This is a genomic window from Aureimonas fodinaquatilis (assembly GCF_008369445.1).
In the GTDB taxonomy this organism is placed as follows: Bacteria; Pseudomonadota; Alphaproteobacteria; order Rhizobiales; family Rhizobiaceae; genus Aureimonas; species Aureimonas fodinaquatilis.
Genome location: NZ_VTWH01000006.1, coordinates 1 through 56,002, shown reverse-complemented (window position 1 = coordinate 56,002; position 56,002 = coordinate 1). Strand labels below are relative to the sequence as shown.

Genomic DNA, 56,002 nt, shown 5'->3' with positions numbered 1-56,002 from the left:
GAAGACAGGTCGACTTTGGTTACATGTGGTGGCCGGTTGCGCAAAATGAGGGTTTTGAGCAGGACGGAGCCTTCGCTGCAATTGGTGATTTTGGCCAGTATATCTACATCAATCCCCGGCGCAGGGTAGTGATTGCCATGTGGGGTGCGCAATCAAAACCGGAAGGTTCCTGGCCAATTGATGAGAATAACTTTCTTGAGGCAGTCTCTCGCAAGCTCGATTGAAAACTGAGCGTTGACATTATTTTTTCGCTCGCCATTCTCGTACAAATTCCGAGGGGTGCGCGCAGATTCGTCCGCGAGCTGAGATGATGATTGTCAAACCCTTGAACCTGATCCGGGTCATTCCGGCGTAGGAACGGAGGTTGCCGTGTGGCGTCGCCGTTATGACTTGTTCAGACGGCCAGATCCTGCGGTTGCTTTTTTCAGCCACGGTCAATCCGGCTCCAGTCATGTGTGGAGTGTGTAATGACGTTCATTGCGTTGACCATTGCCGGTTCGGACAGTTCCGGTGGTGCTGGAATTCAGGCCGATCTGAAGACCTTTTCCGCAATGGAAGTCTACGGGGCCAGCGTCATAACCGCAATCACAGCGCAGAACACGCTCAGCGTCAAAGCCATTGAGAATGTTTCACCGGCGATGATTGCCGCGCAAATTGATATGGTTCTCAACGATCTGGACGTTAAAAGCATCAAAATAGGCATGGTGTCGTGCAAGGATTCCATTGTTGCAATAGCTGACCGGCTGGAAGCGCACCGGCGCCGCATCATTCTTGACCCTGTCATGGTGGCAACATCGGGCGACAAGCTGCTGGAAGACAGGGCAATCACGGCTTTGATGACGCGGTTGTTGCCGCTGGCCGACCTTGTAACGCCCAACATTGCGGAAGCGGCCTTGCTTTCGGGCATGCCCAGGGCAAAAAGCTTTGCCGAAATGGAAGAGCAAGCCAGCATTATCCTGCATTATGGTCCAAGAGCAGTGCTGATGAAGGGTGGCCATTCAGCAGAGAAAGACAGCACCGATATATTGTTCACTGCCGGTGGCCAGCCGAGATTCTATTCCGCCCCACGCCTTGATACCAAAAACAATCATGGCACTGGCTGTTCTCTTTCCGCGGCAATTGCCGCGCAGGTGGCAATAGGCGAAGACATGCCGGAGGCGGTTGCCACGGCCAAAGCCTATCTGCACGGCGCACTTGAGGCAGCCGACCAGCTCAGGATCGGCTCCGGCAACGGGCCTGTGCACCATTTTTACAAGTGGTGGCCGGCCTGACACGCCATCCTAAAGCGTCACATAGGTTCCCAACTCGACGACGCGATTGACCGGAATGCGAAAATAATCGATCGCATCATAGGAAAAGCGCGACATCTTTTTGAAGAGCAAGCCCTGCCAACGCGGCATTCCGCTTCTTTCGGCCAACCTTATGGACCGGCGACCGACAAAGAACGTCGTGGACATGACATCGAACTTCATTCCCAGTTCTTTTAACTGGACAAGGGCCTTGATCAGATCAGGTTCTTCGAGAAACCCATAATTCAGGGTGATGCGGCTGAATGAGGGTGAAATCGCCTCATAGACCATGCGATCCGCATCTTGAACAAATGGAGAGTTTGCGGTTTTGACGGTTACAATCACGTTGCTGTCGTGCAGCACGCGGTTGTGTTTCAAATTGTGCAAAAGAGCCGATGGAATAATTTCCGGCGTGCCGGTCAGGTACATGGCTGTTCCGGGCACCCGTGTGACCGATGTTGAGCCCGCCATATTCTGAATGAATGTGTCGAGTGGCAGGCTTTCGCGCCTGGCTTTTTCGGTCAGGACACGGGTTCCGCGGACCCATGTGACCATCAGAAGCACGATGAAAGCGCCGATGACCAACGGCAGGTAGCCGCCATCGCCAAGCTTCAGAAGATTGGCCGCAAGAAAGGCCGTATCGATGATCAGGAAAGGGGTCACGACGATGATGGACAGGCTCAGGCCCCATTTCCAGCCATAGGCAAAAACCACAATTGCCAGCAGACTGGTCACAATCATCGTACCGGTTACCGCGATACCATAGGCGGCCGCCAGCGATGACGAATCCTGAAAATACAGGATCAGCATGACAACGCCCGCCAGCATGAGCCAGTTGACGGTCGGAATGTAAATCTGCCCGTGCTCGGTTTCAGATGTGTGCTCGATTTGAAGACGTGGAAGCAACCCAAGTTGTATGGCCTGCCGGGTCAGCGAAAATGCCCCTGTAATGACTGCCTGTCCGGCAATGATGGTTGCCGCGGTTGCCAGAAGAACAAGCGGCAGGCGAGCCCATTCGGGAGCCGACAGAAAGAACAGGTTGGGCAGGGCGCTTGGGTCCATCAGCGCAAAGGCACCCTGGCCCAGATAGTTCAGAAGCAATGCGGGACCAACGAAGCCAAGCCACGCCAACCTTATGGGCCGCCGGCCAAAATGCCCCATATCAGCATAAAGCGCCTCTGCGCCGGTGACCGAGAGGAACACGGAGCCCAGAACAGTAAAGCCGATAATGCCGTGGCTGCTCATGAACCACAGGCCATGAACAGGGTTGATAGCCGCAAGAATTTGCGGTGCGTCGCCAATGTGCATCAGACCCAGCAAGGCAAGGCTGACAAACCATATGGCCATGACTGGGCCGAAGAAAACAGCGACCCGGCCGGTGCCAGAACTTTGCACGGCATACAGCACGACGATGATGGTGATGGAGATCGGCACAATGAACGGGTCAAGAGAGGGCAGCGTAACTTTGAGACCCTCCACCGCCGAAAGCACAGACACGGCGGGAGTCAGGATCGCATCGCCATAGAACAGCGCGGCGCCGACCATGCCAAGCGCCAGCACCACTCGGCTGGGGCGCCGCAAGGCTTTCTGCGCCAGTGCCATCAACGACAGGGCGCCGCCTTCGCCGTCATTGTCCGCCCGTAAAATCAAAACCACATATTTTACTGTGACGACAAACAGAAGAGACCACACAAGCAGTGAAACTATGCCGATAATCTCAGCTTCTGAAGGCGTATGTCCGACATGCAGAAGCGACTCTTTCATGGCGTAGAGCGGGCTGGTGCCGATGTCGCCATACACAATGCCGATGCTGCCCAATGTGGTGGCCGCCAGACCTTTTTTGTGCACGGCGGCTGCTGATCGGCTTCTGGCGGCAGGATTTTTGCGCATGCTGGCATGCGTAGCTGCATTTAATTTCGGCATAGCCGATAACCTTCACGGAAAAACTGGTGCAAATTCTGCAAAGCTTGCCGCTTTGGAACTGCGAGGAAAAAGGAGGATGCCGACTCTGCAAACCGGGAGCAAGCGCTGCGTTCTACGCAGGGGCCTGTGATGTTTAACGGCAATGCAGCTTCGGTGGATTGTTCAGAACACCGCAATGTCAGCCGATCTATACGGCCTGTGGTCGCTCCCTTTCGATCCCGTTCAGCTTCATCAGTTTCTTAATCGGCTGCGCCAAGCATGGCTATTCGGTATCGATAAACGTTTCACTGTTGAGACCGCGCTGGCTTTGGATGTGCTTCACCCGCATTCGGCTCATTTCGCATCTCTAATCCCATTCAAAACCGCGCGCAAGCACAAGATCAACCGCGCGAGTGCACCTGGCACAAACGCCGCAGATCAACCCTGCAAATATTCCTGAAGCATGACCAGCGAATAGGTCATTGCCGCTGCAAACAGCAGCAGGCTGAACCAGATAAGTTGAACCATAACCTGCGACAGAACCCATTTGCGCCAGCGGCATATGCCCCAGATTATGATAAGGATCTGATAGGCCGCCGGATAAAGGAACAGCGCGGCCATTCCCACATTGTATCCTTGCGAAGGGCCGTCACCCTGGATCGCCGAAGCTCCCATAATCCACGGCAGCAGCAAAAGGGCCGCCGCAATCGCCACCGTCAACGGGATGCCATGCACAATTGTCACGCGCAAAAGTTTCAAAACTGTCTCTCATGATTTGACTGTTGAGGAAAAGCAGGACCTTGCGGCAATGTCACCAGATATCAATATCCATCAGCGTTTTGGGATTATCTTCGCCGTCAAAGCTGGCATCAACCGCGAAATACATGATTTCAAATTTGCCCTGCTTGTAACCCCATTTCGTCACTGAATAGGCGTCACCCAGCCCGCGCCATTTGTTGCGTTCCGTCACAGAGCGAGTGCTGGAATCAAAAGTGGCATTCACCACTTCACGCAGGTTTTCCGTTCCGGTGATGATAATGTCGTCCACGATGGTGCTTTCGGTCTCGTCTTCATAGACCACTTTGATCTGAGGCGAGGGGAAGAAAGGCTCTGTAACCTTTCCGTGCTGGTCGGAAAGCAAAAATACCGAAGTCATATTATAAGCGCCGATCCGGCATGGAAATTCAATCATCAGCGCCTGCCGGGCGGCGGTTTCTTCTCCGACCTGCAACTCAAAATGCGCGGGCTGGAGGTCTGCATTATCCAGAGCCTGGCAACCTTCAGGAAGGTTTTCCTTATGAAAAAGGATGGCCCGTTCGATTGCGTCAGCCTGCCAATTGCCTTCCTGTGCCGTGCCGGGAAAGACCAGAAGCCCGGTCAGGACAAGCATCATTATCAAACGCATGGTGAATTTCCTTTGTCGTTTCGAACTTATGACGTTGGCAAGGACGAAGAGCTTAGCCTCTGTCTGACATCAACAGTTCTCCACCTTTAGTTTTGTGACCACCCAAGGTTGCGGCATTCGCCTTCGTCCTATCATTATGAACAAAAGGAACGAGCTGATGAAACGACTTCTGTTTTCCGTTTTCATGGCAATGGTAGCAGTTTCTGCGGCACCGGCGCAGGAAAACGCCGACTACTCGAAATTGACCAATGCACAAATTGAGACGCAGGCCGCCGACTTGCATCCTGCGGCGTTTTACATATTGGCGTCACGACTGCTGGCTGAGGGTCGGGGGCAGGAAGCTGCCAACTGGATGTATGCCGGCCAATTGCGTTATCGCTTTCTGATAACGGCCGGTGGGGAGGCCGCGCAGAACGAGTCTGTGCTTTTCAGCGCCCTTTCCGAACAGGTCGGCCGCCCGGTCAATGAGTATATTGCCGGCAATGTCGACGAATGGCTTGCTGCTATGGACTGGGCATTGGCCTGGGACGCAGACAATCCGAACGGCTTCACCTCCAAGAGCCAGCATGCGGCAGCGTTGAATGAGGTTCGTGCCGGGCTGGGGAAGTTGCGCGCCAATGTTGAGGCAGAGCGTGACAACATTCCGGGGCAGCGCGAGGCCAATGGTCTCGAAAACCGCTGAAGGAGGTTGATATGAATCATTTTGCAAAAGGGATGATCTGGCTTTTCCTTGGCGTTGGGGTTGTTCCGGCGCTGTCTTCCGAGGCGGTTCGCCCCAACGAGCCCCTGCGGGTGGGCAAAACCAACATCCATTGCGTCAAGGAGCCGTGCCCCTGGCTCGGCGTTGTGCAAGCGGGCGCAACAAGCAATGGACCGGCAGGGCTTCTCTGGTCGAGCCAGACTTTGCCAGAGCTTGTCGCCAACCCCGAAGATGCGCAAAACCTCTCTGCCGCGTGGGCCGACGGCCAATGTGTGCTGATCACCGGTCGGCTGGAAAATTCGGTTCTCCACGTCGGAGAGATCGTTGGAAATTGCCCCTGATGATCCGCCTGCACGCATTACTGATCCTGTCTGGCCTTCTGCTGACACCAGTGCTGGCTGACGACGCGTCGGACTTGAATCGTGCTTTGGAGCAAGCGGTGACCGGCGCCGTGCTGGCCGATGCCTATATGAGGGCCTGCGACCAATATGATCCCGATAGTGCGACCTTGCGCCGCGATGCCATGGCCGGATGGTCGCATCGCGTTGATCTGGCGGGCTATCAGCGATTTCTGGAAGGTGCAGCCTCGAGCCTTCCTGACCTCTCTGGTGATATTGAACGACAGGCAGTACCAGCCCGACAGGCCGTTGCCTCGGAAGTTTCGAAGGACATTTCAATCTGTTCGGATTTCAGTACCCGGCTGCGCGAAGATGCCTACGATATTGCGCGTCCGATCAGGAACCTGCTTCGCCTGGCAGACAGGTTCGGCATTGAGGTGGCGGATGCTCCGGCTCTCCCGCAAATTGATTCGGTTGAGCTCATGCCGCTGATTGCGCTTTCTGCGCAACTGGCAGGGAAGATGGACGAAATAGGCTCCAAAGCTGGTGCAGAACAAAACCGCGACCTGCGTGCAGCGCGCGAGGAGCATGCAATGCAGTGGCTGCAACAGCGGCCTGCCGTGGCCGTTCTGGGCCGCATTACAAAGAAAGACGAATTGCGGGAATGGCGCGGCGATCGGCAGTCTGCCTTTGCTGCACGGTGCCTGTCATTCGCCGAAGATGCGCACGAAGACGAAATGGAGCGTGATGTTGGTGGCAACCGCGTGCTTGTCGGCGAAGTCAGATGGTTGCGCGATGATGCTGAAGGCGGAACGCTGGGCCTGAGAGGTTGCCGCATCTTCGTCCATGATCCTTCAACTGTTGAGCTGTCCAGCATGGAGGATGAGAGCGCTGGCGTGGTTCTGCGGCCTCCTGAATATGAGGAAGCTTTCGCCGGTGCTGGCAAAGGAATTGCGGAAAAAGACATTGACCGGGTGCTCTATGACGGCCGGTTTGAAAATCGGCTTGATGGCTTCGGCAATGGCTACACGGACCGTCAGGAAAGCATCTATGTGCTTCTGCGCGATGGCACCGCTTATCGACATGAATGGAATTTTGCTTTCACCGACCTGAACGTCGAGCTTTCCCGTCAGCGAGAGCCCGGAAAATGGTTCAGCTGGTCCGAAAGCAGCGGCTCACTCAAGCTCACAACCGCTGGTGGAGTGGATGCAGGAGGTGAGATTGACCTGTCAGAGGCTCGTGGATTGATGCCTGTACCCCCGGGCCAGACATGGGATCAGACATACTACTATCTCAATGTCGGCATGGGCGGAGTCCGCCGCGACAGAGATTATGCGTTCGCATCCAACGGGCAGCTTGTCCACAAGCGCGGCGGCTTTGTCGCCGGAAACTTTGGCGTTAACTACATCATTGTTGCCGGCGAACCTGACATTGCGACATCCCGCTATAGTTTTGATGGCTACACGCTGTTGATTGATGGGCCAGACGGGCAGGAAAGGCATTTCGCCGCCATTTTCGAAGATGATGCTGCCAGCGCACCGGAAGAAATCATCATCGACGGGCAGGTTCACTGGATGCGCAAGGACGATGAATAAAGCGGCGGTTGCATCGACACCAAGGTTCGGGGCCTTTCGCCCGTCTCATGATTCAGAATGAATTAAAACCTGAAGGGAACGCCCCTGTGAGCCTGTCAATCAAAATCCTTGCTCTCGCTTTACCATTCATGGCGGCAATAACGCTTGCTCATGCGCAGACAGACGTTGTTGAAAGACTTAACGTGCCAGGGCCAATCCAGTTTGATGGCAAGGACTTTGCCCTTGCCTGGACCTCGGCGCCAACCGAGGGCTATTTCAAACAGGAATATGTGCCTGCCGGGCAAGTTGTCGAAACATTCACCGACATGTTTCTGGTGGAGGTGGCCACCCGCCCCTTGCGCCCCATAGATGCCGCTGGCGGCCAGATCCAGAGTTTGCAGGCCCGGAAACAAACCGACCCTGTCGTCAATTATGATATTCTGCACAACGAAAACAGCGGCGAAGTCCTGCTCGATTTTGTGCTGAGCGACCTCAAGGCCGATCCAATTTTCGTCGAATGGAACGCTTATCGTTATGTCGAGCAGCCAGACGGTGAAGGGGTCGTGCTCTATGGCATCAGCCGCCGCGGCTATGGTGATGACGGTGCCAAAGCGCTTCTGGAAAGTCTGAAAACGATCCGCTCACCGACCATTCTTGCGCTTTCAAGTGCTGAGCTGCCGCCAGTCAGCGTGAAAGATTGATGCGAATGTGCAAGACGCCCAGGGCATTTCTGGCCGGGTTCGCTGCACTTTTTGTTGCCAATGCTGCACAGCCCGCTCTGGCATTGCTTGCAGTGCAGAACGACAGCCAGCAATCTCGGGCCCAATTGCAGAAACATCAAAACCCAACTGCGAATGGGCCTGAGAATTTCTTGGAAGCAAGCGGCAGTGAGCGCAGTCTTTTTCCTCACCTGATTGGCCTTCGCCAGACAATGGTTCACACTATCGACAGAGCGGCGGCCTTCGCGTCCACTTTTCCAGATCTGCCGCCAGAACTGGTGAGTGCCTGGGAGCGCGCCATCCGCGCTACATTTGATCCAGAGACAATGGTTGCGCATGCCATAACGCTCTTCGCGAGCGAAATGACGAGGGCAGAGGAACAAGAGGTTATCGCGTTTTTTCAGACAGACGTTGGAAAACGGCTGAAAAATGCGCGGCAGGCTTTTCGTGAACGTCCGGTCGAGACGCCTGAAGGGGCGTTGCTGCGGGAAGAGGCTATGGCTCAGTCCGATCCCACGCGTCACGCCTACTACGCCAAACTTGGCGCAATTATCCAGGGCGAGCCTGATATTGCCAGAATCCGGTTCCTCTCTGCTGCCCTGTGGCAGGCGATTCATGGAGAAACGGCAAGTGACGCTGATATCGAAACCCTTACAGCCACCGTTGCTTTGCCAGACAGCGGCACGATCTTCGCGATGCAATTGCTTCCTGAAATGACGGACGGTGACCTTGCTGCCATACTCGATTTCTTCCAGAGCACAGCCGGGCATCAATTGGCGCAAATCGAAGCAGGGATGTCACTTTCCGCACTTGAAGCACAGAAGGAAGAGCTTTCGAAGCATGTGGAACGTGAAGCCAACCTGACGCGATAATGGCCGCGCACAATGGTTTTCCGGCCAAAAGTCTGCCGCTGCCAGCAGTCTAGTTTCCATGATCCGCATCATATTGCGCGCGAAGGCTGTTGCGCAGCTCGATGAAGCTGGCTCGTATTTTGCCCAGCAGGTCTGAATGGTCCGTTTTGGATGTCACCAGATTTTCTGAAGCTTCGTCCCACTGCAATGCCCAGTCAATGGCTTCAATTCTGGCGCGCGGATCCTTGGCTATGAATGCTTCAACCTGCCGGCCAATCTGATTGTCGATTGCCAGAAATGAGGCGTACTCAGTCTCAGGCCGACCATTTCCTGCTTGCAGCAAGAAAAGATAGCGCAGGCGCCCCGCATACATCCAACCAGCGGCAGCTTGTCCATTGCCTTCTGCGAGCAGCCGGCCTGCCAGCACGTAAAGCGCGCCGGGGTTCAGCCCTGTGGCGCTGGTTTCGATTTCAGAATTGCTCTTTGCAGCAATGTCCGGTTCATCCAGCGCCATAGCGGCATTCATTAAGCTCAAGGCCAGGACCAGACCCAGAATGGTGCGTTTCATGATCTCTTGCTGTAGCGATCGAGAAGGCCTGTCAGCGGGCTGTGCAGCAGGTTGCCTCCAAGACGCGGCGGTGGCGTGTAGCTGAAGTCAAACGCATAGCGCCCATCGCGTTCAATGGTCAGGTCAACGATGGTCCAGGGCTCTTTGCCCTCAGCGGTCATCGCTTCACGCAATTCAAGAAGTTTTGCCTTGGTGTTCATGCTGAGACGGAAGCCATGCTCTTCAAGATCACCACCGGGTTTCCTGGCCAGAACCTCGGCCTGCGTGCTGGATCTTCGTCCTTCCTCAATCAGAACCTCATGGTTCACTGCAATATGAACCCACTCCCGGTCTTCCCACTCTCCATCTTGAAGATCGGTGATGTTGGAAACAACGCTTTTCACAATCTCGTCCTGCAGGACGGCAGCGGCGGGTTTTGATGACTTGCCGAAACCGGCAAACAGGCGCTTGAACATGATCGTTTGTTCCTTGTCGTTATGACGGGCTCCATGGGCAATGTTGCCAGCCGCACCAGGTGTACCGAGGAGCAGGTCGAATGCAGAACCATAAATGACGGTAACCTGTTGATGATTGTACAACCCTTTATGGTTTCCAGTTATAAGACGCGCTTGAAGATGAAATCTTTGGTGGCTGCTTGAAGGTTCCGGATCAACACTTTCCGGCTGCAGCGTTGTTTGTAAACTTTGCGTATTGGCATGGCGGGAATGAACGAGCAGAAACCCGGGGACGGCATTCTGGCCAGTGGCCTTGAACGAAGGAAAATTGAAGCGCTGTTGCGGGATGCCGAACCGAAGCGCATGGCAGCCCTTTCGGCCAGCATAAACCTGGTTGCCGCTGTTGCATTGGTTTTCGGCGGTAAAGCGCTGCTGGACGGAAGGCTGGTTCAGGTTTCGATTGCGGTGGTGATTGCCATGGTTCTGTGGCGCACTTGCAACCGCCTCTGGCGCAGCCTTGCCATTGCTGCAATTGCGCCCGCTATCGGCCAGAACTGGGGACAAACCGGTTTTTCAAGCGGTTGGGGTGCCGTGCCAGTCGAAACGCGGATTGGCGACCTGTTCAGCAATGAGGGTGGCGCGCGTTTTACTGCCTGGCAAAGCCAGGGTGTGTATCGCGGGATCTCTTACCGGCTGCGCGAGAATACAATCTGGTACAAGCGACGATATCACCAGCGGCGCACGGTTACGCACACTCTGCAAATCGAAATTTCGGTGCCGCAGCCGTTTTCAGGCAGCATCGAGATATGCCCGGCGTTGGGTTTTATGGGCAAGGTGGATGACGTGCTGCGTGATCTGATGCAGGAGAACAAGCGGAAAATACCTCTCGATCCGACGTTTGATGCTGTCTTTGACACAATCGCCAGTGCCGGGGCCCCGGCGGACAAACTGCTGACGCCGGAATTTCGTCGTGCAATGCTGGCGTTGGCGGCGCGGCATCCGCGATTGCACCTTGAGGGCAAATTCGAGCACGGCTGGTTCAGCTTGCGCCTGCCTGTGCCGCATCTGGTCTTTTCATCCGCCAGCTTGCGCAAGCCGCTGCCTGAAATGGTGGAGGACGCCGACAGGCTGTGGTGGGATCTGACCGTTCCGCACCGCCTGATTGAAGGGCTGGCGGGCGAGCATGATGGCCCTTTGCGCTAGATCATGCTGCACCCTTGAAGGTTCAGGCCACAGCCCTCAATGATTGATAGGTGCCTTCGATACGAAAAATCAGATCACCAACAGCGTCAGTGTCCGAAGGTGTGAATTCAGCGTCCCGCGTTGGCAGCAGGATCGAGCTTTCCACACCCAGGTCGCGCAACTGAAAAGGGGTGCCGTGGCCGTATTCCAGATGGCCACGGCCGATGATGCCAATCACCAGATGGTTCTGAAGTTCCGCAAGCGTTTCAGCAATGCGACAAGCAAAAGCGCGGTCCCATGTCTGCTGCGCGCGCACGAAGCGGTCGAATTCCGGGGCATCAGGGGAGGCGGGGCGACCAGCCACGTTGCGCGGGCCGGCTAGTCCGAACAGATAACGCCTGTAGGCATCCGTGGCGGGTTTGGCCGGCGTAATGCCTTCTCGCTCGACGTCTCCGATGGCTTCCCATCCGAGTTTGCCGACATTGGACACCAGCGGGCGTTCGCAGTTCAGCGCCCGCATTGGAACGCGGAACTGCCGGCAGAAATGGAACAGCGGCCAATAAAGCTCGGCGGGAAAGCCCCAGACTTTGCCCCAGCCAGACTGCTCCAGGAATTCTTCGGGCGAAAGCCTGTCTGCCACCCAAAGATCCAGCACGGGTTGCACGCGCCTGGGAAACATTTCAAAGCCCAAGGCAATGTTTTTGCCAAGGGCCAGCAAGCCGGCTGCCACGTGAAGCTGCCAGCGATGCACAGCGGCGTCATCGTGAGTTTCTCCCAGCAGTATTGCTGGTTGGCAGGCCGCTTTTCGCAAAGCTTCCTCATGCGGCACCACATGGGCGCCAGGCACATCGATCCATGATGCCTTCGGATGGACGATGCTTGATGTCACAGCGTGGTTCCATCTGCACCCAGAGCCGAAAGGGCGGATGCGCTGCCTCGGATGGAAAGGCCGATAGGCTCACCCTCTGCGTTCAGCGCTACAAGGCGCGATGCATCATTGTCCCAGTTCCAGCGTGCCACTGAACCGCCTCGCAAATGCAGATGAAAGCTCTCTGTCATGACATTGGCAAAGCCCATTCCATCGCTCACCCGCTCAACAATTCCTTCCCATGTCTGCGTAAATCCGGGGCGTTCAAGCCGCAGTTCAACGGGCTCACCGGATTGGCGAATGGTGTCCAGAACCAAAAACCCCGGATCATCCTTTGCCAGTTCACGGCGTTCCGGCCTTGCCGGTTCCACACCGTCAGTCAGTGGTTCAGCAGGCACAGCCGAAAAAGCCCGATCAAAACCGTCTCGCCCGTCGAGTGCCACAATGCTGAACACCGGCTCTCCGCTTGAATTCAGGAAATCCAGGCGCGGCATTGCCTTCTCGCCCATTGCAGCGCTGAAATCCGCCGTAATGCTGTTCACCTGAGCCAGGTCCACAACGGCACTGTGCGCCGGACCCTCAAGCCTGGCCCGACCGTCTGCGATCGTTACATTGTTCACGCTGCCGATGCGCTCATGGGTTGCGCCGTTATGTTTGCCGATTGCCATCAGGCGGCCAATCCCGGTTGTCAGCGGTATGATGGTGCTTGCGTCAGCATTCAGTTTGCGGCGGTCTTTCTGGGTAGGTGTCTGCACAATCTGCCTTTCGTTTTATCTTGAATCTCAGGGTGCCATGAAGGCACCAGTGTCAGGAAACGCTCTCGCTTGTCAGCGCAGTGAGATGTTTTTCAGGTAGCTTGGTTGGTTGCGGGCCCGGTTGCCACAGCATGTCCCGCTTTTGCTGAAACTGCATAAGGTCGATGGATCGCAGTTCCGAAAATCCGGGAGGCTGGCGATGGGCAATCATGATGAAGGTCGTGTCTGGCAATTCCTGCCGCAACCGGCAAAGCAGCTTGTGTTCGCCAGTGGCATCCAGCGCACTGGTTGCTTCGTCCAGTATGGCGAACCGTGGGCGATGCAGCAGCAGCCGGGCAAGGGCAAGGCGCTGCGTTTCGCCGCCGGAAAGCGTTTCTACCTGCAAAGGTCTGTTGCCCACGCCGTGTTCCAGCCCGACAATGCCCAATGCCCTGATCACCGCGCCAGGGCCAAAATCTTCCGGCCGACCAGGATAGACTGCAGCCTCCATGAGGGAGCCGGACGGAACATAGGGCCGCTGCGGCAGGAACATGATGCTATCGGCCGGGCGCGCCAACTGGCCATCAACATAGGGCCAGAAGCCGGAGATTGCTTTCAGCAGAGTGGTTTTGCCAATGCCGGATTCCCCACGGATCCAGGTATCTTCCCCATGGCGCAGGGTCAGAGCAGGAAGTGACAGCAGCGGCACATCCGTAGGGCTGCGCAATTGCAGATCAGTCAGTTCCACTCGATCTTCGGCATGCGAAGTCTGCACGGTTCCGGGTTTTGTGTGAAATGCCGTAGCCGCCTGCAGAAAATTGTCCAGGCGTGCTCCGGTTGCCGCCAGCTCTGCAAGATCGCGATAGGAAAAGATAAACCACGAAAGAGTTGTAACAACATTGGAAAACGCCATGCCAATCTGCATGAGGCCGCCAAAGTCCAGACTGCCAGCCAGATAGCCGGGCATCGCCACAAAAAGCGGTATGCGCAGGACGCTGTGCTGGAACGGGTAGGTGAAGGACTGGAGGATCGTCTCGCGGTTGACGAGGCGGCGCCAGTTGACGGCTACGTCTTCAAAGCGCGCATCAAACTGACGGCGTTCGGCAGCCTCGCCATCAGACAGTGCTATGGAATCGAAGTGACCACGCCAGCGCGCCAGAGCAAATCGAAAATTGGCCTCCCGGTGCTGCTGCTCGGCCAGAACAGGCTTGAGGCGCCGACCAAGCAGATGGGTCGCGATGCTGCTGATTGCAGCATAAAGAAATGCCGCCCAGACCATGTAGTGGGGAATTTCAATCGCCAGGCCAACAGGAGCCAGCGACAAGGCAAAGTTGGAAAGCGCCCACAACAACGCAACATAGGAGAACAGCCCGACAATGCTCTGTATCAAATCCAGCAATTCGCCAAGAAGGCCGCTGACGAACAGGCGGCAATCCTCTGCGATGCGCTGGTCCGGATTGTCGATCGCATAGTCTGGACTGTTGGCAAGATGCCAGTAGGCCTTGTTGCGGGTCCACACATCCAGAGCATGGTCTGTCAGCACTCTGCGCCAGCGAAACTCGAGGTGCTTGCGCATATATTCCGAAATCAGATGGCGGACGGAATTCAGACCCACAATCACGGCAAATATGCCGATCTGATGCAGAATTTCCGGGCCATTCACTGCCTGCACGGCCGAGTAGAATTCGCCTGTCCACTGAATCAGGCGCAACGAGGCGTATATGGAGCCGAGTTTCAGGCAGAGGACGACCCCGAAGATAACGAGGCCGATCCGCCCGGCAGGCGTTGAGATGCAGATGCGGATAAGCCGCATGAACTGCCGGGCAAGTCTGGCCATGGATCAGAACTTCACCGTAGCGCCAACCTTGAAGACGCGCCCCGGCCCCGTTTGCAGTTCAAGCGGGTTGACGTTGGCAACTGCAGTCGATGCCGGTGTCTTGTTGTAGCCCTGCAAAGTGTTGGGGAAGTAGCGCTTGTCGAGAATGTTCTCCACGCCCAATGTCAGCTCGAAATTGTCACGCGGTGTCCATTTGGCATATGCATCGAAGAACGCATAGCTGGATGGCAGGAACAATGCGTCGTTGCTGGCATCGGTTTTGCCCGCCGCAAAGGTTCCGAAAACTTCAAACTGCAAATTGTAATCCGGCAGTTGATGAGTCACGCCCACAATGGCCGTGATTGGCACCGCTGCATCAAAAAACGTCTTGGCTGCATCTGACGCGACACGCTGATTGCCGCGGCTCCAGCTCAGGCTGGCCTGCAGGCGGGTGTAGTCCGTTACTTCCACTTCGCCGGCCAGTTCCAGACCGTAGAGCTCCACGTCTTCCACATTGTCAAAAGTGTACGCCACGAAAACGTTTCCGCTCGGGTCAGTCACCGTGGTTGGCTGGAAGCTGCGAATGAAGTTTTTATACCGCGAATAGAAAACGCCAGCGCTGAAATATGCGTTCCCGTAATAGCCCCGGATGCCCGCTTCGTAAGCGTCAACGGATTCTGGCTTGAGGGTGGGGTTTGGAACAATCGCCGAGCCGGTGAACAGGTCTGTGCTGGACTGGAACAGTTGCTGCGACGTTGGCATTTTGAACCCTTGCCCGAATGAGGCATAGGCCGAATAGATGTCGGTCAGGTGATAGATCGCTCCAACCGATGTCAGAAGCTCTGTGTTGCTTTGCTTTTCCGGCTCAAATCCCGGCAAGCCGGGGTAGCTGTCATCGCCTGTAGGATCAATGGCGTAATGCGCCAGACGCACCCCGGGCGTTACGGTCAGCCGTCCATCAAACAGTGCGACATCATCCTGCAGGTAGATGTCCGCGCGATCGGTGGTGACGCGCGGGAAGCTGAAACCCTGGTTGATGGCGGTGGTTGTTGCCCCTGTCAGCGAGTTGAACGTGTTGTTGATGCCCTGATAATCGCCTTTCGTGTGCCCGCCATCAAAGCCATAGGTCAATGTGTGCTGGGTCGTTCCCAATGCGAAAGACGACTGCAATTGCAGGTCGGCCTCGTAGAAGTCCTCGCTGTAGTCACGATATTGGTTGACGATCTGCGTGCGGTTTGAATAGAGCCGGGTCTGCGTGCTGTCGGTCTGCCGGCTCTGCGGTGAGTAGGACAATGACCAGTTGACGCTGTCGAGCCAGCTTGCACCGACCAGCCACTCGTGTTGCAGCGCTACGCGCTTGCGGCTCATTTCCAGGTCTCTGGGGTAAGCCTCGCTGACATAGGAGGAGATAGTGGGTATGCCGGTCACAGAAGCCGACATATCATAAAGCTGGTCTACGCTGGTGTTGCGTTCGAACCATTCGCCGGTCAGCTTGACAGTGTGCTCGCCATTCGGCGTCCACACCACTTTCGCCAACCCGTTATCCACGCCCGTATCGGCCGGAAACAGGCTGTCGCAGCCAATGTCGATGCGTGAGCAACCCCAGATGCCACCGTCAGCCCGTGCATTGGAAAGGCGGGCTTCCTTGCTGTCGCGTCGACCGTAGCTCAGCAGAATTGAAACGTCGCCGAAATTGTAGGCTCCCGTTGCCTGCTCTCGGAAAGAACGGTCAAAACTGTCATATCCGCCCTTCAATTCCAAAGCCCATGGCTTGTCGCTGCCGATCAACAGATCAGAAGGGTCGCGTGTCTGGAACATGACAGCGCCGCCCAGTGCATCTGATCCCCACAGGACAGAGTTGGGACCACGCACGATCTCAACCCGCTTGAAATTGGACATGTCGAAGAAATCGCGGCTGCCATCCGTGATCTGCTCCTGCACGCGGGTGCCATCCACCGTCATCAGAATGCGGTTGCCGCTCATGCCGCGAATGGTGAAACCGGCCAGCTGCCCCCATGGATTGGTGATGGATGTGGTGCGGTTGACGCTGACACCCGGCTCGTAGCGCACCAGATCCTGAATATCCCGCACATTGCGCTCATCCATTTCGGCGCGGCCGATGACCGATATCGTCTGCGGCACATCCAGCAGGCGCTTTTCACCGCGGGTGGAAAGAACCACCACCTCGTTCAGCTGAACATTTTCTGTCCCGCTGTTTTCCTGTGCACCCGCCGCACCGGATGCAACCAGCGCCAACAGGCATGTGCTCATCATTAATCTGGACGCAAAGCGACGCTCCGGCGACCGTGTCGCCGGTTCAATCTGCATATTCATGTTTTTATGGTGCCCCGAAAATCTTGTTCCGGCTGATCATTTAAAACATGATGATTCGAGTCAAGTTTAAATATGACAAAATGTGTCATATTTTGGCCCGTGCTGCCAAAACACAACGATTGGTTGTGATTAACCGGCGCCTGAGCGTTTCATCATGGAACGAAACGCTTCAGGCCTGCCGCACTATCGGACTTGGCCGTCAGGGATAAAGCACTCCCCCCGTCGCACGGCGAGGTTGCGTCGTATCTTCGGGCAGCGGAATAAAGTCCGCCTCGTCCCCCGGTACCGTGTCAAAGCGGCCCCGCGCCCATTCTTCCTTGGCAGCTTCGATCCGCTCAAGACGCGATGAGACAAAATTCCACCAGATGTATCGCGGGCCTGCCATCGGCGCGCCGCCGAACAGCATGAAGCGCGAATCTGATTTTGCCTTTATTGTAATAGGGTCGCCAGGGCGCAATACCAGAAGCTGCGCCGGCTCAAAGCTGTCGCCGGCCACCTCGATATCGCCTGAAATCGTATACAGCGCGCGCTCTTCATAGGAAGGGTCGATGGGCATCGATCGCCCGGCCGCCAGTTGCACATCAGCGTAAAGCGTCTCGGACGCGGTCTGCAAAGGCGATGTTTTGCCAAAAGCACTGCCAGCGATCAGCCGCGCTGTCACACCATCTTCGTCAATCAGCGGCAGAGCCTCTGCACCGTGATGCAGGAAGGCCGGATCATCTTCTTCCCGCTCCTCGGGAAGCGCCATCCAGGTTTGAATGCCGAACAGGCGTTGCCCGTCTCGGCGCCGATCAGCACTGGTGCGCTCCGAGTGGACAATACCGCGCCCGGCGCGCATCCAGTTGACCGCACCCGGCTGGATGGCCTGCTCGGTACCGAGGCTATCGCGATGCAGGATTTCGCCCTCGAAAAGATAGGTCAGCGTCGCGAGGTTGATATGCGGATGCGGGCGAACATCAATGCCCTGATCTGTCAGGAATTCCGCCGGTCCCATCTGGTCGAAGAAGATGAAGGGCCCGACCATCTGGCGCTTGGTCGACGGCAGTGCTCGACGAACCACCATTTCCCCCAGATCGACCGCACGCGGTATGATCAGGGTTTCGATGACTTCGGTGCTTGCGCGGTTGCCGAGTTCGGGATCGGGATGTGGGCTCCAGGTCATGGGAAATTCTCCGCTTATGTTCGTGATCAGGTGAGTTCAAACTTCGGGAAGATCAGCTTTCGTGTCTGTCGATGACTGCGCGGAACGTTATTTCGACGAGTTGCACCGGTTGGGCCAGTGTGGATACGCCAACGATGCTGCTAGCACATCCGGGTACCGAGGTTTTGTACATTTCCTTGCGCACCTTTGCAGCGGCAACGAACCCCGCAGGCATATCCAGAACGAACAATGCCTCCTCCACAACGTCGTCCAACGTCGCTCCAAATTCAGCGAGCAGCTTTATGGCGTTAACGTATGACTGGCGGATCTGCTGCTCCATCTGGGAGTAGTCAACAGGTCGTCCATCCTTATCCAGCTTTGCAGGAGCAATGAAGGTTCCATCGCTGTCATGGCTGAGTTGGCCCGACAGATAAATCGTATCCTTGACCTGAACCGCCTGATTGTAACCGAAGTCGGCCTCCCACGGCACACCGTGGTTCGCAAACTTTTTGTTCGAGTCTGTATCCGTCATCGTCGTTCCTCTCGCTTGCAGTGTTCATGAATATCAATCAGATCCCGCCGCGCGGCCGGGATGAGCCTTCAGATGCTCCCGCGACTGCCGTTTCCACGGCCATTCGCCATCAATTTCGGCTTCGAGGGAGAAACTTAAGAATGTACGGATGATGACGACCAGGCCAAGAAGGCCGACACTGTCCCATGTCAATGGGGATATGATTGTCGCGACGATATCGGCGCCAATCAGAATCTCCAGCCCAAGCAGGATTCCACGACCCAGATTTGCACGGTAGCGTGTGTAGGCAATATCCGAAGAAGTATTGTAACTGTCTTTGAGATATATTGCCGTCGCTAAAACAACTCCTGTCAGTATGACCAAAATTCCGAAAAATTCGAGGCCCAACGCCACAGGTTCAAGTACGGGAGCAATCAAGCTCACCATGCCGATAACTTCGTGTTGATCAGCCATTGGGTGTCCTGAAATTGATTTTATTATGCAGTTGACGAATTCAACCGTTGGGCACATCTTTTGCACCTGAGGTATTGGTTCCGACGGGGCAAAAAATGCGATTTGTGATAAGTTTGGTAAACGCAAACTGGCATGGTCGGAATTGCAATAATTCTCACGACAGAATTGCTGATCGTGAAACAATATGAAAAATTTCAAAGCCCTGCGGACGTTTCTCCTTGCCGCTGAGAAAAAGAATTTCGCTCAGGTGGCTCGGGAACTCGACATGACGCCAGCGGCCGTCACGCGCGCGATCGCGACACTTGAGTCAGATCTCGGCGTGCAATTGTTTGTTCGAACCACACGGCAGGTATCTCTAACCACCGACGGCGCAGTTTACGCCGCGCAGATCAAGCCGGCTCTTGATGCACTGGAAATTGCCCGGCGCGATGTCATGAATGCCAACAAGGCCGATGAAGGCCGCTTGCGGATCACCGCTCCAGTATGGCTGGGCACGACCATATTGCCGACCATCATCGCTGATTTCCAGAAGCTATATCCAAGGATGAGCTTTCAATTGTCTTTGTCAGATGAGCTGGTGGACATTGTCGTTGACGACTACGACCTTGCAATTCGCATTTCGCTCCAGCCGTCCGACAAGTTCACGATATGGCGAAAAATCTGCGCCATCCCAAGGATTCTCGTCGCGGCTCCAGGCAGTCGCTTTGCCGCACTGGACCATCCAGCCGAACTGAAGCCGGATGAATGTCTGGCTCACAGTGGAGAAAGCAAACGGGAATTGTGGGTCCTCTCCGATGGAGGCTCAACCATCAACATATCGGCAGGACGAGGCTTCAGTGCCAATAATGGCGAGTTTCTTGCCGATATGGCGGCTGAAGGCTTGGGTGTGGCATTGCTGCCCGGGTTCAACATTGCAGACCATCTGCGAAATGGCCGCCTGGTGCATGTCTTCAAAGAGTGGTCGCCACCGCAACTCTGGCTTACGCTCTACTATCCCCCATACCAGAAGCTGCCGCCGCGTATTGCGGCATTCTCGAAATTTTTCGAACAGCAGCTTCCGGCTGATCTGCATCCGGAAACCGGCTTTATTTGAGTCGGAGCGAGGTTTTTCCGCAATTGAATCCGTGCTGAAACCCGCAGCCATTTACCACGACCAATCAGACCGGTCTTAACAAATGCCGCACGACGGGTGGTTGATCACCTATGTGGAACGCCCGCAGAACTTCCTGATTCAACTGGTCGGTTCTGGTCGCACGGGCGTGCTGGCGCTGATGCTCCAGCCAGCTTTCAACGATAAAGGCCTCAACAACCTTGCCTGGCTCGGCAACGTCCTCCCAGACGTCCCACCGGATGGCTCCGTCACGCTGGCGCGCAGGATGAAATTCGCGAAGGGCTGCTACGAATTCAGCCTGGCGATCGGGTTCAACTCGATACTCTATTTCAATCAGAACCGGGCCACGGTCGCCGGAGGGTTGAACCGAGACAACAGGTTCGGCCCAGTGGTTCGAGGGTGCCAGATCGGTGGTCGAGTCCTGTGGCAGCCGCCAACGGAAAGCCAGCATCAGGGCAACCGCTTGCCCGACAGCCGCAATGACGAGAGCTGTGGCGACGCTGCTGCTGCTTGCGAGTGAGCCCCAGATAATGCTGCCTCCGGTCATCGATCCTTGAAAGACGAGAAGATAGACAGCGAGCGCACGCGCCTTCACCCATCCCGGAGAGGCCATTTGCGCCGCGACATTCAACGACGTCATCATGCCGATCCAGGCAAGGCCAGCCGCAAACATAACCGCCCCGGCAATCCACGCATTGGCGACAAGAGCAAGCGACAGGGTGGCCAGTGCGAAAAGCAATGTCGCTCCGACGGATATTGTGTTGGCAGGGATGGATTTCCGCAACCTCTTCAGAAGGATAGCGCCCACCACCGCTCCTGCACCCATACTTCCGAGCAGAGCGCCGTAGCCGGCTGCGTCAAGCCCAAGCCCCCGCCGGGCAACGAGAGGCAGCATCGCCCACAGTGCACTTCCGAATATGAAGAAGCCGACAGCCCGGATAACCACCAGACGCATTGCAGGTGAATGACGCGTATAGCGATAGCCCGCTTTCAGTGCACCGAAGAAGTGCTCGGCGGGCAGGGTATGGACGGTGTCAGGACGTTTCCAGGCAAAAAGCACCAGCAGAACCGCCAACACGGAAAGTGCGTTTAAAGCGAAGACTGCGGGTGTTCCCGCAAAAGCGATGATGACACCTCCCAGGGCTGGCCCGATCGCGCGCGAAATGTTCACGCCAAGGCTGTTCAGGGCAATCGCGTCCGGCAGGGCCTGCTTGTCAACCAGTTCAGGCACGATTGCCTGAAACACGGGTGCGCTGAGCGCTGCGGCTATACCAAGGACAAAAGTGGCGGCCAAAAGCACTTCCGGAGTGACGAGGTCACTGAAGGTCAGAAATGCCAGTGTTGCCGCTGCGACCAGGCCGAGAATTTGAGCAGCCAGCAGCATCTTTCGCCGGTCGACAATGTCGGCAAGCGCTCCGGCCGGAAGGGCCAGCAGGAACATCGGCAGCGTTGTTGCGGTCTGCACCAGTGCGACAAGCAGCGGACTTGGCGACAATGATGTCATCAGCCATCCAGCACCCACATCATGCATCCAGGTGCCGATATTGGAAATGATGGTCGCGATCCACAGCGCACGGAAAACCGGGAAGCTCAATGGCCCGGACGTGGATACACCACCGGCCTTAGTCTGTAGCGGCGTGGTCATGTCAGCTCCTTTTGCCCATCACAGATGGATGAGGATTCAATGGTTTGTCTTGAGCGCAGGCTTGCCCGTGCGTCATTGCGCGCAGGGTCCGGCCGCCCCCGCAGCTTCAAACCGCCCAGCAACCGCAGCCAAACGATCCCCAGAACGTACGCGCATCCGACGTCGGCGCATTCGCGCCCAAGGCGGCTGCATGGTCGTGCCCATGCACGCCGCAGTTGTTCGCGCAGCCGCAAAACTGCATCAGCTTCGCGCGCGCTTCCCTGGACTTGTGATAGCCACCGACGGTCGCGACCGGAGACCAGTCCGGCATCGGGGCGGGCAGGCTCGGCGCAAGCGTTTCATATTCGTTTTCGCCATGGACGACCTTGCCGCCCAGAATTGTGATAACGGACCGCAAGTGAACGATGTCGCTTTCAGCGACCGAGAAATAGTCGTCCGAAAGCACGGCCAGATCAGCCAGTTGTCCTGCGATGATCTGCCCCTTTTTTCCCTGCTCGTTGGAAAACCACGTGTTTGCCTCCGTCCACAGACGCAACGCCGTCTCCCGATCGAGCCGGGCGTGCTGCGGATAAAGCGTAAGGCCCCCAACGGTTCTCGAGGTCACCAGCCAGGAAAGAGACACCCAGGGATTGTAGCTGGCCACACGGGTTGCGTCAGTTCCGGCGCCAACCGGCACGCCAGCCTCCATCATGCGGCGAATGGGGGGCGTGCGCTCAGCCGCCTTCGCCCCGTAGCGCTCAACAAAGTACTCACCCTGAAAGGCCATGCGGTGTTGAACGGCAATACCGCCACCAAGCGCTGCTATCCGGTCAATATTGCGGTCGCTGATGGTTTCAGCATGGTCGAAGAACCAGTTGATGCCTTCAAGCGGCACGTCACGATTGACCTTCTCAAACACGTCCAGCGCCCGATCAATCGTTTCATCGTAGGTGGCGTGAAGTCGCCAGGGCCAACGATTTTCGGCCAAAAGGCGGACCACTGGTTCGAGGTCGGATTCCATATTCGGCGGCATGTCGGGTCGCTCGACGCGGAAGTCCTCGAAATCCGCAGCGGAGTAGACCAGCATCTCGCCAGCGCCATTGTGGCGATAGGTGTCATCGCCCTGACCCGGAGAGACCTGCTTCACCCAAGAGGAAAAGTCAGCAAGCTCCTCTTTGGGCTTCTGGGTGAAGAGATTGTAACTGATGCGAACGGTCATCTGACCATCGGCGTGGAGTTTCTCGATGATCTGGTAGTCATCGGGATAATTCTGGAAACCGCCGCCTGCATCGACCACGCTGGTTACACCCAGCGAGTTGATCTCGCGCATGAAGTGACGAGTTGAATTGACCTGATATTCGGGCGGTAACGCCGGCCCTTTGGCCAATGTTGAGTAAAGAATAGTGGCATTTGGCTGTGCCAGAAGAAGGCCGGTCGGATTGCCCGATGCATCGCGAACGATCTCACCTCCCGGAGGATTGGCAGTGCTCTTCGTGTATCCAACAACCCGCAGCGCCGCAGCATTCAACAGTGCCCGGTCGTAAAGGTGCATTATGAAGACCGGCGTGTCGGGCGCGACAGCATTGATTTCGTCCAGTGTCGGCAGGCGCTTTTCCGCAAACTGGTGTTCTGTGAAGCCACCGACCACGCGCACCCATTGTGGCGCCGGCGTGCGGTCGACCTGTGCCTTCAGCATCGCCATCGCCTCGAACAGGCTCGGCACCCCGTCCCAGCGCAGCTCCATATTATAGTTAAGCCCTCCGCGGATGATGTGAGTATGGCTATCGATAAGCCCTGGAATGACGCGACGCGCTTTGACGTCGATGATCTGAGCGTTTGGAGCAGAGGCCCTGACCTCGGCTTCGGAACCCACAGCCAGAAAACGCCCGTCGCGAATTGAAATTGCGTCAGCAGCGGGATTCTGCCGGTCGAGGGTCGTCACTTTGGCGTTGACGATGACCAGATCCAGGTCGCTCATGGCGCTCTCCTGTGCGGATGATCAATTTGATAAGAAGACAGCCGCAGCGGCAGCGCCGCGATGGTCTCGCGTCGTGTTGCGCTGATTATGGCTCGAATGGTGAACAGGGGTCCGGAAGGTTCGTTGCTTCGGCGCACCTTCCGGAATCCTCAGCCTGTTCAGGCTGCCGATTTCGGGTCCAGCGTTGGCCCATGTTTCACGCGCTGGGCAGTTTTATGAACCATGGTATAAGCGTAATCGATCCCCATGCCGTAAGCGCCTGAATGCTCTTTCGCTATCGAGATGAGGGCGTCGTAAGTATCTTTGCGCGCCCAGTCGCGTTGCCATTCCAGAAGGACCTGCTGCCAGGTAACAGGCACGACGCCGACCTGTATCAGGCGATCCATCGCGTATTTGTGGGCATCGACCGAGGTTCCTCCCGAAGCATCTGCCACCATGTAGATTTCGTAGTCCGTGTCGGCCAGGCAGGATAATGCGAAGGTAACATTACAGACTTCAGTCCACAGTCCCGACACGACGACCTTCTTGCGTCCGTTGGCGGCGTTGGCGGCCAATGCCTCACGTACTTTCAGATCATCCCAGGAATTCATTGAGGTGCGTTCGAGGATCGGAGCTTCAGGAAAGACCTCAAGCAGTTCCGGATAAGTGTAGCCAGCGAAGCTCTCGGTTTCCACCGTTGTAATCGTGGTCGGGATGTTGAAGATTTTTCCCGCCTTTGCCAGACCGACAACGTTGTTCTTCAACAATTGACGATCGATAGACTGAACGCCGAACGCCATCTGCGGTTGCTGGTCAATAAAGATGAGCTGGCTGTTCTGCGGAGTGAGAACCTTAAGTTTGCTGGACATTTGAAAACCCTGTCATTTCTTGAAGATAGGAGAAGGCGATGGCGTCTCAGACCGCATCGCGTTTGTTTGCCGATCCGTCAGATGAGGGATGTGCAAAGGACTTTTCGTGAAGGATCGCCTGCACGACGTTCGCGTGGCCCTTCAGCCATTGGACGCCTGCTTCGCCTGCAAGCATGCCCAACAAACCGAGGAGAGCGATGATTGGTGGGGCTGGCGATCGAACGGAAACGAAACCGTAGATCACGCCGATGCCAAGACCGACGATCGTAGAGAGAAGATAGGGGTAGAGTTGGCTCATGGAGAAAGCTCCTAGTCGGCCGCCTCCCGTGCAAGGACCGTTTGCACCGCCGGATCGGCGGCGATCCTGTCATGCAAAGCCTGCACGTTCGGAAAGTCCTTCAGGCCGCCCGGCAGAAGTCTCATCGCCCAACGGATCATCGGGAAAGAATAAGCATCGATGACGGAGCGCCCCCCATCCAGGATGTACTCCCTGCCTTCGAGGTGGCGGTCCAGAATGCCGAACTGCTTTGCGACCAGTTTATGTCCTGCTTCCACCACTGCCTGCCGGGCGGCTTCGCTTCCATCGGTGGTATAGCGGTATGGCATGAAGATCGGCCAGAAGGAGGCGTGAACGTCCGAGGTGAAGAAGGCGGACCAGCGATGCGCCTCAGCCCTGGCGCGCAGACTGTCGCCGCCAGTCAGCCCGGCCTCGGGGTGCTTGTGCGACAGATATTCAAGGATTGCGCCGGCTTGCGTCAGAAGCCAGCCGTCGTCTTCACGCAGGGTTGGCACAGCACCAGCAGGGTTTATTGCCACAAGCTCCCTGGATCCGTATTGCACCCTGACTGCCTCGTATGGCGCGCCGGTCCATTCGAGAACAATGTGAGGTGCCAGCGAGCAGGCGCCTACGGCATAGTAAAGTGTGGTCATGCATCTATTCCTCTTCGCTTGGCGATATGCTGGTGGTCGCGATACATCGGTCGGCGAGTTGATGACGCACACGCCCGGGTCTGACCGTGAGAAGGTGCTGGAAAGCGGGTTGCTGGTCGCTGGCACTGCGCCACAAATGCGGGTGAGAGCCTGCGAGCCCTCGCCGTGGTTGCGACTTCAGTCACTGTCATAGCAAAGGTGATAATTGCTGATAATTGCAATAAATCGCATCATTGCGTTGCCTGTTTTGCAATTATGTTTGAGCGAGTGGTGCGTTTCGTTGCATCCAAGGGCGCGGGCACGGCACGCTGGCGCCAAGCTTTCGCTGTTGCTGAAATAGCTCTTGTGGGGGTGTGGCATTCGCCAACACCCAGGGGCACACTTGACGCGTGAGTGTTCTGGATCGACGACGCAAAAGCGAAACGAGTTCTCTGCACTTGCCAGGATATGTCACGAAGATTGGCCTGAACCGCCGGCCGAAATCAGTGCGGATCGATTTCAGGATTTGAGTCTCTGGCCCGCATTAAAACTCGGGCAGCCGCAAATTAAAACTGAGGCTAAACTCTTTGGCTTCCCGGATAAATCCGGTGAATTGGTGCCCAGGAAAGGACTCGAACCTTCACACCTTGCGGCACACGGACCTGAACCGTGCGCGTCTACCAATTCCGCCACCTGGGCACTGGCCGGTTCATTAGATAGCGGCTGGCGTCCTGTCAACGCCTCTTCGCACTTTGCACATGAAAAAGAATGCCACAGCACCCGACTTCCCGCAAAATGCGGCAATTTCGGTGTTTTCCGGCAATTCCACTTCGCTCCAAAATGCTCTAGAGCAGTTCCATTGAAGCGGAATCGCTTCAATGGCAGGACAATGCGACAGAACAATTGGGTAGAGTGTTTCAGAGGGTCGAAGGATCACACGAAACGCGCGAGAGAGAGTCCGGCTTGCAGCCCCGCGATTCAAGGCGTTGGCAGGAAGGTGCATTATGGCGATTGATACGAACAAGCTGGTAACTGTTTTTGGTGGGTCTGGTTTTCTGGGGCGCTATGTCGTCCACGCGCTGGCACAAAGCGGTCACCGTATCCGCGTTGCCTGCCGCCGGCCGGATCTGGCGTACCATTTGCAGACAGCGGGGCGGCTTGGGCAAATTCAACCAATTCAGGCAAATCTGCGCTACCCCTGGTCGGTGGAACGTGCGGTCGCCGATGCCGACCACGTCGTCAATCTGGTGGGCATTCTCAGCGAAAGCGGGCGTCAGCGCTTTTCGTCTGTCCAGACAGATGGTGCACAGGCTGTGGCAGAAGCCGCTGCTCGTCATGGCATTGGCTTGACCCATGTTTCGGCAATTGGTGCGGACGAGAACTCCAACAGTCGCTATGCCAGCAGCAAAGGCAAGGGCGAGCGCCTGGTCCGTGAGGCAGTGCCACAGGCAACAATCCTGCGTCCTTCGATCCTGTTTGGCATTGAAGATGAATTCTTCAACCGGTTTGCCAATATGGCGCGCCTGTCGCCATTCCTGCCACTGGTTGGCGGGGGTAAAACCCTGTTTCAGCCCGTCTATGTGCACGATGTGGCAAGGGCGGTTGCTGAGGTTGTCAACGAAGCCGTGCCAACCGGACGGATTTATGAGCTCGGCGGGCCTGAGGTTCTGAGCTTCCGCGAGATGATGGAAGAAATGCTGCGCATCATTGAGCGTCGCCGCTTGTTTCTGCCATTGCCATTTGGCGTGGCCCGCCCACTTGCATCAGTGCTGCAATTTCTGCCGGGTGCCCCTTTGACGCCGGATCAGGTGATTCAACTGGGCAAAGACAACATCGTTTCAGATGCCGCGCGCGCTGAGGGTCGCACCTTCGAATCATTCAATATCCAGCCGAACACGCTTGACGGGGTGCTGCCAACCTATCTGGTGCGCTTCCGGCCTCAGGGACAATTCACTCGCCCGGGAACGATAGCCGACCATTCGGAATAAGAGCGGCGCTTGTCAAAGCGCCCCTTATGCAAAATTGTAAAGCGCTATCAGGCCAACTGTCCCGACAAAGATGCGCCAATAGGCAAATGGTGCAAATCCATGCCGCGAAACGAAATCGAGCAGGTATTTCACCACAAAAAGCGCTGACACGAAGGCCGCAATAAAGCCAATCGCCACGAGTTGCAGGTCGTCCGTGGACAGAATATCCCGGTTCTTCAACAGGTCGTAAGTGAAGGCACCGGCCATGGTTGGCATGGCCAGAAAGAACGAAAATTCTGCGGCGGAGCGTTTGTCTGTTCCCATCAGAAGCGCGCCGGCTATTGTGGCACCGGAACGCGACGTTCCGGGAATCATGGCAAGACACTGGAAAAAACCGATTTTCAGGCAGAGCCCCAGCGGGAAATCCATTGCGTCATGATAGCGCACCTTGCGCGGCATTCTATCAATCAGAAGCAGCAGTATGCCGCCGATGATCAGCGCCAGACAAATAATTGCCGGCGATTCAAACAGCACTTCCTTGATGAAGCTGTGAGCAAATGCGCCAATAATCGCGGCAGGCAGAAAGGCAATGACGATTCCGGTTACAAATTTGCGGCTGCGCGGATTGCTCGGCAAAGTTATGAAAAGTTGCCACAGGCGGGCGAAATACACCGAAAGCACTGCAAGAACAGCACCCAGCTGTATCAGAACTTCAAAACTGTTGCCGGTGGACTGCCAGCCAATGGCGCGGCCGACCAATAAAAGATGCGCGGTCGATGATACAGGAATAAACTCGGTCAGGCCTTCAATGAGGCCGAGCAATGTTGCATCAAAAATATCGGAACCTTGCACATGCTCTCCTTTCAAGCCAACCGTACCCCCGGCAATTCCGGGTAGTTCTCAATGGCGCACTGCACAGGCCATAGCAACCCTTAGGTTTTTTTAGATCAGCCTTGGGCAAGCCTTGCAGCATGTGGCCTTGCGAAAAATTCCAGGAATGCGCTATCTGCCAGTAATTGTTGGCCGGTATGGCCCCAGAAAGGTGTTAGACACAGCAATGCTCAGACTTCATCATCATCCGATGTCAGCTCCATCCCGGTTTCTCCGTCTTGTTTTAACGGAGTACGGCGAGCGATTTGAACTTGTTGATGAACGGCCATGGGAACGCAGCCGTGAGCTGCTGGCGCTGAATCTGGCGGGCACTGTGCCAGTGCTGGTGGAAGACAAGGGTCCGCCGCTGGTTGGTGGCATGATTGCCGCTGAATATCTGGATGAAACGCGCGGCGTGTTCCACCGGGACCGCCGCCTGCTTGCGGAAAAGCCGTTTGAGCGCGCTGAAATACGCCGCCTGACCGAGTGGTTTCTTGGCAAGATGGAAGCGGAAGTGACGCGCTATCTTGTGCGCGAACGGGTGTTCAAGCGGGAAATGACGGCGGCAGAAGGCGGCGGTGCGCCCGATTCGTCGGCCATACGCGCCGCGCGCACAAACCTGAAAAACCACATCCGTTACATTGCCTGGCTGGCCGAAAGCCGCAACTGGCTGGCCGGTCCACGGCTTTCATATGCCGATCTTGCTGCCGCCGCCGCCATGTCCATTCTCGACTATCTTGGAGAAGTGCACTGGGACGAGGAGCCGGTCGCCAAGGAATGGTACATGCGGATCAAATCGCGTCCGTCCTTCCGGCCGTTCCTGCTGGAGCGCGTGCGCGGAATTCCGCCCGCGGCGCATTATTCCGAACTTGATTTTTGATCCTATGCGGCCATGGTTCAACCATCCACCCCAGCCAGTCGCCTAAGGCAATTTCTGAATGAAGATGCGGCGCGGCTTGGTTTTGATTCCGTAGGAATTGCCCTTGCCCGGGAAGACTCTCAGGCAGTCAGCGGGCTGGATGAGTTCATTGCCGAAGACCGTTTCGGCACAATGCAGTGGATGCCGGAAACGCGGGATCGGCGGCGTTCTGTAACGGCGCTCTGGCCCGAGGCGCGCAGCGTCATCATGCTGGGCATGAATTACGGCCCGGATGCAGATCCGCTTGAAAATCTTGCCCACAAGGATGTCGCGTCAATTTCAGTTTATGCGCGCCATCGCGATTATCACGATATCATCAAAGGCCGGTTGAAGGAGCTTGCGGGCCGCCTGCTTGCCCGCAGCCGTGAGGTCTTTCCCGGTCAGTCGCATGAGGTCAAAGTTTTCGTGGACACCGCGCCTTTGATGGAAAAGCCCCTGGCGCAGGCGGCGGGCCTTGGCTGGCAGGGCAAACACACCAATCTTGTCAGCCGGGACTTCGGTTCCTGGCTGTTTCTCGGGTCCATTGTCACCACGTTGGACCTGAAGCCGGATGCACCTGTCAGGGATTCCTGTGGCACGTGTCGTGCCTGTCAGGACATCTGCCCGACAAACGCCTTTCCGGAGCCATACAAGCTGGATGCTCGCCGCTGCATTTCCTACCTGACAATTGAAACGCGCAAGCCCGTGCCGCAGGAGATGCGGACTTTGATGGGAAACCGCATCTATGGCTGTGACGACTGTCTGGCCGTGTGTCCGTGGAACAAGTTTGCCAGCAATGCGGGTGAGGCGCGGCTGATTGCGCGCGACGATCTGAAAAGCCCGAAGCTGATGACTTTGCTCGCACTGAATGACCGCCAGTTTCGGGAGATGTTTTCCGGTTCGCCGGTCAAGCGTGTTGGCCGGGCCAAATTTGTTTCAAACTGCCTGATTGCGGCAGGAAATTCAGGCCAAGCCGTGTTTCTGCCGGTTGTACAGCGTCTTCTGCTGGATGAGGCTGAGCTGGTGCGGGCGATGGCTGTCTGGGCCATGAGCCAGCTTTCTCCGGCCTTGGCCTTGGAATCGCGCTCCACTGCCCTTGTTAATGAAGAGAGCCCACTTGTCAGGAGTGAATGGAATGCGTTGGTCGAAAAAACTGGATGAGGTGAAATCTGCGGCTGGTGAAAAAGGCGCTGCTGTTGTGCAGGCGGCGCGCGACGCCTCACACGGAAATTTTGAAAAGGCGCGGAATTCCTTGCATGATGGCGGTATCGCATGGCCGGATGCCCTGCGCGAAACCAGAAGTCTTGGGGCTGCGCATGTTGGCGCTTTGGCATTGGGTGCCTGCGCTATTGGCGCCCTGGCCATCGGCGCATTTGCCATCGGCAGGTTGTCGGTTGGCAAAGCCTATGTTGGCGACGCCCGCATCGATCGGTTGAATATTGGCCGGCTGGAGGTGGAGCATTTTACGCCGCCCCGTCTTTCATCCTATCTTACGCGCAGACATTAAAATTCTGGATTGATAGAGCGGCCAGCAACATGACGATACCAACAGATGCCGCCAATGATGACGTGCGCAAACCCGCTGTGGTGAATGGGTCGGACAGTTTGTTCATTTTCGGCTGTGGCTATTCCGCGCGCCGATTTGCTGATGGCCTGCCTGCGGACATGATTGGCGGCGTTACCACGCGAAGTGATGAAAAGGCCGCGGCGTTCGCTGCCCATGGGTTCAAGCCATTTATCTTTGATGGTACCAGCAACGGGCAGGGCATAGATGCTGCCCTGTATCGCACAACCCATTTGTTGATTTCCATTGCACCCGGTGGTGAAGACGCTGGCGATGCTGTGCTGCATTGGTACAAAAACGAGATCGTGCACTCGGCGCCGGCTTTGCGTTGGATCGGGTATCTTTCAACCGTTGGTGTATATGGCGACCACGCTGGTCAGTGGGTGGATGAGGACAGCGAACCGCAACCAGTTTCACGCAGATCGCAGCAACGCGTTGTGGCGGAACGCAAGTGGCAGGAAGCCGCAAAGGAGCGCGGCGTACCACTGGCCATTCTACGCCTTTCGGGAATATACGGCCCTGGCCGCAATGCCTTTACCAATCTGATGGAGGGCAAGGCGCGGCGTCTGATCAAACCAGGGCAGATATTCAACCGCATCCACGTCGATGATATTGCCGGAGTTCTGCATCTGCTGATGCGGGAGGATAAAGGCGGCATTTTCAACGTTACTGACAGCGAGCCGGCTCCGCCTCAGGACGTTGTGACATATGCCAGTGAGATGGCAGATATCATTCCGCCGCCAGAGCAGGATTTCGAAACGGCAGAGCTTTCGCCAATGGCGCGAAGCTTTTATGGCGAGAGCAAACGTGTTTCAAACCGCCGGGTAAGAGAGTTGGGTTACAAGTTCCGTTACCCGACCTATCGCGAGGGTTTGAGGTCGCTTTTCGAGGCCGGTGAGACGCAAAAAAGACCCTAGGTTGCTGAATTTCATATCGCTGCCGAACTTTTGCCTTATCTATCATGGATTTAGCCACCATCGAACGGCTGACGCCACGAGGGGGATGTCCTGCAAGGGCCACAACTCGGCATCTGTCCGTATGAAACGGCACAGGATACGGGGATTTGAGGAGTTTGGTTTTTGCAGCCGCGGTTGCAGCAATCGCAACGGCGACTGTTCCGGTAACAGCCTTGGCTGCCAACGGCAAAACGAGCTGTGGTCACGCATCATGGTATGCGCTGAAATCCAAAACGGCATCGGGGGAAATGATGAATCCGGCAGCCATGACGGCGGCGCACAAGACGCTGCCGCTGGGCAGCAAGGTCAAGGTCACAAACCTGCGAAATTCCAAATCGGTGGTTGTGCGGATTAATGACCGCGGACCGTTCATCAAAGGCCGGTTGATTGACCTTTCAAAGGGTGCTGCGCAGAAGCTGGGCTTTGTTGGTGCGGGTCATACAAGAGTCAAGATTGAGCCAGCGGATGGCTCTGGATCCAGAGGCTGCGCCTGAAGAATAGAGTCTTGCCTGTCAGGTATAAAACACAAATCAGCGGGTGAGCGTTAGAACAACGCTGCACTCGCTTCTTTATATCAACATCTGGTTCTGAAATGCCGGGTGACCAAATTTGAAAACGATCTGGTCACCGCGACTGCGCAATCCGGGCAAAAGCAAGTGCAGGTTTTGCCCGTGGACATGATGGAAAAGAAGCTCCGCGTGCATGTGCGGCCTGCTTTCTATCAGATGCCTGGACCTGCTGTTTCTGGCAGGATATCGCGGATTTTGAAGGCCACTTCAGTGCGGTTGGTTGCCTTGAGCTTCTTCATGATATTGCGGACATGAACCTTGACTGTGCTTTCACGCAGGTTCAGCTCATATGCAATGATCTTGTTTGCCTTGCCGCGACGCAGCGCATCCACAACCGCCATCTGGCGAGCCGTGAACATACCATTCACAGGACGTTCCGGTGTGTGGCCGGAGTCAATCATGGACTGCATGGCAAGAATGCTGCTGGCAGGTACAAATGCACCGCCGGCGAGTGTCAGCTCAATGGCTTCCACAGCAACGCCAATTGTCACTGTTGTCGGAATAAAGCCCTTGGCTCCGCATTCCAGCGCCTTGACGATCTGCTGCATTTCTTCAGTGTCGGCGATGACGATAACCGGCACAGGGCTGGCTTCGCTGACCACGCGGCTGATGTCTGCAGCAATGCCGAAATCGGTGATTTTTCTGTTGCCGATGTGCAGCAGAATAACCGCAGTTTCAGGATGGCGAGACTTTGCCTGCCGCCATGCGTCCAGATTGGAAAAAGACACAATTTCCAGATCCGGGCTTTGAGCGGAAAGGCTGCTTGCCAGGCACTGGCGTTCCAACTGGCGGCTGTCGATAATGACCACATGTGTGCGGTTCAAATCGGCATCGCGTCGGGCGTAGTAGCCACCATTGTGCTCGGACTGTGAATCATGCTCTGCGCCGTGGGATGCGGCGGAACGATACGAATGACGGTGTTGCAGGGCGACCGGCTCTCTTGACGAGCGGTCAGCACCTTGAATCTTATCCAACATTTCAAAACCTCCAAGTAAAAACTTATGTCAGCCCTTCGTCCAACTACAACGCCCGGTTAACACCGAAAAATGCATTCAGTTGTACGGCTCGCGAAAAACTCGAATGCGGGCCAATCTTTGCGGATACGAAAAAACAAATGCTTTGGTAATCTTCAGTGGGTAGCAGCTTAACTTAAAAGGAAGCGGCCCCCGTCGATGTATGTATGGCTACCCTCTACCGACGGTTGCGTAATTAACAAATGTTAAACCGGGATAAAAAATACAACGGGAAGTTGTTAAATCTTGTTCATATTTGTGGCGGAAATTCTCTTGGAACTTCAGTGAACTGCCGGGAAAGATGCTTGTTTTTACGCCTTTTGCATGAGGTTTATTACCTCAGTTTATGCATCAAACAGCATCTTTATCACCCATATGATTCCGCAGAATCCATAACCAGAAGTATGGATACTCCGATCTGAGAGTCAAAAGAAAATTCGGATGTTTGCACCATCTTTTGAACGTGCAATCAACCAATGGGTGCTTAAGACGAATCACTTGACGAAGGGGCGGCTTAAAAAGGCTGAGCCCAGCATGCCAAAACGCCTCGGCATATCCACCGCTTTCGTGATGCCAATGCGCGGTCCAATCAAAAGTTGAGGTGCTACTTCCGGCATTGATAAGGCAAAGCCGTCGTCAGCACCCGCACATTGCGCAAAAACCGGCAGGTCGTTGTGCCGGATATCGATGCCCATCGCCTGGGCCAGACGCCCTGGCCCGGAACACAGTTGCCGAAGCTTCTCGATTTTGCGCCGCTCCTGCATCAGGTTCAGTCCCGATGTCGGCTCGATGGCACGGATCAGGACGGCGCTGCCGGGTGATGCAGCATCGCACACGAAGTTCAGGCACCAATGTACCCCGTAGCATCGATAGACGTAGGCCCGACCAACCGGTCCGAACATTGGCCTGTTGCGTGCGGTTGGTCCGCAAAAGCTGTGAGAGGCGGGGTCAAGCCGATCATAGGCCTCCGTCTCAACGATAATACCGCCCACTCCACCTATGGACAGTGTCGCGCCAATCAGGCCAGCCGCTGTGGTTTCGGCATTCTCAGCAAAAATCTCATTCAATGTCATGCGGTTCAACCTTGCAGTCATGCTTTCAGCCAGCTATCGGGTCATCTTCCAGAACATTTTGCTTTTGATGCAGCAATGGGGGCTTGGCATGCCATTTAGCAGGATTTTTGTTGTTAACGGTCCCAACCTGAATTTGCTCGGCCAACGTGAGCCGGGAATCTACGGCGCCAAAACCCTGGCCGATATTGCCGCCGATTTGGTGGAGCGTGCTGCCGGACGCGTGGAACTGGAGTTCAGACAGTCCAATCATGAGGGCGATCTGGTCGGCTATATTCACGAGGCTGGTCTGGAAGGTGCCGGGGTCATTCTCAACGCCGGGGCCTACACACACACCTCCATCGCGCTGGCAGATGCCATAAAGGCAGCTCACGCGCGGGTGGTGGAAGTGCATCTTTCCAATGTCCACGCTCGGGAGGCGTTTCGTCACCATTCCTATTTGTCGCCGGTTTGTGTCGGCGTCATCGCCGGCTTTGGCGACCGCTCTTACCACCTGGCGCTGGAAGCTCTTCTTGAAATGCAGTCCTAGAAGCATTTTGTGCTTGTGGAGATGCGGTTTCTGCACTCTTTTGTAGGCAATGGGTTCGACACGACTTATGCTGAAACAGGACGATGCGACGAGAGAAGTAGCAATAGAGTGTCAGGTGATCGAACAATCGCATGACACTTTATAGGGCCTGAGAGAACTGTGGAGTAAGCCATGATCAAAGACATTGTAGTCCATCTGGATGGCACAGAGCGTGATGAAGACCGCCTGGCGCATGCAGAGTTGATGGCCACAAGTTTTGATGCACACTTGCTGGGCCTTTTCACAAACCTGATTGAAATCGGCTATATTGCAGCGGACCCTGTCGGGGCATCGGTTGAGATTGTGGCCGGGGCCATTGAAGAGGCCAGAAATGCGGGTGACGTCACCGAGGCACGTCTGCGCGCCCGGCTTCAACAGCTATCCTGCCTGAACGAGTTACGCCGGTTTGATGGCACGGATGGTGAGTTGCGCGAGCATGCGGCGGCGGCTGCACGCACAAGCGATATATTTGTTGTCAGCCGGCCGCTGGGTTCTGATGAGCAGATGTGGCCGGGCCTTTTTCAGGCAGCTTTGTTCTCTGGCGGGCGCAGTGTTTATGTTGTGCCACCGTCTGTTGCCCCGAAACCCATTCGCACGGTGGTGGTTGGCTGGCGCGACAGTCGTGAGGCAACCCGCGCACTTTACGAGGCAATGCCAATTCTGAAACAGGCCGAGCGGGTTATTCTGGCCTCGGTGGGCGACGAACACCGCTTTGCTGAAAATGCCGACATTGCCCGCCATCTGGCGCGCCATGGTGTTGCGTTTGAGTTGAAAGAGCTTGCTGCCAAGGACCGTGTTTCGGAAGTGCTGCTGGACGAGTGCGCCGAGTCGGGAGCTGACCTGCTGGTTATCGGTGCTTACGGCCATTCCCGTTTCTGGGAATGGGTGCTGGGCGGCACGACACGCAACATATTGACCATATCTGCGGTGCCTGTTTTGCTGGCACATTAAAACTGGTTGCACGGCATAGTTCGCGCAGAAGTTCGGCGATTAAATGGTAAGCTTCAGAAATCGTTTAACTTTTCGTGCAATGCAACAAAATGAACGTTCGTTCGATATGCCCCTTGCGTGCATTTTCAACTTGGAGTGAAATACCCGGCGTGGCTTTTGAAGCCACGTTCAACGGGGAGATCGCTTCGATGATACGGATGAAAACGCTTCTGGCGGCCACGGCAATAGGTCTGGCGCTGGGTACTGCGGCGCAGGCTAAAACTCTGGTTTATTGTTCCGAAGGATCGCCAGAAGGCTTTGATCCTTCGCTCTATACGGCAGGAACGACGTTCGATGCCTCCGGTCACCCGATCTACAACCGGCTGTCCGAATTCAAGAAGGGCACAACGGAAACTGAGCCGGGGCTCGCGGAGAGTTGGGAAATTTCGGATGACGGGCTTGAATATACGTTCAAACTGCGTCCCGGAGTCAAATTCCACTCCAATGCTGATTTCACTCCGACACGCGACCTGAATGCCGATGACGTGGTTTTCTCGTTTGACCGGCAGGGCAACACGGAAAACCCGTATCACCAGTATGTCAGTGGCGCTTCATGGGAATATTACAATTCCATGTCCATGCCGGAGCTGGTGCAGTCGATCGAAAAAGTGGATGACCTGACGGTTAAATTCACCCTCAAAGAGCCGAATGCACCGTTCATCGCCAATCTGGCAATGCCATTCGCATCCATCATGTCAAAGGAATATGCCGACAAGTTGCTTGAAGCGGGCAATCAGGCGCAGCTCAATCAGGCGCCGATTGGCACAGGGCCGTTCCAGTTTGTTGCCTACCAGCCGGATGCGGTTATTCGCTATCAGGCATTTGCCGACTATTGGAACGGGAAACAGCCGATCGATGATCTGGTTTTTGCAATTACCACTGACGCTTCCGTTCGTCAGCAAAGATTGCTGGCGGGTGAGTGCCATGTCATGGCGTTCCCCAACCCGGCAGATCTGGACTCGCTGAAAGCCAATCCGGACCTTGTTATGCTTGAGCAGGAAGGGCTGAACATCGGCTATTTCGGCTACAACACCCAGCAGCCGCCGTTTGACAAGGCAGAGGTGCGGCGCGCGCTGAACAAAGCCATCAACAAGGAAGCCATTATCGAGGCCGTCTATCAGGGTGCGGGCGAGGTGGCCAAAAATCCGATCCCGCCTACCATGTGGTCCTATGATGAGGATACGGTAGATGATCCTTACGACCCGGAAGCCGCCAAGGCAGAACTGGAAGCGGCAGGTGTTTCCAACCTGTCGATGAAAATCTGGGCCATGCCGGTTTCACGCCCCTACAACCCCAATGCGCGGCGTATGGCCGAACTGATCCAGTCCGATCTTGCTGCAGTCGGCGTTCAGGCGGAAATTGTCTCCTATGAGTGGGGCGAATATCTGGACCGTTCCTCGCAGGTGGATCGTGACGGCGCCGTGCTTCTGGGTTGGACGGGCGACAATGGTGATCCGGATAACTTCCTGGCGGTTCTGTTGGGTTGTGATGCGGTGGGCGGCGCCAACCGTGCGCAATGGTGCAATGAAGAGTTCAACGATCTGGTCCAGCGAGCCAAGAGCCTGTCATCTCAGGAAGAGCGTGCGGAGCTTTACAAACAGGCACAGGTTGTCTTCAAGCGTGAGGCACCCTGGGCAACAATCGCTCACTCGGTGGTTTATGTTCCAACGCGCAAAAATGTCACCGGCTTCGTTCAGAGCCCGTTGGGCGACATGACGTTCGATGGCGTGGATCTGACCGAATAATCGCCCATCATTTTGCAAAAGAGCGGCCGGTGTATTGGACATCGGCCGCATCACTTCCAGATGCACAATGAAGAGCAACGAGCCGATCATCCGGTTTCGTTGTGAAAGACGCGCTTGAGCATTTGCCGTGGCGCCATTTTGCTTCCACGGAAAGACACTGCGACCAAACAAGAAGTCAGGGCGTTCAAGTGATCGAATGATCACATCGACCGCGCTGACGGGACGGTAGAGCATTTTTGCAGTCCAGCAGAAATGCTCTGGAGCGGAGGGCCATGTTTCGATTTCTGATCTCGCGGGTTGGAGTGTTGATTCCAACTTTCATCGGGGTGGCCATCATCGCCTTCTCGTTTATTCGGCTGTTGCCGGGCGACCCTGTCATGCTGATGGCTGGCGAACGGGGCGTTTCACCTGAACGACATGCGCAGCTTTCGGCGCAGCTCGGTCTCGACCAGCCGCTATACATCCAGTTCTGGTACTATCTGCAAGGATTGTTCCAAGGCAATTTCGGGACATCCATTGTCACGCGACGCCCGGTGCTGGACGAGTTTCTCAATCTGTTTCCGGCCACAGTCGAATTGTCGCTTGTGGCCATAACACTTGCCATCGTCATTGGCGTGCCGGCTGGAATATTTGCAGCTATCAAGCGCGGTTCCTGGCTGGATCAGTCGATCATGGGGGTGGCGCTGGTTGGCTATTCAATGCCGATCTTCTGGTGGGGCCTGCTGCTCATCATCTTTTTTTCCGGCACATTGGGCTGGACACCCGTGTCTGGCCGAATTTCGCTTTTGTATTTTTTCCAACCGGTCACGGGCTTCATGCTGATAGACAGTCTGCTGGTTGGTCCGGCAGGGTCGTTCAAATCCGCTGTCAGCCATCTGATCCTTCCAAGCCTGGTGCTGGCGACAATTCCGCTGGCAGTTATTGCGCGGCAAACGCGCTCGGCAATGCTGGAGGTGTTGAGTGAAGATTATGTTCGCACAGCACGGGCCAAGGGTTTGTCCGGGTTCCGGGTTGTCGGCATTCATTCCTTGCGCAATGCGCTGATTCCGGTCGTCACCACCATTGGCCTGCAAGTTGGCGTTCTGCTGGCAGGTGCCATTCTGACCGAAACGATTTTCTCGTGGCCGGGCATCGGCAAATGGATGGTGGATTCGGTTTTCCGGCGGGATTATCCGGTCGTTCAGGGCGGATTGCTGCTGATTGCCATTGTTATCATGATCGTGAATTTGCTGGTTGATCTGACATACGGTCTGATCAATCCGCGAGTCCGGGCAAGCTGAGGATTATTGCCATGAGCCATATTGAGGCACAGGAATCCGAGGCACTGGTCGGATCAAATATTCTGACGCCGCCACCGCCGCCCAATGTGCGTCGGGAAATGTTTCGGGAATTCTGGTACTATTTCTCCAGCAACAAGGGCGCGGTTGTCGGCCTGATCATCTTTGCTCTGGTGGTGCTGATCGCCATTTCCGCGCCACTGATAGCTCCGCACAATCCGGTTGCGCAGAACCGGTCGGCGCTGTTGCTGCCACCTTTCTGGATGACTGGCGGGCAGTGGGCGTTTCCGCTGGGCACGGATGCTGTCGGGCGCGATATCCTGTCCCGGTTGATCTACGGCGCGCGTTATTCACTTTTTATCGGCCTGTTCGTCGTGACCCTGTCGGTTTCAACCGGCATCGTGATTGGCATGATTGCCGGTTATGTGCGCGGTTTCGTCGATACCGTGATCATGCGGCTGATGGATGTTATTCTGGCGTTTCCCTCGCTTCTGCTGGCACTTGTGCTGGTCGCGGTTCTCGGCCCCGGGCTTACCAATGCCATGATCGCCATTGCACTGGTGCTGCAACCGCATTTTGTTCGTCTCACACGCGCTTCCGTGCTGGCAGAGCGCGAGCGAGAATATGTAACAGCCGCGCGCGTGGCCGGGGCAGGGCCACTGCGGTTGATGTTCAAAACCATTTTGCCGAATTGTCTTGGTCCGTTGATCGTGCAGGCCACATTGTCCTTTTCCAACGCCATTCTGGATGCGGCGGCACTGGGCTTTCTGGGCATGGGTGCGCAACCCCCAACTCCGGAATGGGGCACAATGCTGGCTGAAGCGCAGGAATTCGTGCTGCGCGCATGGTGGGTCGTTACATTTCCCGGCCTGGCAATTCTGATCACTGTTCTGGCCATCAATCTGGTTGGTGATGGCCTGCGCGACGCGCTTGACCCCAGAATGCGGAAAGGCTGAACCATGGCCCTGTTGGAAATTCGCAATCTGAGCGTCGAGTTTGAAACCGTCACCGGCAGGTTCCGTGCCGTGGATGGCATCGATCTTTCGGTGGAAAAAGGCGAGGTGCTTGCCATTGTCGGTGAATCCGGCTCCGGCAAGTCCGTGGGAATGCTGGCCGTGATGGGAATATTGCCCGCCAGCGCCCATGTCACCGCTGACCGGATGATGTTTGATGGCCGTGATCTTCAAAACCTGACATCGGCCCAGCGTCGTGAAATTGTCGGGCGGGATATGGCCATGATTTTTCAGGAGCCGGGAGCCAGCCTGAATCCTTGCTTCACTGTTGGCTTCCAGATCATGGAGGTCTTGCGCATTCACATGAAGCTGGGTCGATCCGCGCGTCGCAAGCGGGCAATTGAACTCCTGGAAGCGGTGGGGATACGTGATGCGGCAGACCGGCTTTCCAGCTTTCCGCATCAGATGTCTGGCGGACAGGCGCAGCGCGTCATGATTGCCATGGCGATTGCCTGCAACCCCAAGCTGTTGATTGCTGATGAGCCGACAACGGCGCTGGATGTGACGATTCAGAAGCAGATTCTGGACCTGTTGATGAAAATGCAGGCGGACCAGGGCATGGGCCTTATCATGATCACTCACGATATGGGGGTGGTGGCTGAAACAGCCGATCGGGTTATCGTGCAATATAAGGGACGGAAGATGGAAGAAGCCGACGTCCTGTCATTGTTTGAAAATCCGCAAAATCGCTATACGCAGGCGCTGCTTTCCGCTTTGCCGGAAAATGCCACGGGTGACAGATTGCCCACAGTTGCCGACTTCATGGCAGAGGAGGCCATGTGATGGCTCAGATTGCGCTTGAGGCCAGCAATATCAAACGGGATTACCACGTGTCGCGCGGGATATTTGGCGGCACAAAAACAATTCACGCCGTGCGCGGCATCAGCCTTTCGTTGCAAAAGGGCAGGACGCTGGCGATTGTCGGCGAATCCGGGTCTGGCAAGTCAACGCTGGCGCGCATCCTGACGCTGATTGATGCCCCGACCAGTGGCACTCTGGCCATTGACGGCCAGCCATTGGACATCGCCAAAACCGGCATCACCCGCGACATGCGGCGAAAAGTGCAGATGGTGTTTCAAAACCCGTACGGCTCGCTCAATCCGCGCCAGAAAATCGGCGATGCTCTGTGTGAACCACTGTTGTTGAACACGGATGCCAACAAGGCAGAACGGCGCGACCGGGCAATGCGCATGCTGGTCAAGGTCGGCTTGCTGGAAGAGCATTACAACCGCTATCCGCACATGTTTTCAGGTGGGCAGAGGCAGCGGATAGCGATTGCCCGGGCATTAATGCTGTCTCCGGGCCTTCTGGTGCTGGATGAGCCGGTTTCTGCGCTGGATCTGTCCGTACAGGCGCAGATTCTGAACCTGTTGGCCGATTTGCAGGACGAATTTGATCTGACCTATGTGTTTGTCAGCCACGACCTGTCTGTCGTGCGCTACATCGCAGATGAGGTGATGGTGATGTATCTGGGCGAGGCGGTTGAGTATGGCACGCGGGAGGCGGTTTTCGCCGATCCGCAACACGCCTATACACGGACCTTGTTTGCTGCCACGCCCAAATCCGATGTTGAAAGCATTCGAGCCAGACTGGCGGCCCGTCGGGCGGCCTAGAGCATTTCCGGTTGAAGCGGAATCGCTTCAACCTCAGGACAATGCGACAAAACAAAGAGTTTCAGCATTTCCGGTTGAGGCGGAATCGCTTCAACCTCAGGACAATGCGATAAGACAAAGAGTTTCAGCATTTCCGGTTGAAGCGGAAACGCTTCAACCTTAGGACAATGCGACAAAAACAAGAGTTAGACCGTATCTGGTGATCCGGAGATCGCCTGAAACGGTCTGAGCTCTGGTCGTTACAGCTTGGCGGCAACAGCCTCGACGGCTGACTTGGTGGCGGCCGCAACCCTGTCGGCTTCTTCCTGTGTCAGGCAGAAAGGTGGTGCAAAGCCAAGAATGTCGCCCTGCGGCATACCACGGCCGATCACGCCACGCTCAAACAATGCGGCGGCAATCTGCGGGCCAACCTTGAGCGCGGGGTCAAAGAACACGCGGTCATCACGATCGGCAACAAATTCAACAGCAGCCAGCAGGCCCTCGCCACGAATTTCGCCAACAATCGGGTTGCCGGCCAAAGCATCATTCAACGCAGCGCGAAGATATGTGCCGGTTTCGCCGGCATTTTTCACCAGGTCCAGCTTGTCGATCAGCTCAAGGTTGGCAATGCCCGCAGCGGCGCAAAGCGGGTGCGCGGAATAGGTCCAGCCATGGCCAATGACGCCAAGCGAGTCAGAGCCCTGAACCAGAACCTGCCAGACCTTGTCGGAAACGATTGTGCCGGAAAGCGGCAGATAGGCAGAGGTCAGACCCTTGGCGATGGTGATCAGATCGGCTTCGATGCCGTAATGGTCAGAACCGAACATGGAACCCAGACGGCCGAACCCGGTCACGACCTCGTCAGCCACCAGCAGCACATCGTACTTCTTCAACACAGCCTGGATTTTCTGCCAGTAGCCTGCCGGTGGTGGCACAATGCCGCCGGTGCCAAGAACAGGCTCGCCAATAAAGGCGGCAACTGTGTCCGGGCCTTCTGCCAGGATCATCTCTTCCAGCTTGTCGGCGCAATGCTGCGAAAACTGCTCTTCGCTCATCGAAAGGTCAGCGCGGCGATAATAATACGGCGCTTCCGTATGAAGAATGGGCGCGCGGGGCAGGTCGAATGCGTTGTGGAACAGCTCCAGGCCTGTCAAAGACCCGGTCATGATGCCGGAGCCATGATAACCCCGCCAGCGTGAAATGATCTTCTTCTTTTCCGGGCGACCCAGAACGTTGTTGTAGTACCAGATCAGCTTGATATTGGTTTCGTTGGCGTCCGATCCGGAAAGGCCGAAATACACCCGGCTCATATTGGCCGGTGCCCGGTCGATGATCATTTTGGACAGGCGGATTGACGCTTCTGAACCATTGCCCGCATAGGAATGGTAATAGGCCAGCTTGTGGGCCTGTTCGGCAATGGCGTCGGCAATTTCAGTGCGGCCATAGCCGACATTCACGCAATACAGGCCGGCAAACGCGTCCAGGCTCTCCTTGCCGGTGCTGTCAACAATGGTTGCGCCCTTGCCGCCCGCAATAATCCGGTTGGGGGATTCGCCACGGGCATGCATGCCCATATGGGTGGAAGGGTGGAAGAAATGATCGCGGTCGTAAGCGGTCAGTTCATTGTCGCCGATGTTCTGGTCCAGCATGGTTCGCCAGCCTTTCGAATTGTTGTCAAATTAGCAAATGCAGTCATTTGGAGGGGTGGAACGCCTCAGCCAAGGTCAAGGCAGACATATTTGATGTCTGTGAAGGCTTCGAGCCCGTGCCGCGAACCTTCCCGGCCAAGGCCCGATTGCTTTACGCCGCCAAAAGGAACAGGCGCACCGGTGATTTTGACGCGATTTACGGCCACCATTCCATATTCCAGTGCCGCGCTCATCCGAGCGATGCGGGCGGCGTCGCGGGTGACCAGATATGCCACCAATCCATACTCAGTGTCGTTTGCCTTGTGCAGCACTTCATTTTCACTGTCAAACACTGTCAGCGCGGCAACCGGGCCAAAGGTTTCCTCGCGCATGATCAGCGCGTCATCGGGCACATCCACCAGCACAGTGGGTGTAAAAAACAGTGGTCCGTGGTCTGAAACATCTCCACCCGCCAGCACACGTGCGCCGCGCGTCTGGGCATCGCGCACCTGCTCGCCCACCTTATCCACCGCGCGTTGATGCATCAGCGGGCCGATGTCCACCTTGTCGGTCAAGCCATTGCCAAGCTTCAGCGCCCTTACACGCTCTGCAAAAGCGGCAGCAAATTTTTCATAAATCGGGCGTTGAACATAAATGCGGTTGGCAGCAAGACAGTCCTGGCCGGACGTGGCAAATTTTGCGTCAATGGCAATGTTGACCGCACGGTCAATGTCAGCATCGTCAAATATGATCAATGGCGCATTGCCGCCCAGTTCCATAATCAGCCGTTTGACAGTCGGGGCGCATTGGGCCGCAATCAGCCGGCCAATTTCGGTAGACCCGGTGAAACTCATGGCTCGCAACCGGTGATCTGCGCACATGGTGCCCACAATTTGCGACGCGCTGCCGGTTATGATGTTCAGGACACCGGCAGGAAAGCCGGCACGCTCTGCCAGTTCGGCCAGAGCCAGAGCAGAAAACGGTGTTTGTGATGAAGGATGTGCGACAATGGTGCAGCCCGCGGCAAGTGCCGCAGCGGCCTTGCGCGTCAACATCGCCGATGGAAAATTCCATGGCGTTACAAGGCCCACGGCACCAAGCGGCGTGCGCGAAATGCTCATGGCTGCGCCAGGCAGGTGGCTTGTGACGCTTTCCACGGCAATTCGTTTGGCTTCTTCGGCGTAGTACTGCACGAAAGAGGCCGCATAATCGATTTCGCCAGCCGACTCTGCCAGTGGCTTGCCCTGTTCAAGGGTCATCAGCAGCGCCAGATCGTCTTTTGCTGCGACCATCAACTCGTACCAGCGAGTCAGAATGGCGCCGCGTTCCTGGGGCAGCATTGCCTGCCAGCCAGCCTTTGCCTCATCCGCTGCATCAATGGCAGCGGTTGTTGCAGAAGGCGAAAGCGCGGCAACAAACCCCAGAGACTGGCCGGTTGCCGGGTCGTTCACCTCAAAGGTTGCGTCGTCAGAATTTGCCGTCCAGCGCCCGTTAATATAGGCCAACTGGCGAAAGAGCCGCCGGTCAACAAGGCGATCCAATGCGGGGTGAAAGTCCTGGCGGGCAACACATGCGCTCATTGTGACAACCTATCTTTTGGCTTGCGGCAGACAGGTTCATCATACAAAGCATGGTCGCGCGTTTTGGTCTGATCTTGCAGTTGCGTGAAGAGAGTCTCTCTTCATTGCGAGGATGCGCTAGAGACAATCTCCTAAGGTGAAAGATTCAGTCCAGATCTTTGCGATACTGCAGGAAGCCCGACCGGTCGGCCACCTGATCATACAGCTTCATGGCAGCACGGTTGGTTTCGTGAGTGAGCCAGTAAACGCGTGACGCGCCTGCCTTTGCCGCTTCCGAATAGACAAAATCAATCAGCCGCCGTCCCAGACTTTTGCCGCGTAAGCCCTCTGCCACAAACAAATCCTGCAAGTAGCAATAATCGCCGGTGGTCCAGGTGGAGCGATGGAAAATGTAGTGCACCAGCCCCAGTGCCTTGCCGTCCTCGATCGCCAGCGCAGCAAACATCGGCTCTGTCGGGTCCAGCAGGCGCTCAAACGTCTTTTCCGAAACATCTCGCGGAATCTCTGCTTTGTAGAAGCGTTGATACCCCTCCCACAAGGCCAGCCACTCTTCCTTGTCTTCTGGTCGGATCAGTCGGTTCATTTGCATCTCCATGCCAATCGAGGGGCAGAATTACTCTTTTGCGGCAAGCAATTCTACCGGGGCATCCACATCCTCTTTAACAGTCCGGGTAATGATATATGTGAAATAGCGGCTGATGCCGATTTCCCGCTCCAGCCAGTTGTCGAGCAAGCGCTGATAGGCGTCAATATCCGGGCAAACCACCTTAAGTATATAGTCAACGCCGCCACCCACCGCCCAGCAGGAAACAACGGGCAGGCTTTGCCGCATGGCCAGCTCGAACCGGTCAAAATCGATCTGCCGGTGATTGCCTAGGGTGACCTCCACCAGCACCGCGGTAACCGGAGCAACCAGCCGCAAATTCAACCGCGCCTGATATCCGGCAACAATGCCGGCCTTTTCCAGCCTTTTCAGGCGCATCCAGCAGGGTGTGGGAGACAGCCCGACACGCTCTGCCAATGCCAGCTTGGTAATCCTGCCTTCACGCTGGATTGCGGACAGGATTTTCAGATCAAGAGCGTCGAGTTTTGGTCCGTTCATGCTTGTTCCTGCTATTTTGTGTGTTTTACGCGGTGCGGGAAGTTTTTTCCAATTGTGAATTGTTATGATTTCGGCAAAAATGTTTTCATGACAATGTGGTTCATTGATTCTGAAGCCCTGCGCAGGCCCGTCTATCTTTCGCTTGCAGACCAGATTGCAAGAGCGATAGGGGATGGACGCCTTGCGGCCGGCCTGCGCCTGCCGCCGCAACGCATCATGGCCGATGAATTGAAGATTTCGGTGCAGACCGTCAGCCGCGCCTACGAGGAATTGATCCGCCGGGGTCTTATATCGGGAGAGATCGGCCGCGGCAGTTTTGTGCGAGCGGAAAAGCCGGAAGGTTCACTGCCTTACATTCCTGAACGGCTGGGCGAAATCGTAGACCTTTCTATTCTGAAGCCGGTCTGTGAGCCAATGCACCTTGAAAAGATGCAGACGGCATTGGTGGATCTGGCGGCAAATCTACCGCCATCCAGTGTGTTGTCATTTCGGCCGAATGTCGTGTTTCCTCGCCACCGGCAAGTGGCGGTTGACTGGTTGCGGATGTGTGGCCTGGAAGTGCAGGCTCCCAATATCTGCATTTCCAACGGTGCCACCGCGGGAATGACCACGGCACTGATGAGTGTTGCCACACCAGGTTCGACAATTGCGACTGAGGCGATCGGCCACCATACGCTGGTTCCTCTGGCGTCGTATCTTGGGCTCAATCTTGCAGCGCTGGAAATTGATGATGAGGGCATTATCCCGGAAGCGCTGGACGCAGCCTGCCGGTCTGAAGTGGTGCGCGCCGTGTTTGTGCAGCCTACCGTTATCAACCCTACAGCTTCGCTGATGGGCGAAAGGCGGCGCGCCCAACTGGCGGAAGTGGCGCGCAAGCACGACATCAGCATTATTGAAAATGATGTGCTGGGGCCACTGATTGAAGACCGCCCGCCGCCTCTGGCTGCCTTTGCGCCCGAACGCACGCTTTACGTCACCTCTTTTACAAAGACCGTTCTGCCGGGCCTGCGCACCGGCTATCTGGCGGTGCCGGACAGAATGCTGTCGGCGGTGATGAACCGGCATCTTGTAACAAACTGGATCGCCACTCCGCTGATTGCCGAACTGGCAACGCGCTGGGTGGTGGATGGCACGGCCGCAGAACTGGTGCGTTGGCAACGACAGGCTTTGCGTCAACGCCAGCGCCTGGCTGCGCAGGAACTTGCCGGCATCCATTACCGCGCGCATCCCGAGGGGCTGCATCTGTGGATTCCGCTTGCTTCCGTGCAGGAAGAGGAATTGTTCGTTTCTCAGGCGCGGTTGCGCGGTGTGGCCATCGCACCCGGGCGATCATTCCAGACAGGCTCTATCAGTCAGCCAGCGGTTCGAATTTCAGTTGGCTCAACCTCAGAGGCAGAGTTGCAGGCTGGTCTGAGGGTGGTGGGCAATCTTCTGCGTTCTGCGCCGGAACCTTTGCTCCTGGCGATTTGAGCACATCTGCCAAATTGTTATGCAGTGCGAGCTGACAATGTGCACATTTGATTAAATTGTCATGATTTAATTTTCTCAATTGACATGATTTGCATCCCGTTCCATCGTTGGGCCAATCAGGAATTGCAAAACTGGAACGTGATATGCCTCAGCCAATTATACAATTGGAAGGAGTGACCAAGCGGTTCGGTGAGTTGACCGTTCTGGATGAATTGAGCTTTGATGTCATGCCGGGCGAGAAGTTGGCTTTGATCGGCCCTTCCGGATCGGGCAAGACCACCATTCTGCGTGTGTTGATGACGCTGGAAACGCTGACGGCCGGTCATATCAAGGTCGATGGCGATTACCTGTTTCATATGAAAAAGCAAGATGCCCTGATCCCCGCCGATGAACGGCATCTGCAGAAAATGCGCGCCAATATCGGCATGGTTTTTCAGCACTTCAACCTGTTTCCTCACAAATGCGTTTGCGACAACGTAACGCTGGCTCCTGTTTTAACGCAGGGTGCCAATCCGCAGGCTGCAAAAAAGCGCGCAATGGAGCTGCTTGAGATGGTTGGCATGGCTGAAAAGGCCAAGTCGATGCCCTCTCAATTGTCCGGTGGGCAAAAGCAGCGCGTGGCTATTGCTCGCGCCCTGGCCCTGAATCCGAAAATCATGCTGTTCGACGAAGTGACGTCAGCGCTTGATCCGGAACTGGTCGAGGAGGTTCTGAATGTCATGCGTATGCTGGGCCGGGAAACCGACATGACCATGTTGCTGGTAACGCATGAAATGAGCTTTGCGCATGATTTCGCCGATCGTGTGCTGTTTTTCGACAAAGGGCGCATCGTTGAATCCGGACCTCCGGATGAGATTTTCACCAATCCTAAGGAAGAGCGCACCAAGGCTTTTCTTCGCAAGGTCGTTGCGGCGGGCCAGCGCGTCTGATCCGGCTGTTTTAACTCTTTGTTTTTACGCAATTTCGCTGAAATTGCCCCAGGGGAGTGACGTCAATGAAACCATCTCTTATTCGCAGCGCTTTGCTTGGCGCTTCTGTTGTGGTGCTGGCGCTTGGCGCGCAGACTGCATCAGCGCAGGAAGCGCTGGATACGTTGAAACAGCAGGGCTTTGCCCGCATTGCCATTGCCAATGAGCCACCTTTCACTGCGGTGAACCCGGATGGCAGCGTGTCTGGTGCAGGGCCGGACGTGGCGCGTGCGGTGTTCAAGCGTCTTGGTGTGGATGATGTGGTTGCATCCATATCAGAATATGGCGCCATGATCCCCGGCCTGCAGGCGCGCCGGTTTGATGCGGTAACAGCCGGTTTGTTCATGAAGCCGGAACGGTGCGCGGCAGTGGCTTATTCAGAGCCGATTCTGTGTGATGCCGAGGCGTTTCTGCTGAAGGCGGGAAACCCGCTGAACCTGCGCACCTATAAGGACATTGCCGACAATGATCAGGTGCGGATTGGCGCACCGGGTGGCGGTACCGAAGAACGACTGGCGCTGGAAGCCGGAGTGCCGCGCGACCGTGTGATCGTGGTACCTGATGCGCAAAGCGGCATCACCATGCTGCAACAGGGCCGCATTGAGGTGTACTCCCTGCCTGTTCTGTCGATCAACGCGCTGTTCACGCAGGCCAATGACAGCAGCCTTGAGGTTGTTGCTCCGGTAGAGGGTGCGCCTGTCTACTGCGATGGTGCGGCATTCCGCAAAGACCAGACCGATCTTCGCGATGCGTTTGATCGCGAACTGGCGGCGCTCAAGGAATCCGGTGAATTTGCATCCATCATCGAGCCTTATGGTTTCTCCGCTGCTGCTGCCATCGGCACCAATCGCGAAGCCCTTTGCGCCCAGCAGTAAGGCAACCTGCAATCTGGTCGGAGCCTGAAGCATTTTCTGTTGAAGCGGCATCGCTTCAACATGAGGACAATGCGACAAATCAAACAGTTAGAGCGTTTCAGGTGATCGAATGATCACCATGAAACGCTTCAAATCTCCGGCCAGTTTTACGGATCAAGGCTTGTTTTTATGGAAATGTGGCTTGGCTATCTCCAGCTGATTCTTCAAGGCGCGGTCGTCACCATCAAGCTGACGGTCTACGGCTGCGCCTTTGCGCTTGTGGTCGCGTTCATTGCCGGGCTTGGCCGCGTTTCCAGCAATTGGCTCATTCGGGCCGTGGCCACAACTTATGTCGAATTCTTTCGCGGCACATCGATCTTTGTCCAGCTTTTCTGGGCTTATTATGTGCTGCCGCTGATGGGCATTACGCTGACAGAAATGCAGGCTGGTGTTCTGGCTCTCGGGCTGAATGTCGGCGCATATGGCGCAGAAGTGGTGCGCGGCGCTGTGCGGGCCATTGGCCGCGAGCAGCATGAGGCATGTGTGGCATTGAACCTGACGAAATGGCAATCCATGCGTCATATCATTCTGCCACAGGCTTTTGTGGTCATGCTGCCAACCTTTGGCAACAACGCCATTGAACTGTTGAAAGCCACGGCGATCGTGTCGCTGATTTCACTGGCTGACATGACGTTTCAGGCCCAGGTTGTGCGCTCGCAAACGGGCAACACAGCCATTCCGTTCATAACAATTCTCCTGCTCTATTTCGCCATCGCCTCCGTAATCTCCTTCGGTGTGCGGACTTTGGAAAAGCGCCTCTCTCGGGGTCTGGACGGGGTGAGGGCCTGATCGATGGAATGGGATTGGAATTTTACCTGGCAGATCATGCCCACGCTTCTGGAAGGCGTGAAGATCACCATCATCGCAACTTTGCTTGGTTTTGCGCTGGCTGCGGTTCTGGGTCTCGTCATTGCGGTTGCGCGGCGCTCGCGCCATCGCTGGCTGGCCAGAAGCGTATCGGGCTTCACCGAATTTGTGCGTGGCACCCCGTTGCTGGTGCAGCTTTATTTCCTGTTCTACATTTTGCCGGAAGCCGGGGTTACGCTGGCGCCATTGGTCGCCGGTGTTATCGGGCTGGGCGTACATTATGCCACTTACACAGCCGAAGTGTATCGCGCCGGTATAGACAATGTTTCACGCGGCCAGTGGGAAGCGGCAAAGGCCTGCAATCTTTCAGAAGGGCAGACATGGCGGCATATCATTCTGCCGCAAGCCATTGCGCCCATGGTGCCCGCGCTTGCCAACTATCTGATAGCGATGTTCAAGGAAACGCCATTGCTGTCGGCAATCACCGTTCTGGAACTCATGAACCAGGCGCGCTCGATTGCCAACTTCAACTATCGTTACATTGAGCCAATCACACTGGTTGGCGCATTCTTTCTGGTCATTTCGCTCATTGCCGTGGTGGGCGTGCGCTTTCTCGAGCGCCGCTATGGCAAGGTTGCCTGATCATGGTCGCAATCACAAAACTGGAAATACCACTGGGTTTTGATCAGCGCGCTGTTCGCAAGCGCATCGGCCTGATTGTGCTGGCAACAGACCACACGACCGAGGCGGATTTTACCCGGCTTGTGGCATCCCCAGAGGTGGGAATTTACGGCGCTCGCATTGCCTATGCCAACCCGACCACGCCGGAAAATCTGCGCGCCGCCGCGCCGCGGCTGGCACAGGCGGCAGCCTTGCTGCTGCCGGATGAGGAGCTGGATGTCATCTGCTTTTCCTGCACTTCAGCCTCAGTCGTCATCGGTGATGACGCCGTGGCCAAGGGCATCGGCCTGGGCAAACCGGGCGTGCCCGTCATAACGCCGCCCTTGGCCGTGCAGGCAGGCCTTAACGCCATGGGCGTTCGCCGTATCAGCGTTTTGACACCCTATACCGTGGAAACCAGTGTGCCGATGGCGAGCTATTTTGCCGACAAAGGCTTCGAGATAGCCAGCTTCAGTTGCCTGGGTCTGGATGATGACCGGTTGATGGCGCGACTTTCACCCCAGACACTGGTTGAAGCCGCAGTGGCCGCAATGGCGGATGATGCCGAAGCGTTGTTCATATCCTGTACGGCGCTGCGCTCTGCCGCACTGGTAGAAACCGTTGAGCAGCGTATTGGCAGGCCGGTGATCACCAGCAATCAGGCAACAGCATGGGCTTGTCTGGCGCAATGCGGCGTTGCTGCTCCTGCAAATGCTGGCAGGCTGATGCGTCTGCCGATGGCAAAGGTGGCATGAATGATTGAGTTGGCAGATATTGAGGCCGCGAGGCAGCGCATAGACGGAAAAGTGCGTATAACACCGGTGGATGAGTCAGAAAGCCTGACAGCACGGTGCGGCGTGCCAGTTCATTTGAAACTGGAGCACAGGCAGTTGACCGGTGCGTTCAAGTTGCGCGGTGCCATGAATGCGGTTGCAAAACTGAACGCTGAGGAACGTGCACGCGGCGTTGTTGCAGCATCAACCGGCAATCATGGCAGGGCATTGGCTTATGCGGCAGCGCAAAGCGGCGTCCGTGCCATCATCGCCATGTCTGCGCTTGTGCCGCAGAACAAGGTTGCTGCCATTCGTGCGCTTGGGGCTGATGTTCGCATCATTGGCCAAAGCCAGGACGATGCGCAGGAAGAGGTTGAGCGGCTAATTCGTGAGGAAGGTGTGGTGTCGGTGCCGCCATTTGACCACGCCGATATCATTGCCGGGCAGGGCACGATCGGTCTGGAGATAGTGGAACAGGTGCCGGATGCAGCCCTGGTTCTGGTGCCGCTTTCCGGTGGTGGGCTGATTTCAGGTGTGGCGGCTGCCATCAAGGCGTTGCGGCCAGATGTCCGGGTGGTTGGCGTTTCCATGCAGCGCGGCGCGGCCATGGCGGCCAGTCTGGCAGCAAGGCAGCCTGTGGCGGTGGAGGAGCTTGCAACGCTGGCCGATTCATTAGGTGGCGGAATTGGCCTTGCCAACCTCCACACTTTTGAGATGACGCGGCAATTGGTTGACGATGTGGTTCTGCTCACCGAAGCCGAAATCGCCGCGGGAATTCGCCATGCCTATCTGGAAGAGCGCGAGGTGGTTGAAGGCGCTGGAGCGGTTGGCATCGCCGCGCTTCTGGCGGGCAAAGTCACAAGCAGGGGGCCCATTGTGGTGCTGATGTCAGGCCGCAACATCGACATGGCCTTGCATCAGCGCATTGTCGCCGGAGCCAACGCGCTGGAGGAAGCTGTGTAATGCCCGAAATGCTGATTTTGACGCAACGTGAACTGGCCGATCTGGTGCCGTTGGACCTTGATGCGGTGAACACGGTTGAAGCGGCGTTTGTTGCCCTTGCCGAAAAGCCCGTTGTCATGCCGCCAATTCTGCGGCTCGACATCGTGGAAAACCGGGGCGAGGTGGATGTTAAGACCGCTTATGTGCCTGGGATCGACAGTTTCGCCATTAAAATCAGTCCCGGGTTTTTCAACAATCCTGCATTGGGCCTGCCAAGCGTCAACGGAATGATGGTGCTGCTGTCGGCCCAAACCGGGTTGGTTGAGGCGCTGCTGCTGGACAATGGCTATCTGACCGACATTCGCACGGCAGCGGCCGGTGCGGTGGCTGCACGCCATATGGCGCGTGCTGATGCCAAAAGTGTCGCCGTTTTTGGTGCTGGTGTGCAGGCGCAATTGCAGTTGCAGGCTTTAATGCGGGTGCGCCCGATTGAGAAGGCCACGATCTGGGCGCGCGACCACGCAAAAGCTCTCAGCACTGCAGCACTGTTGGCGGAGCGGCTGAAGATTGATGTGTCCGCTGTCGAGCAGCCGGAGGCCGCGGCAGCCATGGCGGATATCATCGTGACCACAACTCCGGCAGAAGAGCCCATTCTGAATGCAGAATGGGTGCGGGCAGGGACGCATATCACCGCCATGGGGTCGGACGCTGAACATAAGAACGAGATTGATCCCCGGTTGCTGGCGATGAGCCATTATGTGGCGGACCGCTTGTCACAAACCCGAATTCTGGGCGAGCTGCACCATGCCATTGCGGCAGGGGCGATGCGCTCTGACCATGAGTTTCCTGAACTTGGCGCGGTGGCGGCCGGAAAAAGTGCTGGCAGGTTGGATGCCGCCTCCATCACCCTGGCGGACCTGACCGGAACCGGAGTTCAGGACACCGCAATTGCCACCCTTGCCCATGCTCGCGCCAGGCGAGCCGGGGCAGGAACCGTGTTTGCTAGCTAAGATCCTTTCAACAGGTGAAATATGACAGAGCCAGTGCTCAACTTTACCCGCGCCGAATATGCCGCGCGGCTGGAAAAAACCCGACAAGCCATGGCAGCGGCCGGGATTGACGTTCTATACGTCTCTGATCCCTCCAACATGGCATGGCTGACCGGTTATGACGGGTGGTCATTCTATGTGCATCAGGGTGTGATCGTGCCGCCTTTCGGCGAACCGATCTGGTATGGCCGGGGGCAGGATGGCAACGGGGCCAAACGCACCAGCTATCTGGCGCACGACAACATCATTGGCTACGCCGATCACTATGTTCAGTCGATCGAGCGGCATCCGATGGATTTTCTGTCATCCATCATTGCGGACAAAGGCTGGGGCAAACTCACCATCGGCGTCGAGATGGACAATTACTGGTTTTCCGCCGCTGCTTTTGGATCGCTGACCCGGCATCTGCCTGATGCGAAATTTGTGGATGCAACTGCGCTGGTCAACTGGCAGCGTGCGGTCAAAAGCCCGCAGGAACTGGACTATATGCGCATTGCGGCGCGCATCGTAGAGGCCATGCACCAGCGCATTGTCGAGCGGATAGAACCGGGCATGCGCAAATGCGATCTGGTGGCGGAAATCTATGATGCCGGCACCCGAGGCATTGACGGTTTTGGCGGCGACTATCCGGCCATTGTGCCATTGCTGCCTTCAGGCATTGATGCGTCTGCCCCGCACCTGACATGGGACGACAAGCCCATGAAGCTGGGAGAGGGCACATTTTTTGAAATTGCCGGCTGCTACAAGCGCTATCACTGCCCGCTGTCCCGCACCGTATTTCTGGGCAAGCCGACACAGCAATTTCTGGATGCGGAAAAGGCCACTCTGGAAGGCATGGAAGCGGGGCTTGCTGCGGCAAAGCCGGGCAATCGCTGCGAAGATATTGCCAATGCGTTTTTTGCCGTTCTGAAAAAATACGGCATCACCAAAGACAATCGCACAGGCTATCCAATCGGGCTTTCCTATCCGCCAGACTGGGGCGAGCGCACGATGAGCCTGCGCCCCGGCGATAAAACCGTGTTGCAACCGGGAATGACCTTCCATTTCATGACCGGGCTTTGGCTGGAAGACATGGGGCTGGAGATTACAGAATCGATTGCGATTACGGATGATGGCGTTGAAGTGCTGGCCAATGTGCCGCGCCAGCTTTTTGTGAAGGGCTGAGGCATGTCCGGCATAGTCGAACTGCCGCCTTCGCCCATCAGCGCAACAATTGATCTGCAAGCCCGTGGTGTTCACCACGGGTTTCTGCGGCTGCCTTACAGCCGCGATGATTCCGCCTGGGGATCTGTGATGATTCCGTTGACAGTCGTGTGCAACGGAAATGGGCCAACCGCGCTGCTGACAGGCGGCAATCATGGCGATGAGTATGAAGGTCCCGCAGCCCTGTTTGACCTGGCGCAGGGGCTGCGTGCGGAGGATGTGTCGGGCCGGGTGATCATTGTTCCTGCGATGAATTACCCGGCATTTCTGGCTGGAGCCCGCACATCGCCCATCGACAAGGGTAACCTCAATCGCAGCTTTCCCGGCCGGCCGGATGGCACGGTTACCCAGAAGATTGCCGACTATTTTCAGCGTTATCTGCTGCCAATGGCCGATATAGTGCTCGACTATCATTCGGGCGGGCGCACGCTGGATTTTGTGCCGTTTGCCGCAGCGCATATTTTGCCGGACAAAACGCAGGAGGAGGCGGGATTTGCTGCCGTTGCTGCCTTTGGCGCACCCTATTCAATGCGCATGCTGGAAATTGATGCGGTGGGAATGTACGACACTGCCGCCGAGACAATGGGCAAGGTGTTTGTAACGACAGAGCTGGGCGGCGGTGGTACGGCAACAGCCAAAAGCATAGGCATTGCCAGACGCGGTGCGCTGAATGTGCTGCGCCATGCCGGAATTTTGCAGGGCAGCGTTGAAACGCAGCCGACCCAATGGCTGGATATGCCGGGCACGGAGTGCTTCACTTTCTCAGAGAGTGAAGGGCTGCTGGAGCCGCTGATCGATCTGGGAGAACAGGTTCGCAAGGGCGATGTGCTGGCTCGTGTCTACCAGACAGGCCGCACCGGTGTGGCGCCGATAGAATTCCGCGCCGCGCTTTCCGGCATATTGGCCGCGCGGCATTTTCCCGGGCTGGTCAAATCCGGTGATTGTGTTGCGGTGATCGGGACGCTGTAATCACCGCGGACTTTCGGGTAATTCCGAAGAAAAGGGTGGGGCGTTGTTCGCCCCACCCTTTTTGTTTTCGCAACTGCTGCGGTTCTTTGTTCGGCCGCATTGTCCTTGGTTGAAACGATACCGTTTCAACCGTAAATGCTCTTGTTTGTTTGCCGCATTGTCCTTTGGTTGAAACGATACCGTTTCAACCGGAAATGCTTAGAACTGGAAGCGCAGGGCGGCGTTGACGCCGTGATCCTGCGCCCCATCACCAAACTGGCCATTGTAGCTGATGCCCAATGTCGCCTTGTCGCTGATGTCCATGTCAAAGCCCAGTTCAACAGCCGCCGCATCTTCTGCAATCGGCGTCGCCAGAACCGCAAAGTCACCGCCATTGGTGAAGCTGACATTGGCATTGGGATCAACATCGCCGAAGGCATGCCGCCAGCCGATCATGCCGGTAAAGGTGATCGGACGATCATTCAGGGTCAACTCATGCGACGCGCGCAGACCCAGCGTGGTGAAGGTGGTGCTGGTGGTGTCCGACGCGCTGGTC

At 56.3% G+C, this 56,002-nt stretch carries 57 protein-coding genes, 1 tRNA gene and 1 riboswitch (1 of these 59 cut by a window edge); of the genes, 32 read left to right on the top strand and 26 right to left on the bottom strand.

All coding sequences use genetic code 11. The features are described from left to right. Positions 1 to 224, top strand: partial view of a serine hydrolase gene (locus tag FPY71_RS17660; RefSeq protein WP_149301669.1) — the 3' end only. The gene continues 1,000 nt to the left of window position 1, outside the view; the window shows 224 of its 1,224 coding nt (coding positions 1,001-1,224); its start codon lies beyond the left edge, outside the window; its stop codon occupies positions 222 to 224. Positions 225 to 265: 41 nt separating this feature from the next. Beyond that, positions 266 to 375, top strand: a riboswitch (TPP riboswitch). Positions 376 to 467: 92 nt separating this feature from the next. After that, on the top strand, positions 468 to 1,271 hold the full coding sequence (gene thiD, locus FPY71_RS17655) for a bifunctional hydroxymethylpyrimidine kinase/phosphomethylpyrimidine kinase (protein WP_149301668.1): 804 nt from the start codon (positions 468 to 470) through the stop codon (positions 1,269 to 1,271). Between the two features lie 9 nt (positions 1,272 to 1,280). On the opposite strand, the gene FPY71_RS17650 is transcribed toward thiD, so the two are convergent. The 3 genes from FPY71_RS17650 to FPY71_RS17640 all read right to left on the bottom strand — a co-directional run bounded on the left by FPY71_RS17650 (position 1,281) and on the right by FPY71_RS17640 (position 4,596). Next, the gene (locus tag FPY71_RS17650) at positions 1,281 to 3,179 is read right to left on the bottom strand and encodes a potassium transporter Kup (RefSeq protein ID WP_149301800.1); all 1,899 of its coding nucleotides are present in this window, start codon (positions 3,177 to 3,179) and stop codon (positions 1,281 to 1,283) included. Between the two features lie 450 nt (positions 3,180 to 3,629). Further along, complete coding sequence (locus FPY71_RS17645) at positions 3,630 to 3,950, bottom strand: hypothetical protein (RefSeq protein ID WP_149301667.1); 321 nt, start codon at positions 3,948 to 3,950, stop codon at positions 3,630 to 3,632. A 52-nt stretch (positions 3,951 to 4,002) separates the two neighbouring features. Continuing rightward, positions 4,003 to 4,596, bottom strand: a complete 594-nt coding sequence (locus FPY71_RS17640) for a DUF1176 domain-containing protein (protein ID WP_149301666.1) — start codon at positions 4,594 to 4,596, stop codon at positions 4,003 to 4,005. A 157-nt stretch (positions 4,597 to 4,753) separates the two neighbouring features. Here FPY71_RS17640 and FPY71_RS17635 point away from each other — a divergent pair, with 157 nt between their 5' ends. The 5 genes from FPY71_RS17635 (at position 4,754) to FPY71_RS17615 (ending at position 8,799) form a co-directional block, all read left to right on the top strand. Continuing rightward, complete coding sequence (locus tag FPY71_RS17635; RefSeq protein ID WP_149301665.1) at positions 4,754 to 5,278, top strand: hypothetical protein; 525 nt, start codon at positions 4,754 to 4,756, stop codon at positions 5,276 to 5,278. A gap of 11 nt (positions 5,279 to 5,289) precedes the next feature. Continuing rightward, positions 5,290 to 5,637: a hypothetical protein gene (locus tag FPY71_RS17630; protein WP_149301664.1), complete on the top strand. Its 348-nt coding sequence runs from the start codon at positions 5,290 to 5,292 to the stop codon at positions 5,635 to 5,637. Next, entirely contained in the window at positions 5,637 to 7,229 is a 1,593-nt protein-coding gene (locus FPY71_RS17625) for a hypothetical protein (RefSeq protein WP_149301663.1), read from the top strand. The genes FPY71_RS17630 and FPY71_RS17625 overlap by 1 nt, the downstream gene beginning before the upstream one ends. A gap of 86 nt (positions 7,230 to 7,315) precedes the next feature. Further along, on the top strand, positions 7,316 to 7,909 hold the full coding sequence (locus FPY71_RS17620; protein WP_246160707.1) for a hypothetical protein: 594 nt from the start codon (positions 7,316 to 7,318) through the stop codon (positions 7,907 to 7,909). Beyond that, positions 7,909 to 8,799 carry a DUF2059 domain-containing protein gene (locus tag FPY71_RS17615; RefSeq protein WP_149301661.1) on the top strand — a complete coding sequence of 297 codons (891 nt, stop codon included), beginning with the start codon at positions 7,909 to 7,911 and terminating at the stop codon, positions 8,797 to 8,799. Before FPY71_RS17620 ends, FPY71_RS17615 begins: the two co-directional genes overlap by 1 nt. A 49-nt stretch (positions 8,800 to 8,848) precedes the next feature. On the opposite strand, the gene FPY71_RS17610 is transcribed toward FPY71_RS17615, so the two are convergent. Both FPY71_RS17610 and FPY71_RS17605 read right to left on the bottom strand, forming a co-directional pair. Then, positions 8,849 to 9,346: a hypothetical protein gene (locus tag FPY71_RS17610; RefSeq protein WP_149301660.1), complete on the bottom strand. Its 498-nt coding sequence runs from the start codon at positions 9,344 to 9,346 to the stop codon at positions 8,849 to 8,851. Continuing rightward, positions 9,343 to 9,801 carry an antitoxin YezG family protein gene (locus tag FPY71_RS17605; protein ID WP_149301659.1) on the bottom strand — a complete coding sequence of 153 codons (459 nt, stop codon included), beginning with the start codon at positions 9,799 to 9,801 and terminating at the stop codon, positions 9,343 to 9,345. Before FPY71_RS17605 ends, FPY71_RS17610 begins: the two co-directional genes overlap by 4 nt. A 249-nt stretch (positions 9,802 to 10,050) precedes the next feature. Between FPY71_RS17605 and FPY71_RS17600 the strand changes: the two genes are divergently transcribed. Next, positions 10,051 to 10,983, top strand: a complete 933-nt coding sequence (locus tag FPY71_RS17600; RefSeq protein WP_149301658.1) for a hypothetical protein — start codon at positions 10,051 to 10,053, stop codon at positions 10,981 to 10,983. Between the two features lie 22 nt (positions 10,984 to 11,005). Here FPY71_RS17600 and FPY71_RS17595 read toward each other — a convergent pair whose 3' ends face one another. From FPY71_RS17595 to FPY71_RS17565, 7 genes are all read right to left on the bottom strand, one after another. Continuing rightward, entirely contained in the window at positions 11,006 to 11,851 is an 846-nt protein-coding gene (locus FPY71_RS17595) for a ChaN family lipoprotein (RefSeq protein WP_149301657.1), read from the bottom strand. Beyond that, on the bottom strand, positions 11,848 to 12,585 hold the full coding sequence (locus FPY71_RS17590) for a hypothetical protein (protein WP_149301656.1): 738 nt from the start codon (positions 12,583 to 12,585) through the stop codon (positions 11,848 to 11,850). The genes FPY71_RS17595 and FPY71_RS17590 overlap by 4 nt, the downstream gene beginning before the upstream one ends. A 52-nt stretch (positions 12,586 to 12,637) precedes the next feature. Further along, positions 12,638 to 14,401: an ABC transporter ATP-binding protein/permease gene (locus FPY71_RS17585; protein WP_149301655.1), complete on the bottom strand. Its 1,764-nt coding sequence runs from the start codon at positions 14,399 to 14,401 to the stop codon at positions 12,638 to 12,640. A gap of 3 nt (positions 14,402 to 14,404) precedes the next feature. Continuing rightward, on the bottom strand, positions 14,405 to 16,714 hold the full coding sequence (locus FPY71_RS17580; RefSeq protein ID WP_149301654.1) for a TonB-dependent hemoglobin/transferrin/lactoferrin family receptor: 2,310 nt from the start codon (positions 16,712 to 16,714) through the stop codon (positions 14,405 to 14,407). Between the two features lie 199 nt (positions 16,715 to 16,913). Next, positions 16,914 to 17,876 (bottom strand): pirin family protein, encoded by a 963-nt coding sequence (locus FPY71_RS17575; RefSeq protein WP_149301653.1) that lies wholly within the window; start codon positions 17,874 to 17,876, stop codon positions 16,914 to 16,916. A 52-nt stretch (positions 17,877 to 17,928) separates the two neighbouring features. Beyond that, entirely contained in the window at positions 17,929 to 18,387 is a 459-nt protein-coding gene (locus tag FPY71_RS17570) for a RidA family protein (protein ID WP_149301652.1), read from the bottom strand. Positions 18,388 to 18,420: 33 nt separating this feature from the next. Next, positions 18,421 to 18,840, bottom strand: a complete 420-nt coding sequence (locus tag FPY71_RS17565) for a DUF1622 domain-containing protein (RefSeq protein WP_149301651.1) — start codon at positions 18,838 to 18,840, stop codon at positions 18,421 to 18,423. Between the two features lie 184 nt (positions 18,841 to 19,024). On the opposite strand from FPY71_RS17565, the gene FPY71_RS17560 reads away from it, so the two are divergent. After that, positions 19,025 to 19,933, top strand: coding sequence for a LysR family transcriptional regulator (locus tag FPY71_RS17560; protein WP_149301650.1), 909 nt, complete (start codon positions 19,025 to 19,027; stop codon positions 19,931 to 19,933). Positions 19,934 to 19,997: 64 nt separating this feature from the next. Here FPY71_RS17560 and FPY71_RS17555 read toward each other — a convergent pair whose 3' ends face one another. The 6 genes from FPY71_RS17555 to FPY71_RS17530 all read right to left on the bottom strand — a co-directional run bounded on the left by FPY71_RS17555 (position 19,998) and on the right by FPY71_RS17530 (position 26,009). After that, positions 19,998 to 21,596, bottom strand: coding sequence for an MFS transporter (locus tag FPY71_RS17555; protein WP_149301649.1), 1,599 nt, complete (start codon positions 21,594 to 21,596; stop codon positions 19,998 to 20,000). A gap of 106 nt (positions 21,597 to 21,702) precedes the next feature. After that, positions 21,703 to 23,553, bottom strand: a complete 1,851-nt coding sequence (locus FPY71_RS17550) for an amidohydrolase (RefSeq protein WP_149301648.1) — start codon at positions 23,551 to 23,553, stop codon at positions 21,703 to 21,705. A 158-nt stretch (positions 23,554 to 23,711) separates the two neighbouring features. After that, positions 23,712 to 24,401 carry a hydrolase gene (locus FPY71_RS17545; protein WP_149301647.1) on the bottom strand — a complete coding sequence of 230 codons (690 nt, stop codon included), beginning with the start codon at positions 24,399 to 24,401 and terminating at the stop codon, positions 23,712 to 23,714. A gap of 46 nt (positions 24,402 to 24,447) precedes the next feature. Then, positions 24,448 to 24,699 (bottom strand): XapX domain-containing protein, encoded by a 252-nt coding sequence (locus tag FPY71_RS17540; RefSeq protein ID WP_149301646.1) that lies wholly within the window; start codon positions 24,697 to 24,699, stop codon positions 24,448 to 24,450. A gap of 11 nt (positions 24,700 to 24,710) precedes the next feature. Beyond that, positions 24,711 to 25,331, bottom strand: coding sequence for a glutathione S-transferase family protein (locus tag FPY71_RS17535; RefSeq protein ID WP_149301645.1), 621 nt, complete (start codon positions 25,329 to 25,331; stop codon positions 24,711 to 24,713). Between the two features lie 593 nt (positions 25,332 to 25,924). Then, positions 25,925 to 26,009, bottom strand: a tRNA-Leu gene (locus tag FPY71_RS17530). A gap of 305 nt (positions 26,010 to 26,314) precedes the next feature. Here FPY71_RS17530 and FPY71_RS17525 point away from each other — a divergent pair. Then, on the top strand, positions 26,315 to 27,298 hold the full coding sequence (locus tag FPY71_RS17525) for a complex I NDUFA9 subunit family protein (RefSeq protein ID WP_149301644.1): 984 nt from the start codon (positions 26,315 to 26,317) through the stop codon (positions 27,296 to 27,298). 24 nt (positions 27,299 to 27,322) lie between these two features. Here the strand turns inward: FPY71_RS17525 and FPY71_RS17520 are convergent, their stop codons facing one another. Then, positions 27,323 to 28,129 (bottom strand): undecaprenyl-diphosphate phosphatase, encoded by an 807-nt coding sequence (locus tag FPY71_RS17520; protein WP_149301643.1) that lies wholly within the window; start codon positions 28,127 to 28,129, stop codon positions 27,323 to 27,325. A 205-nt stretch (positions 28,130 to 28,334) separates the two neighbouring features. Between FPY71_RS17520 and FPY71_RS17515 the strand changes: the two genes are divergently transcribed. The 5 genes from FPY71_RS17515 (at position 28,335) to FPY71_RS17495 (ending at position 32,059) form a co-directional block, all read left to right on the top strand. Continuing rightward, on the top strand, positions 28,335 to 29,027 hold the full coding sequence (locus FPY71_RS17515) for a glutathione S-transferase family protein (protein WP_149301642.1): 693 nt from the start codon (positions 28,335 to 28,337) through the stop codon (positions 29,025 to 29,027). A 12-nt stretch (positions 29,028 to 29,039) separates the two neighbouring features. Then, positions 29,040 to 30,206, top strand: coding sequence for a tRNA epoxyqueuosine(34) reductase QueG (queG, locus tag FPY71_RS17510; protein ID WP_149301641.1), 1,167 nt, complete (start codon positions 29,040 to 29,042; stop codon positions 30,204 to 30,206). Continuing rightward, positions 30,181 to 30,552, top strand: coding sequence for a hypothetical protein (locus FPY71_RS17505; RefSeq protein WP_246160705.1), 372 nt, complete (start codon positions 30,181 to 30,183; stop codon positions 30,550 to 30,552). Before queG ends, FPY71_RS17505 begins: the two co-directional genes overlap by 26 nt. A gap of 158 nt (positions 30,553 to 30,710) precedes the next feature. Then, positions 30,711 to 31,526: an SDR family oxidoreductase gene (locus tag FPY71_RS17500; protein ID WP_425457915.1), complete on the top strand. Its 816-nt coding sequence runs from the start codon at positions 30,711 to 30,713 to the stop codon at positions 31,524 to 31,526. A 155-nt stretch (positions 31,527 to 31,681) separates the two neighbouring features. Next, positions 31,682 to 32,059, top strand: a complete 378-nt coding sequence (locus tag FPY71_RS17495; protein ID WP_246160723.1) for a septal ring lytic transglycosylase RlpA family protein — start codon at positions 31,682 to 31,684, stop codon at positions 32,057 to 32,059. A 227-nt stretch (positions 32,060 to 32,286) separates the two neighbouring features. Here FPY71_RS17495 and FPY71_RS17490 read toward each other — a convergent pair whose 3' ends face one another. Further along, positions 32,287 to 33,111 (bottom strand): response regulator transcription factor, encoded by an 825-nt coding sequence (locus FPY71_RS17490; protein ID WP_149301638.1) that lies wholly within the window; start codon positions 33,109 to 33,111, stop codon positions 32,287 to 32,289. A 530-nt stretch (positions 33,112 to 33,641) separates the two neighbouring features. After that, positions 33,642 to 34,220: a DNA-3-methyladenine glycosylase gene (locus tag FPY71_RS17485; RefSeq protein WP_246160704.1), complete on the bottom strand. Its 579-nt coding sequence runs from the start codon at positions 34,218 to 34,220 to the stop codon at positions 33,642 to 33,644. Between the two features lie 88 nt (positions 34,221 to 34,308). On the opposite strand from FPY71_RS17485, the gene aroQ reads away from it, so the two are divergent. From aroQ to FPY71_RS17450, 7 genes are all read left to right on the top strand, one after another. Beyond that, positions 34,309 to 34,746, top strand: coding sequence for a type II 3-dehydroquinate dehydratase (gene aroQ / locus FPY71_RS17480; protein WP_149301636.1), 438 nt, complete (start codon positions 34,309 to 34,311; stop codon positions 34,744 to 34,746). A gap of 171 nt (positions 34,747 to 34,917) precedes the next feature. Continuing rightward, the gene (locus FPY71_RS17475) at positions 34,918 to 35,736 is read left to right on the top strand and encodes a universal stress protein (protein WP_149301635.1); all 819 of its coding nucleotides are present in this window, start codon (positions 34,918 to 34,920) and stop codon (positions 35,734 to 35,736) included. A 188-nt stretch (positions 35,737 to 35,924) separates the two neighbouring features. Then, on the top strand, positions 35,925 to 37,520 hold the full coding sequence (locus tag FPY71_RS17470; protein ID WP_149301634.1) for an ABC transporter substrate-binding protein: 1,596 nt from the start codon (positions 35,925 to 35,927) through the stop codon (positions 37,518 to 37,520). A 272-nt stretch (positions 37,521 to 37,792) separates the two neighbouring features. After that, a complete protein-coding gene (locus FPY71_RS17465; protein WP_149301633.1) occupies positions 37,793 to 38,800 on the top strand; it encodes an ABC transporter permease subunit in 1,008 nt (335 codons plus the stop codon). 98 nt (positions 38,801 to 38,898) lie between these two features. Beyond that, positions 38,899 to 39,753, top strand: coding sequence for an ABC transporter permease subunit (locus FPY71_RS17460; protein ID WP_246160721.1), 855 nt, complete (start codon positions 38,899 to 38,901; stop codon positions 39,751 to 39,753). Between the two features lie 3 nt (positions 39,754 to 39,756). Then, positions 39,757 to 40,593 (top strand): ABC transporter ATP-binding protein, encoded by an 837-nt coding sequence (locus FPY71_RS17455; protein ID WP_149301631.1) that lies wholly within the window; start codon positions 39,757 to 39,759, stop codon positions 40,591 to 40,593. Then, positions 40,593 to 41,423, top strand: a complete 831-nt coding sequence (locus FPY71_RS17450; protein ID WP_149301630.1) for a dipeptide ABC transporter ATP-binding protein — start codon at positions 40,593 to 40,595, stop codon at positions 41,421 to 41,423. The genes FPY71_RS17455 and FPY71_RS17450 overlap by 1 nt, the downstream gene beginning before the upstream one ends. Before the next feature lie 239 nt (positions 41,424 to 41,662). Here the strand turns inward: FPY71_RS17450 and FPY71_RS17445 are convergent, their stop codons facing one another. The 4 genes from FPY71_RS17445 to FPY71_RS17430 form a co-directional block, all read right to left on the bottom strand. Beyond that, on the bottom strand, positions 41,663 to 43,051 hold the full coding sequence (locus FPY71_RS17445; RefSeq protein WP_149301629.1) for an aspartate aminotransferase family protein: 1,389 nt from the start codon (positions 43,049 to 43,051) through the stop codon (positions 41,663 to 41,665). Positions 43,052 to 43,116: 65 nt separating this feature from the next. Next, positions 43,117 to 44,610 carry an NAD-dependent succinate-semialdehyde dehydrogenase gene (locus FPY71_RS17440; protein ID WP_149301628.1) on the bottom strand — a complete coding sequence of 498 codons (1,494 nt, stop codon included), beginning with the start codon at positions 44,608 to 44,610 and terminating at the stop codon, positions 43,117 to 43,119. Between the two features lie 145 nt (positions 44,611 to 44,755). After that, on the bottom strand, positions 44,756 to 45,193 hold the full coding sequence (locus FPY71_RS17435) for a GNAT family N-acetyltransferase (RefSeq protein ID WP_149301627.1): 438 nt from the start codon (positions 45,191 to 45,193) through the stop codon (positions 44,756 to 44,758). A gap of 30 nt (positions 45,194 to 45,223) precedes the next feature. Beyond that, entirely contained in the window at positions 45,224 to 45,712 is a 489-nt protein-coding gene (locus tag FPY71_RS17430) for an Lrp/AsnC family transcriptional regulator (RefSeq protein ID WP_149301626.1), read from the bottom strand. A gap of 87 nt (positions 45,713 to 45,799) precedes the next feature. Here FPY71_RS17430 and ehuR point away from each other — a divergent pair, with 87 nt between their 5' ends. From ehuR to doeB, 10 genes are all read left to right on the top strand, one after another. Next, entirely contained in the window at positions 45,800 to 47,182 is a 1,383-nt protein-coding gene (ehuR, locus tag FPY71_RS17425; protein WP_149301625.1) for a MocR-like ectoine utilization transcription factor EhuR, read from the top strand. A gap of 143 nt (positions 47,183 to 47,325) precedes the next feature. Then, positions 47,326 to 48,111, top strand: coding sequence for an ectoine/hydroxyectoine ABC transporter ATP-binding protein EhuA (ehuA, locus tag FPY71_RS17420; RefSeq protein ID WP_149301624.1), 786 nt, complete (start codon positions 47,326 to 47,328; stop codon positions 48,109 to 48,111). 65 nt (positions 48,112 to 48,176) lie between these two features. After that, positions 48,177 to 49,025, top strand: a complete 849-nt coding sequence (ehuB, locus tag FPY71_RS17415) for an ectoine/hydroxyectoine ABC transporter substrate-binding protein EhuB (RefSeq protein WP_149301623.1) — start codon at positions 48,177 to 48,179, stop codon at positions 49,023 to 49,025. A gap of 168 nt (positions 49,026 to 49,193) precedes the next feature. Beyond that, positions 49,194 to 49,853, top strand: coding sequence for an ectoine/hydroxyectoine ABC transporter permease subunit EhuC (gene ehuC, locus FPY71_RS17410; RefSeq protein ID WP_149301622.1), 660 nt, complete (start codon positions 49,194 to 49,196; stop codon positions 49,851 to 49,853). Positions 49,854 to 49,856: 3 nt separating this feature from the next. After that, positions 49,857 to 50,513: an ectoine/hydroxyectoine ABC transporter permease subunit EhuD gene (gene ehuD / locus FPY71_RS17405; RefSeq protein ID WP_149301621.1), complete on the top strand. Its 657-nt coding sequence runs from the start codon at positions 49,857 to 49,859 to the stop codon at positions 50,511 to 50,513. Positions 50,514 to 50,515: 2 nt separating this feature from the next. Beyond that, positions 50,516 to 51,286: an ectoine utilization protein EutA gene (gene eutA, locus FPY71_RS17400; RefSeq protein WP_149301620.1), complete on the top strand. Its 771-nt coding sequence runs from the start codon at positions 50,516 to 50,518 to the stop codon at positions 51,284 to 51,286. Then, positions 51,287 to 52,267, top strand: a complete 981-nt coding sequence (gene eutB, locus FPY71_RS17395) for a hydroxyectoine utilization dehydratase EutB (RefSeq protein WP_149301619.1) — start codon at positions 51,287 to 51,289, stop codon at positions 52,265 to 52,267. Beyond that, entirely contained in the window at positions 52,267 to 53,256 is a 990-nt protein-coding gene (gene eutC / locus FPY71_RS17390) for an ectoine utilization protein EutC (protein WP_149301618.1), read from the top strand. Before eutB ends, eutC begins: the two co-directional genes overlap by 1 nt. 21 nt (positions 53,257 to 53,277) lie before the next feature. Continuing rightward, a complete protein-coding gene (gene doeA / locus FPY71_RS17385; RefSeq protein WP_149301617.1) occupies positions 53,278 to 54,459 on the top strand; it encodes an ectoine hydrolase DoeA in 1,182 nt (393 codons plus the stop codon). A 3-nt stretch (positions 54,460 to 54,462) separates the two neighbouring features. Further along, complete coding sequence (doeB, locus tag FPY71_RS17380; RefSeq protein WP_149301616.1) at positions 54,463 to 55,467, top strand: N(2)-acetyl-L-2,4-diaminobutanoate deacetylase DoeB; 1,005 nt, start codon at positions 54,463 to 54,465, stop codon at positions 55,465 to 55,467. 198 nt (positions 55,468 to 55,665) lie between these two features. Here doeB and FPY71_RS17375 read toward each other — a convergent pair. Continuing rightward, a partial coding sequence (locus tag FPY71_RS17375) for an autotransporter outer membrane beta-barrel domain-containing protein (RefSeq protein WP_149301615.1) occupies positions 55,666 to 56,002 on the bottom strand: 337 nt, incomplete at its 5' end.

Bases quoted from the DNA above. Each gene is read 5' to 3' on its own strand.
- thiD (WP_149301668.1), top strand. From the start codon at position 468: ATGACGTTCATTGCGTTGACCATTGCCGGTTCGGACAGTTCCGGTGGT.
- FPY71_RS17650 (WP_149301800.1), bottom strand. From the start codon at position 3,179: ATGCGCAAAAATCCTGCCGCCAGAAGCCGATCAGCAGCCGCCGTGCAC.
- FPY71_RS17640 (WP_149301666.1), bottom strand. From the start codon at position 4,596: ATGCGTTTGATAATGATGCTTGTCCTGACCGGGCTTCTGGTCTTTCCC.
- FPY71_RS17635 (WP_149301665.1), top strand. From the start codon at position 4,754: ATGAAACGACTTCTGTTTTCCGTTTTCATGGCAATGGTAGCAGTTTCT.
- FPY71_RS17630 (WP_149301664.1), top strand. From the start codon at position 5,290: ATGAATCATTTTGCAAAAGGGATGATCTGGCTTTTCCTTGGCGTTGGG.
- FPY71_RS17625 (WP_149301663.1), top strand. From the start codon at position 5,637: ATGATCCGCCTGCACGCATTACTGATCCTGTCTGGCCTTCTGCTGACA.
- FPY71_RS17615 (WP_149301661.1), top strand. From the start codon at position 7,909: ATGCGAATGTGCAAGACGCCCAGGGCATTTCTGGCCGGGTTCGCTGCA.
- FPY71_RS17610 (WP_149301660.1), bottom strand. From the start codon at position 9,346: ATGAAACGCACCATTCTGGGTCTGGTCCTGGCCTTGAGCTTAATGAAT.
- FPY71_RS17605 (WP_149301659.1), bottom strand. From the start codon at position 9,801: ATGTTCAAGCGCCTGTTTGCCGGTTTCGGCAAGTCATCAAAACCCGCC.
- FPY71_RS17600 (WP_149301658.1), top strand. From the start codon at position 10,051: ATGAACGAGCAGAAACCCGGGGACGGCATTCTGGCCAGTGGCCTTGAA.
- FPY71_RS17585 (WP_149301655.1), bottom strand. From the start codon at position 14,401: ATGGCCAGACTTGCCCGGCAGTTCATGCGGCTTATCCGCATCTGCATC.
- FPY71_RS17580 (WP_149301654.1), bottom strand. From the start codon at position 16,714: ATGAATATGCAGATTGAACCGGCGACACGGTCGCCGGAGCGTCGCTTT.
- FPY71_RS17575 (WP_149301653.1), bottom strand. From the start codon at position 17,876: ATGACCTGGAGCCCACATCCCGATCCCGAACTCGGCAACCGCGCAAGC.
- FPY71_RS17570 (WP_149301652.1), bottom strand. From the start codon at position 18,387: ATGACGGATACAGACTCGAACAAAAAGTTTGCGAACCACGGTGTGCCG.
- FPY71_RS17565 (WP_149301651.1), bottom strand. From the start codon at position 18,840: ATGGCTGATCAACACGAAGTTATCGGCATGGTGAGCTTGATTGCTCCC.
- FPY71_RS17560 (WP_149301650.1), top strand. From the start codon at position 19,025: ATGAAAAATTTCAAAGCCCTGCGGACGTTTCTCCTTGCCGCTGAGAAA.
- FPY71_RS17555 (WP_149301649.1), bottom strand. From the start codon at position 21,596: ATGACCACGCCGCTACAGACTAAGGCCGGTGGTGTATCCACGTCCGGG.
- FPY71_RS17550 (WP_149301648.1), bottom strand. From the start codon at position 23,553: ATGAGCGACCTGGATCTGGTCATCGTCAACGCCAAAGTGACGACCCTC.
- FPY71_RS17545 (WP_149301647.1), bottom strand. From the start codon at position 24,401: ATGTCCAGCAAACTTAAGGTTCTCACTCCGCAGAACAGCCAGCTCATC.
- FPY71_RS17540 (WP_149301646.1), bottom strand. From the start codon at position 24,699: ATGAGCCAACTCTACCCCTATCTTCTCTCTACGATCGTCGGTCTTGGC.
- FPY71_RS17535 (WP_149301645.1), bottom strand. From the start codon at position 25,331: ATGACCACACTTTACTATGCCGTAGGCGCCTGCTCGCTGGCACCTCAC.
- FPY71_RS17525 (WP_149301644.1), top strand. From the start codon at position 26,315: ATGGCGATTGATACGAACAAGCTGGTAACTGTTTTTGGTGGGTCTGGT.
- FPY71_RS17515 (WP_149301642.1), top strand. From the start codon at position 28,335: ATGCTCAGACTTCATCATCATCCGATGTCAGCTCCATCCCGGTTTCTC.
- queG (WP_149301641.1), top strand. From the start codon at position 29,040: ATGGTTCAACCATCCACCCCAGCCAGTCGCCTAAGGCAATTTCTGAAT.
- FPY71_RS17505 (WP_246160705.1), top strand. From the start codon at position 30,181: ATGCGTTGGTCGAAAAAACTGGATGAGGTGAAATCTGCGGCTGGTGAA.
- FPY71_RS17500 (WP_425457915.1), top strand. From the start codon at position 30,711: ATGATTGGCGGCGTTACCACGCGAAGTGATGAAAAGGCCGCGGCGTTC.
- FPY71_RS17490 (WP_149301638.1), bottom strand. From the start codon at position 33,111: ATGTTGGATAAGATTCAAGGTGCTGACCGCTCGTCAAGAGAGCCGGTC.
- FPY71_RS17485 (WP_246160704.1), bottom strand. From the start codon at position 34,220: ATGACATTGAATGAGATTTTTGCTGAGAATGCCGAAACCACAGCGGCT.
- aroQ (WP_149301636.1), top strand. From the start codon at position 34,309: ATGCCATTTAGCAGGATTTTTGTTGTTAACGGTCCCAACCTGAATTTG.
- FPY71_RS17475 (WP_149301635.1), top strand. From the start codon at position 34,918: ATGATCAAAGACATTGTAGTCCATCTGGATGGCACAGAGCGTGATGAA.
- FPY71_RS17470 (WP_149301634.1), top strand. From the start codon at position 35,925: ATGATACGGATGAAAACGCTTCTGGCGGCCACGGCAATAGGTCTGGCG.
- FPY71_RS17465 (WP_149301633.1), top strand. From the start codon at position 37,793: ATGTTTCGATTTCTGATCTCGCGGGTTGGAGTGTTGATTCCAACTTTC.
- FPY71_RS17460 (WP_246160721.1), top strand. From the start codon at position 38,899: ATGTTTCGGGAATTCTGGTACTATTTCTCCAGCAACAAGGGCGCGGTT.
- FPY71_RS17455 (WP_149301631.1), top strand. From the start codon at position 39,757: ATGGCCCTGTTGGAAATTCGCAATCTGAGCGTCGAGTTTGAAACCGTC.
- FPY71_RS17450 (WP_149301630.1), top strand. From the start codon at position 40,593: ATGGCTCAGATTGCGCTTGAGGCCAGCAATATCAAACGGGATTACCAC.
- FPY71_RS17445 (WP_149301629.1), bottom strand. From the start codon at position 43,051: ATGCTGGACCAGAACATCGGCGACAATGAACTGACCGCTTACGACCGC.
- FPY71_RS17440 (WP_149301628.1), bottom strand. From the start codon at position 44,610: ATGAGCGCATGTGTTGCCCGCCAGGACTTTCACCCCGCATTGGATCGC.
- FPY71_RS17435 (WP_149301627.1), bottom strand. From the start codon at position 45,193: ATGAACCGACTGATCCGACCAGAAGACAAGGAAGAGTGGCTGGCCTTG.
- FPY71_RS17430 (WP_149301626.1), bottom strand. From the start codon at position 45,712: ATGAACGGACCAAAACTCGACGCTCTTGATCTGAAAATCCTGTCCGCA.
- ehuR (WP_149301625.1), top strand. From the start codon at position 45,800: ATGACAATGTGGTTCATTGATTCTGAAGCCCTGCGCAGGCCCGTCTAT.
- ehuA (WP_149301624.1), top strand. From the start codon at position 47,326: ATGCCTCAGCCAATTATACAATTGGAAGGAGTGACCAAGCGGTTCGGT.
- ehuB (WP_149301623.1), top strand. From the start codon at position 48,177: ATGAAACCATCTCTTATTCGCAGCGCTTTGCTTGGCGCTTCTGTTGTG.
- ehuC (WP_149301622.1), top strand. From the start codon at position 49,194: ATGGAAATGTGGCTTGGCTATCTCCAGCTGATTCTTCAAGGCGCGGTC.
- ehuD (WP_149301621.1), top strand. From the start codon at position 49,857: ATGGAATGGGATTGGAATTTTACCTGGCAGATCATGCCCACGCTTCTG.
- eutA (WP_149301620.1), top strand. From the start codon at position 50,516: ATGGTCGCAATCACAAAACTGGAAATACCACTGGGTTTTGATCAGCGC.
- eutB (WP_149301619.1), top strand. From the start codon at position 51,287: ATGATTGAGTTGGCAGATATTGAGGCCGCGAGGCAGCGCATAGACGGA.
- eutC (WP_149301618.1), top strand. From the start codon at position 52,267: ATGCCCGAAATGCTGATTTTGACGCAACGTGAACTGGCCGATCTGGTG.
- doeA (WP_149301617.1), top strand. From the start codon at position 53,278: ATGACAGAGCCAGTGCTCAACTTTACCCGCGCCGAATATGCCGCGCGG.
- doeB (WP_149301616.1), top strand. From the start codon at position 54,463: ATGTCCGGCATAGTCGAACTGCCGCCTTCGCCCATCAGCGCAACAATT.